Annotated in this window: 42 protein-coding genes and 5 pseudogenes; 29 read left to right on the top strand and 18 right to left on the bottom strand. The window is 61.3% G+C overall.

Annotated features, from left to right (window positions below):
* Positions 1–110 precede the first annotated feature (110 nt).
* The 4 genes and pseudogenes from D3227_RS32970 to D3227_RS44500 form a co-directional block, all read left to right on the top strand.
* Entirely contained in the window at positions 111–599 is a 489-nt protein-coding gene (locus D3227_RS32970) for a DUF2398 family protein (protein ID WP_342634032.1), read from the top strand.
* Positions 596–4,762 (top strand): TIGR02680 family protein, encoded by a 4,167-nt coding sequence (locus D3227_RS32965; RefSeq protein WP_167480957.1) that lies wholly within the window; start codon positions 596–598, stop codon positions 4,760–4,762. The genes D3227_RS32970 and D3227_RS32965 overlap by 4 nt, the downstream gene beginning before the upstream one ends.
* The gene (locus D3227_RS32960) at positions 4,759–6,060 is read left to right on the top strand and encodes a TIGR02679 family protein (RefSeq protein WP_120018351.1); all 1,302 of its coding nucleotides are present in this window, start codon (positions 4,759–4,761) and stop codon (positions 6,058–6,060) included. The genes D3227_RS32965 and D3227_RS32960 overlap by 4 nt, the downstream gene beginning before the upstream one ends.
* 151 nt (positions 6,061–6,211) lie before the next feature.
* Positions 6,212–6,575: pseudogene (locus tag D3227_RS44500) on the top strand (helix-turn-helix domain-containing protein); the annotation flags it as partial.
* Between the two features lie 69 nt (positions 6,576–6,644).
* On the opposite strand, the gene D3227_RS44145 reads toward D3227_RS44500, so the two are convergent.
* The 8 genes and pseudogenes from D3227_RS44145 to D3227_RS32920 all read right to left on the bottom strand — a co-directional run bounded on the left by D3227_RS44145 (position 6,645) and on the right by D3227_RS32920 (position 14,980).
* Positions 6,645–8,015 carry a xanthine dehydrogenase family protein molybdopterin-binding subunit gene (locus tag D3227_RS44145; protein ID WP_342634031.1) on the bottom strand — a complete coding sequence of 457 codons (1,371 nt, stop codon included), beginning with the start codon at positions 8,013–8,015 and terminating at the stop codon, positions 6,645–6,647.
* 249 nt (positions 8,016–8,264) lie between these two features.
* Positions 8,265–8,618 (bottom strand): annotated as a pseudogene (locus D3227_RS44140) (molybdopterin cofactor-binding domain-containing protein); the annotation flags it as partial.
* 192 nt (positions 8,619–8,810) lie between these two features.
* Positions 8,811–9,263: a (2Fe-2S)-binding protein gene (locus D3227_RS32945; protein ID WP_120018348.1), complete on the bottom strand. Its 453-nt coding sequence runs from the start codon at positions 9,261–9,263 to the stop codon at positions 8,811–8,813.
* 300 nt (positions 9,264–9,563) lie between these two features.
* On the bottom strand, positions 9,564–10,646 hold the full coding sequence (locus D3227_RS32940) for an LLM class flavin-dependent oxidoreductase (protein WP_120018356.1): 1,083 nt from the start codon (positions 10,644–10,646) through the stop codon (positions 9,564–9,566).
* A 303-nt stretch (positions 10,647–10,949) separates the two neighbouring features.
* Positions 10,950–12,551, bottom strand: coding sequence for an SDR family oxidoreductase (locus tag D3227_RS32935; protein ID WP_120018347.1), 1,602 nt, complete (start codon positions 12,549–12,551; stop codon positions 10,950–10,952).
* Between the two features lie 210 nt (positions 12,552–12,761).
* Complete coding sequence (locus D3227_RS32930; RefSeq protein WP_120018346.1) at positions 12,762–13,301, bottom strand: nuclear transport factor 2 family protein; 540 nt, start codon at positions 13,299–13,301, stop codon at positions 12,762–12,764.
* Positions 13,302–13,472: 171 nt separating this feature from the next.
* Entirely contained in the window at positions 13,473–13,718 is a 246-nt protein-coding gene (locus tag D3227_RS32925) for a ferredoxin (protein WP_120018345.1), read from the bottom strand.
* Positions 13,719–13,762: 44 nt separating this feature from the next.
* The gene (locus D3227_RS32920; RefSeq protein ID WP_120018344.1) at positions 13,763–14,980 is read right to left on the bottom strand and encodes a cytochrome P450; all 1,218 of its coding nucleotides are present in this window, start codon (positions 14,978–14,980) and stop codon (positions 13,763–13,765) included.
* A 1,243-nt stretch (positions 14,981–16,223) separates the two neighbouring features.
* Between D3227_RS32920 and D3227_RS32915 the strand changes: the two genes are divergently transcribed.
* Entirely contained in the window at positions 16,224–16,757 is a 534-nt protein-coding gene (locus D3227_RS32915; RefSeq protein WP_120018343.1) for a peroxiredoxin, read from the top strand.
* 152 nt (positions 16,758–16,909) lie between these two features.
* Positions 16,910–18,358: an RNA polymerase factor sigma-54 gene (rpoN, locus tag D3227_RS32910; RefSeq protein ID WP_120018342.1), complete on the top strand. Its 1,449-nt coding sequence runs from the start codon at positions 16,910–16,912 to the stop codon at positions 18,356–18,358.
* A gap of 59 nt (positions 18,359–18,417) precedes the next feature.
* Here the strand turns inward: rpoN and D3227_RS32905 are convergent, their stop codons facing one another.
* The 4 genes from D3227_RS32905 to D3227_RS32890 form a co-directional block, all read right to left on the bottom strand.
* Positions 18,418–19,008, bottom strand: coding sequence for a nitrogen fixation protein NifQ (locus D3227_RS32905; RefSeq protein WP_120018341.1), 591 nt, complete (start codon positions 19,006–19,008; stop codon positions 18,418–18,420).
* Between the two features lie 30 nt (positions 19,009–19,038).
* Positions 19,039–19,353, bottom strand: a complete 315-nt coding sequence (fdxB, locus tag D3227_RS32900) for a ferredoxin III, nif-specific (RefSeq protein ID WP_120018340.1) — start codon at positions 19,351–19,353, stop codon at positions 19,039–19,041.
* A 421-nt stretch (positions 19,354–19,774) separates the two neighbouring features.
* Positions 19,775–20,236, bottom strand: a complete 462-nt coding sequence (locus D3227_RS32895) for a TroA family protein (RefSeq protein WP_147377737.1) — start codon at positions 20,234–20,236, stop codon at positions 19,775–19,777.
* Positions 20,237–20,240: 4 nt separating this feature from the next.
* Complete coding sequence (locus D3227_RS32890) at positions 20,241–21,299, bottom strand: hemin-degrading factor (RefSeq protein ID WP_120018338.1); 1,059 nt, start codon at positions 21,297–21,299, stop codon at positions 20,241–20,243.
* Between the two features lie 682 nt (positions 21,300–21,981).
* Between D3227_RS32890 and D3227_RS32885 the strand changes: the two genes are divergently transcribed.
* From D3227_RS32885 to D3227_RS44495, 5 genes and pseudogenes are all read left to right on the top strand, one after another.
* Positions 21,982–22,302 (top strand): iron-sulfur cluster assembly accessory protein, encoded by a 321-nt coding sequence (locus tag D3227_RS32885; RefSeq protein ID WP_120018337.1) that lies wholly within the window; start codon positions 21,982–21,984, stop codon positions 22,300–22,302.
* A 27-nt stretch (positions 22,303–22,329) separates the two neighbouring features.
* Positions 22,330–22,551 carry a hypothetical protein gene (locus tag D3227_RS32880; protein WP_147377736.1) on the top strand — a complete coding sequence of 74 codons (222 nt, stop codon included), beginning with the start codon at positions 22,330–22,332 and terminating at the stop codon, positions 22,549–22,551.
* On the top strand, positions 22,548–23,747 hold the full coding sequence (gene nifS / locus D3227_RS32875; protein WP_120018335.1) for a cysteine desulfurase NifS: 1,200 nt from the start codon (positions 22,548–22,550) through the stop codon (positions 23,745–23,747). Before D3227_RS32880 ends, nifS begins: the two co-directional genes overlap by 4 nt.
* Before the next feature lie 36 nt (positions 23,748–23,783).
* Positions 23,784–24,317, top strand: coding sequence for a beta/alpha barrel domain-containing protein (locus D3227_RS32870; protein WP_425374578.1), 534 nt, complete (start codon positions 23,784–23,786; stop codon positions 24,315–24,317).
* Positions 24,308–24,463: pseudogene (locus D3227_RS44495) on the top strand (homocitrate synthase); the annotation flags it as partial. The gene D3227_RS32870 and the pseudogene D3227_RS44495, both read left to right, overlap by 10 nt.
* A 27-nt stretch (positions 24,464–24,490) precedes the next feature.
* Here D3227_RS44495 and D3227_RS43175 read toward each other — a convergent pair.
* Positions 24,491–24,709: a hypothetical protein gene (locus D3227_RS43175; protein WP_245451989.1), complete on the bottom strand. Its 219-nt coding sequence runs from the start codon at positions 24,707–24,709 to the stop codon at positions 24,491–24,493.
* On the opposite strand from D3227_RS43175, the gene D3227_RS44490 reads away from it, so the two are divergent.
* The 15 genes and pseudogenes from D3227_RS44490 (at position 24,629) to D3227_RS32805 (ending at position 38,364) form a co-directional block, all read left to right on the top strand.
* Positions 24,629–25,027 carry a homocitrate synthase/isopropylmalate synthase family protein gene (locus tag D3227_RS44490; protein WP_425374579.1) on the top strand — a complete coding sequence of 133 codons (399 nt, stop codon included), beginning with the start codon at positions 24,629–24,631 and terminating at the stop codon, positions 25,025–25,027. The two genes, D3227_RS43175 and D3227_RS44490, sit on opposite strands and share 81 nt — an antisense overlap.
* The gene (gene nifW / locus D3227_RS32865; RefSeq protein WP_120018334.1) at positions 25,011–25,391 is read left to right on the top strand and encodes a nitrogenase stabilizing/protective protein NifW; all 381 of its coding nucleotides are present in this window, start codon (positions 25,011–25,013) and stop codon (positions 25,389–25,391) included. Before D3227_RS44490 ends, nifW begins: the two co-directional genes overlap by 17 nt.
* A 183-nt stretch (positions 25,392–25,574) precedes the next feature.
* On the top strand, positions 25,575–26,426 hold the full coding sequence (locus D3227_RS32860) for an electron transfer flavoprotein subunit beta/FixA family protein (protein ID WP_120018333.1): 852 nt from the start codon (positions 25,575–25,577) through the stop codon (positions 26,424–26,426).
* Between the two features lie 16 nt (positions 26,427–26,442).
* Positions 26,443–27,552, top strand: a complete 1,110-nt coding sequence (locus D3227_RS32855; RefSeq protein WP_120018332.1) for an electron transfer flavoprotein subunit alpha/FixB family protein — start codon at positions 26,443–26,445, stop codon at positions 27,550–27,552.
* An 11-nt stretch (positions 27,553–27,563) separates the two neighbouring features.
* Positions 27,564–28,871, top strand: coding sequence for an FAD-dependent oxidoreductase (locus D3227_RS32850; RefSeq protein WP_120018355.1), 1,308 nt, complete (start codon positions 27,564–27,566; stop codon positions 28,869–28,871).
* Between the two features lie 7 nt (positions 28,872–28,878).
* Positions 28,879–29,178, top strand: coding sequence for a ferredoxin family protein (locus tag D3227_RS32845; RefSeq protein ID WP_095082074.1), 300 nt, complete (start codon positions 28,879–28,881; stop codon positions 29,176–29,178).
* A 170-nt stretch (positions 29,179–29,348) separates the two neighbouring features.
* Positions 29,349–31,040 (top strand): annotated as a pseudogene (nifA, locus tag D3227_RS32840) (nif-specific transcriptional activator NifA); the annotation flags it as partial.
* The gene (locus tag D3227_RS43170; protein WP_245451988.1) at positions 31,029–31,304 is read left to right on the top strand and encodes a hypothetical protein; all 276 of its coding nucleotides are present in this window, start codon (positions 31,029–31,031) and stop codon (positions 31,302–31,304) included. The pseudogene nifA (D3227_RS32840) and the gene D3227_RS43170, both read left to right, overlap by 12 nt.
* The gene (gene nifB / locus D3227_RS32835; RefSeq protein WP_120018331.1) at positions 31,279–32,760 is read left to right on the top strand and encodes a nitrogenase cofactor biosynthesis protein NifB; all 1,482 of its coding nucleotides are present in this window, start codon (positions 31,279–31,281) and stop codon (positions 32,758–32,760) included. The genes D3227_RS43170 and nifB overlap by 26 nt, the downstream gene beginning before the upstream one ends.
* Before the next feature lie 33 nt (positions 32,761–32,793).
* A complete protein-coding gene (locus D3227_RS32830) occupies positions 32,794–32,988 on the top strand; it encodes a 4Fe-4S dicluster domain-containing protein (RefSeq protein WP_120018330.1) in 195 nt (64 codons plus the stop codon).
* Positions 32,989–33,049: 61 nt separating this feature from the next.
* Positions 33,050–33,370, top strand: coding sequence for a nitrogen fixation protein NifZ (locus D3227_RS32825; protein ID WP_120018329.1), 321 nt, complete (start codon positions 33,050–33,052; stop codon positions 33,368–33,370).
* On the top strand, positions 33,367–33,579 hold the full coding sequence (nifT, locus tag D3227_RS32820; RefSeq protein WP_120018328.1) for a putative nitrogen fixation protein NifT: 213 nt from the start codon (positions 33,367–33,369) through the stop codon (positions 33,577–33,579). The genes D3227_RS32825 and nifT overlap by 4 nt, the downstream gene beginning before the upstream one ends.
* A gap of 40 nt (positions 33,580–33,619) precedes the next feature.
* Positions 33,620–34,540, top strand: a complete 921-nt coding sequence (locus D3227_RS32815) for an SIR2 family NAD-dependent protein deacylase (RefSeq protein ID WP_120018327.1) — start codon at positions 33,620–33,622, stop codon at positions 34,538–34,540.
* Positions 34,541–34,609: 69 nt separating this feature from the next.
* Entirely contained in the window at positions 34,610–36,463 is a 1,854-nt protein-coding gene (locus D3227_RS32810; protein WP_245451987.1) for an ABC transporter ATP-binding protein, read from the top strand.
* Positions 36,463–38,364 carry an ABC transporter ATP-binding protein gene (locus D3227_RS32805; protein WP_120018325.1) on the top strand — a complete coding sequence of 634 codons (1,902 nt, stop codon included), beginning with the start codon at positions 36,463–36,465 and terminating at the stop codon, positions 38,362–38,364. Before D3227_RS32810 ends, D3227_RS32805 begins: the two co-directional genes overlap by 1 nt.
* A gap of 265 nt (positions 38,365–38,629) precedes the next feature.
* On the opposite strand, the gene D3227_RS41275 is transcribed toward D3227_RS32805, so the two are convergent.
* Entirely contained in the window at positions 38,630–38,818 is a 189-nt protein-coding gene (locus tag D3227_RS41275) for a hypothetical protein (protein WP_147377735.1), read from the bottom strand.
* 396 nt (positions 38,819–39,214) lie between these two features.
* Between D3227_RS41275 and D3227_RS42315 the strand changes: the two genes are divergently transcribed.
* The gene (locus tag D3227_RS42315; protein ID WP_208646519.1) at positions 39,215–39,415 is read left to right on the top strand and encodes a helix-turn-helix domain-containing protein; all 201 of its coding nucleotides are present in this window, start codon (positions 39,215–39,217) and stop codon (positions 39,413–39,415) included.
* Positions 39,416–39,763: 348 nt separating this feature from the next.
* Here the strand turns inward: D3227_RS42315 and D3227_RS32785 are convergent, their stop codons facing one another.
* The 3 genes from D3227_RS32785 to nifA (D3227_RS32775) form a co-directional block, all read right to left on the bottom strand.
* Entirely contained in the window at positions 39,764–40,639 is an 876-nt protein-coding gene (locus D3227_RS32785; protein ID WP_245451985.1) for a tyrosine-type recombinase/integrase, read from the bottom strand.
* Positions 40,629–41,495: a hypothetical protein gene (locus D3227_RS43165; RefSeq protein WP_245451984.1), complete on the bottom strand. Its 867-nt coding sequence runs from the start codon at positions 41,493–41,495 to the stop codon at positions 40,629–40,631. Before D3227_RS43165 ends, D3227_RS32785 begins: the two co-directional genes overlap by 11 nt.
* A gap of 568 nt (positions 41,496–42,063) precedes the next feature.
* Positions 42,064–43,839: a nif-specific transcriptional activator NifA gene (nifA, locus tag D3227_RS32775; RefSeq protein WP_120018354.1), complete on the bottom strand. Its 1,776-nt coding sequence runs from the start codon at positions 43,837–43,839 to the stop codon at positions 42,064–42,066.
* Between the two features lie 466 nt (positions 43,840–44,305).
* On the opposite strand from nifA (D3227_RS32775), the gene D3227_RS41270 reads away from it, so the two are divergent.
* Positions 44,306–44,488, top strand: coding sequence for a hypothetical protein (locus tag D3227_RS41270; protein ID WP_147377734.1), 183 nt, complete (start codon positions 44,306–44,308; stop codon positions 44,486–44,488).
* Between the two features lie 303 nt (positions 44,489–44,791).
* Here D3227_RS41270 and D3227_RS44485 read toward each other — a convergent pair whose 3' ends face one another.
* Positions 44,792–44,905, bottom strand: coding sequence for a P63C domain-containing protein (locus D3227_RS44485; RefSeq protein ID WP_167480956.1), 114 nt, complete (start codon positions 44,903–44,905; stop codon positions 44,792–44,794).
* Positions 44,906–44,928: 23 nt separating this feature from the next.
* Here D3227_RS44485 and D3227_RS32760 point away from each other — a divergent pair.
* A pseudogene (locus D3227_RS32760) lies at positions 44,929–45,805 on the top strand (IS1 family transposase).
* The last annotated feature ends 123 nt before the right edge of the window (positions 45,806–45,928 follow it).

Here is a 45,928-nt window from a genome sequence, read left to right as displayed (position 1 = left end):
CCCCAAGCCGCGACTTCTCGCCAAAACCCGCCAACAAAGCCATCCGGAGCCTCCGATTCGTAAGGCCCTCACAGATTCAGCAATCCCTTCAAACGTAAAGTGCCGTTAACCTGACTTCGGCGCCCTGCCGCCTGTGCGAGGCCGCCGGCCTGGTGGCCGAGCAGCGCGCTGAAGGGCTGGCGCTGGTAGATGAAGCCGGTGTGCTGACCGACGTCGCCATGCCGGCCGAGGGCACCGACGCCCATGTAACGCTGCTGGTTGCCGAACACCTAGCCACCGGCCAAAGGCAGCGGCGGACGGATGGGGTCGGCACGGCACCGGCCACCGGCATGCGGGAGCACGACATTGCCGACTTCCTGCATGAGGCCAAGGGCCGGTATGGCCGCTACTGGCGCAAATCGGCGCGCGAGCCCGGCGCCGAGCGCGAGCTCGCCACCATTGCGATCGATCGATTGGAAAAGCTGCGACTTGCCGTGCGGATGGCGGGCTTCATACAGCCGCTGCCGGCGCTCGCGCGCTTCGCGCTGGGCGAGGCTGAGATCCGCGAAAGCCGCGGCGCCTCGACCAGGGCAGCCGGCCTTCGATTGGAATCGACATGAACCTGTTCGCCTTGCCTCCGGAAAAACCCGCCTTGCCGATGCCGACGCGGCAGCGCTGGCAGCCTCTGCGCCTGGGTCTGGTGGAGCTCTTCCACTACGACAGCGAGGAATTCTGGTTCCGCGACGGCCACCTGCTGCTGCGTGGCAACAACGGCACCGGCAAGTCCAAGGTGCTGTCGCTGACGCTGCCACTGCTGCTCGACGCGCAGCTCAAGTCTTCGCGCATCGAGCCCGACGGGGACGGCAGCAAGAAGATGGCCTGGAACCTGCTGATGAACAGCTATGACCGGCGCATCGGCTATACGTGGATCGAGTTTGGCCGCGTCGCGGAAGACGGCACGCCACGTTTTCTCTCGCTCGGCGCCGGCCTTTCGGCGACGGCGGCCCGTCCGCAGGTCGATAGCTGGTTCTTCCTGTTGGAAGACACCGACGGCGCGCCGCGCATCAACCAGGATCTGTGGTTGACGAGCGCGCAGCGTGTAGTACTGACCAAGGAGCGCCTGCGCGACGCGCTCGATGGTCGTGGCCAGGTGTTCGACACTGCGGCCGGCTACCGCCGCGCCGTCGACGAGCGCCTGTTCCATTTGGGCGCCAAGCGCTACGACGCGTTGATGGACACGCTGATCCAGCTTCGCCAGCCGCAGCTTTCCAGAAAGCCGGACGAGACCGCGCTTTCGAATGCCCTGACCGAGGCCCTGCCGCCGCTGGCGCCCGAATTGCTCGGCGACGTTGCCGAAGCGCTCGGACAGTTGGAGGAAGACCGTCGTCAGCTCGACGAGTATCAGGCCCTGGTCAAGGCCGTCGGCCGTTTCGAAGAGCGTTATCGCATCTACGCCGGCACACAGACCCGCCGGCAGGCACGCTTGTTGCGCCAGGCCCAGACCGAGTTTGACAACGCCAGCCGGACACGAGGCGAAGCCCAGGTCTGGTTTGACGAAGCCCAAGCGCAAGAAGCGCTGGCACGAACGACCCACGATGATGCGGAGATCGTGCTGACGCGAGGGCGCGCGCGTCTCGACACTTTGCGTTCCGACCCGACGATGCAGGACGCCAACCGCCTCGAAACCGCCGAAAGAGACAGGGCGGCACGACTGCAGGCGATGCAGAAGGCCACGGCGGCCGTCGAAGAGGCGGGCCGACGGCTGGGACTCAGCACGCAAGAAGCCGGACGCGCAATCCAGCGCGCGGACCAGGCCGAACGCGCATTGGCCCATCTGCGTCTGGAAAGTACGACGCACGCCGATGCGGCGGGCATCGCTGGCCAGCATGCTGGAAATCCCCTCGCCACATCGCAGGCTTCCGCGCTGATCGAGCTGACGCAGCATGCTTTCGACGGGGCCTGCGGCGAGCTCCGCAACCTCGTTGTCGGCCGGCGTGAGCAGATTGCCCAGTTGCGTCGCCGCCACGACGAAGTCGCGCGGGCCGAGGCCGCCTATGCGCGGCGCCGCGAAGTCCAAGATGAAAGGCGCATCGCAGCTGAAGAGGCTGCCGAAAGTCGGACCCAAGCCGATACTAAGTTCGAACAGCAAGGCCGGGCTCTGGTGGAGAGCTGGGACCGCTATTTTATCGGCCTAAAGCAATTGCTGGTCGATCCCGACGGCAGATCCGCGGCATTGACGGCCCTGGCGGAATGGACAATGACGCTCCAAGGCGACAACCCCACCCTCCGGCTTCTGCAAGCGGCATATCAAGGGGCCAGCCTTTCGCTGACTCAGCGTCGCGTAGCGCTCGACGGCCAACGGCAGGCGCTGGAGATGGAATACGACACCCTGAAAGACGAACGTGGACGCCTGGAATCCGGCGACGAAATGGCGCCGCCCCTGCCCTATACGCGCGATGCCTCTGTCCGCGATGCACGTCAGGGCGCGCCGCTCTGGCAAGTGGTCGATTTTCGCGACACGGTGGCTGCCCCGCAACGCGGCGGCCTTGAAGCCGCGCTCGAGGCCGCCGGGTTGCTGGACGCCTGGATGGCGCCTGACGGACGCCTCCAAGCCGGCGATGGCGGCACCCTACCTTACGATACGCAGGCTGTGGAACGACAACAGCACTCTCCATCGCTCGTTGACTGGCTGGAAGCAACCGTCCCGGCCGGCTGCGTCGTGCCAGCCGACATCATCGAGCGCGTGCTGTCGGGCATCGCCTGCGCGGACGACGATCCGATCGACAGCGAGGCCTGGATCGCCCCCGACGGCCGCTTCCGCCTCGGCGCATTGTCCGGTGCGTGGGGCAAGCCAGAAGCAGTCTACATCGGCCACGCGGCCCGCGCCGCAGCCCGCGTGCGGCGGTTGGCCGAGATTGCTGGCCGCCTCGCCCAACTCTCCGTTGAGTTGACGGGTGTGCGAGCCAAGATGGAGCAGCTCGCGCTGTATCGGGAACAGGCCGACGAAGAGTGGCGGCTTGCGCCCGCCGACGAGGCGTTGCGAGTCGCTCATTTGACCGCCACCGCTAGCGCCCAAGCCGCGCGTCTCGCCAGCGAAAAGCTGGCCGAAGCAGACACACGGTGTCGCGAGGCCGAACAGGCGCTCAAGGCAGTGCGCGAACAGCTTGCCGCGGATGCCGTTGACCAGCGCCTGCCCGAAATACCCGAAGCGCTGCCTGCCATCCAAGCAGCGCTCGATCATTATCGCGATGCGCACGTCCGGCTCGAACAAGTGGCCCATGAGGTCCGTCTGGCACTGCCGGAGCGGCAACGTCAGCGTGCCCGCGAGAGTGAGGCACGCAACGATGTGCGGCAGCGCGAAGAGGAACTCGCGACAGCCCGCGTTGAAGCGGAAGACGCGTCTGCTCGGCTCGACGTGCTGCGCGAAACGGTCGGCGCCAAGGTCGAGGAATTGCAGCGGCAACTGACCGATGCGCGCCGTGTGGTCGAAGCCGGTGAAGCCGCCCTGAAGCTCGCCGGCGAAGCCTGGCGCAAGGCAAGTGAGGCGCGTGCGGTTGCCGGCCAGCAGGCTGAGACGGCGAACCTCGTTCTTCAGCAGCGCGGCGAGGCCCGCGCCAAGGCGATCTCCACATTGCAGCAATTCTCGGGCACGGGCCTGCTGTCGGCCGCCCTGCCGCATCTTGAACTGCCGGACATGAGCGTTCAGTGGACGATCGACCCGGCGTTGACGCTGGCCCGCCGCGCCGAACAGGAGCTGTCGAACCTCAAGGACGACGAGGAGGCGTGGGCGCGCGTCCAGCGGCAGACAGCTGAAGAACTGACCGAGCTGCAGCGCGCGCTCGGCGCGCTCGGCCACCAGGCCCAGGCCGACCCCAGCGATTGGGGTTTCAGGGTGGATATCGTCTATCAGAACCGGCGCGAACGGCCCGACCGCCTTGCCATGCGCCTCGCCGAAGAGATCGCCCAGCGCAGCGAACTGCTCACCGCCAACGAACGGGCTGTTCTGGAGAACCATCTGCAGGCCGAAATCGCCGCAGAAATCCAGCGCCTATTGCAGGGCGCCGAACGTCAAGTCGACGCCATCAACGGCGAGTTGCACAAACGCCCTACCTCCACCGGCGTACGCTATCGCCTGTTGTGGCAGCCACTGTTGGAAGAGGAAGGAACGCCGGTGGGCCTCGACGTGGCGCGAAAGCGCCTGCTCAACACCAGCGCGGACCTTTGGTCGTCAGACGACCGGAGCGTCGTCGGTGCGATGCTGCAACAGCGCATCTCCGCCGAGCGGGAGCGCGCTGATTCCAGCGGTGGAAAAGACAGCGGCGGGACCTTGCTCGACCAGCTGGCCCGCGCCCTGGATTATCGCCACTGGCACCGCTTCCGCGTCGAACGCTGGCAGGAGGGACATTGGCGCAAGCTTTCCGGACCCGCCTCGAGCGGCGAGCGGGCGCTCGGTCTGACGGTGCCGCTGTTTGCTGCGGTTGCCAGCTTCTACAGCCAGGGCAGCCACGTCCTAGCCCCGCGGTTGATGCTGCTCGACGAAGCCTTCGCCGGCATCGATGACACAGCACGCGCGCATTGCATGGGTCTGATCCGCGAGTTCGATCTGGACTTCGTCATCACCAGCGAGCGCGAGTGGGCGTGTTATGCTGAACTGCCGGGCGTCGCCATCTGCCAGTTGCAGCGGCGCGAAGGTATCGACGCCGTGTTCGTGTCGCGATGGAGCTGGGACGGCCGGGAAAAGACGTCCGAGGCCGATCCCGATCGCCGATTTGCGCCAGCATGAACGACCAGGCCGACCCGCGACTTCAACGCCTGCTCGGCGGCGAGCACCTTGCCTTGCTGCGCAAGCGCCTGCGCCAACGCTTCGAGCGCGCTCCGCTCGGCGGCACTGTCGATCATATTCGCGTCGCTGGGCTTAGCGCGGAAGAACACGCAACACTGGCCTCGCTGCTCGGTCGCCCGCAGCGCCGCTCCAAGTCCCTACAAATCAACGTCCGCCAGGTCGATGCCGACCTGCTGCACTCCGGCATCGCCACGTCCCTGCGCGATGCGTTGGAAAAGCTCGACGGCCCCATCGTTCATCTCGCCGGGATGCGCCTCCATCTGCAAACAGTGTGGTCCGGTGTAATCGAGGGTTGCAGGCATTCCGGCTTGGCCAGCTTGCTGCTGACACCGGAGGGCATCGGCCTGCTCAAGCGGCTCGCTCGGCGGGATGCGATCTCTGCAGCGGAGCTTTGCCTGCGCGCCGAAGAGGTGCTGCGGTATCTGCCGGCGAAAGGCATCACGCGTTCGCAATTGGCCGCGGACGTTCTGGGCGATGCCCATGCGCTGGACAACGGCCGCGGGGTCGCGACACTCGTGCTGGCAGTCTGGCGCCAGACCGCCACGCCCGCTCATGACTCGGCCGCACCCGTTGCCGACGAAGATGGCAAGACGATACGGAAATCGAGCGAGGACATCGATCTGATCCCGGCCGGCGGTGCGGAGCGAGTCCGCGAGACGTGGGCCAGAGCAGGGGTTCTGGTCAATGAGCTGGCGCGCCCTGCCCTGTCCCTGAACCTGCCGACAAGCGGGACAGAAAGCGATCGTTGGCGCTTGGGAGAGCCAGCCTATGCATCGCTGCGATCGCTGCTGCGCTCGCCGCCCCGATGGGATGCAACGGGCCGTAACGTCTACGTGTGCGAAAATCCCAACCTGCTCGCCATCGCCGCTGACCGATGGGGAGCTGACTGCGCCCCGCTGGTCTGCACCGATGGTATGCCAGCGGCTGCCCAACGATGCCTTCTGGCCCAACTCGCGCAGGCGGGCGCGCGCCTCTACTATCACGGCGATTTTGACTGGCCCGGATTGCGCATCGGCAACCACATCATGCGCGAACATGGTGCCGAGCCATGGCGCTTTGGCGCCGTCGACTATATAGCCGCCGTGCGAACAGCGCCGAGCCTGGCCCACCCGCTTGGAGGAAAGGCGGTCGAAGCAGCATGGGACGGAGCGCTGACGCTGGCCATGCTTCAGCATCGCGTGGCCATCGCCGAGGAGGCCCTGGCTGCCTCGTTATTGCAGGATCTTGATGATCGATAAACCTGCCTTCTATAGCCTCATAGCCCATCGCAAAGGGCAAAAGTTTAGACTTAATCTGACAGACGGTGTCATAAAGCTGAACCGAGAGCCGAGGCCGGGCGCGGAGTGGTCAGGGTTCGCAGCGCCCGGCCTCGGCGTGAAAGATTCCGACATGACCAAGGACCAAAAGATCATCCGCGCCAAGGTGGGGCTGTTGGAGCTCGCCAAACAGCCCGGCAATGTCAGCCAAACCTGCAAGATGATGGGTTATTCGCACGACAGCTTCTACCGGTTCAAGGAACTGTAGGAGACGGGCGGGAGCTGACTCTGCAGGAGATGACGCGCAAGAAAGCTGCTGCTGCCAATCGACGCTCCGGAGGTGGAGACGATCATTCTCGAATTGTCGCTGGAGCTGCTGGCCTTAGGTCAGATCCGCATGCCATAAGGCAGGCGAGGAAACGCGGCCACTCGGTCTCGCCTCCGGGGTGCGGCAGCAGCACAATCTCGAGACGATGAAGAAGCGGCAGAAGGCGCTGGGGAGGCCAAGGTTGCCTGAAATCTCGACCCGCAGAGCTTCTCCAATTAACCCTATACCCTGACAGCGGTCAGATAGATTTCAGGAGTTTGGTGTCTACGGGCAGCGTGCGGATGCGCTTGCCCGTCGCCGCGAAGATCGCATTCGTTAGGGCTGGAAATACCGCCGCGGTTCCGGCCTCGCCCATCCCCCCAGGGGCTTCGGCACTGTTGACGAAGTGTGTCTCCACTACGGGCACTTCATCCATTCGCATCGGAAGATAGGTGTCGAAGTTGCCCTGCTCCACCCGCCCGTCCTTCAGCGTGATGGCGCCGTGCAAGGCAGCCGTCAGGCCGAAGATGGAACCGCCTTCCATTTGAGCCGCAATCGTGTCGGGATTGACCTGCAGCCCGCAATCGACCGCACAGACGAGCCGATGAACCTTGACCGTGCCGTCGGTGCCCACCTCGACCTCCGCCACGGTCGCCATGTATGTGCCGAAGGCGAATTGCACCGAAACGCCCCGACCCTGCCTCTGGGGCATTGGTGCTCCCCAACCCGCCTTCTGCGTGGCCAGCGTCAGCACGCCAAGCGCACGCGGATTGTGGCTGAGCAAGGCCTTGCGAAACTCGACAGGATCAGCCTTCGCCGCCGCTGCCAGCTCGTCGATGAAGCTTTCGACCACGAAGATATTATGGGTCGCACCAACGCCACGCCACCAGGCGGTGGGAACGGCCGGCGGCTCGACCCTCTTGAATTCAACATGAATGGCAGGAAATGCATAAGGCGGTTGATCCGCTCCCTCGACGCCGTCCGGATCGACACCATTCTGCATGCCAGCAGGAAAATAACGCGCCGTCACCGACGATCCGGAAACGCGGTGAGTCCAGGCAACCGGCTTGCCAGATGCGTCAAGCCCGGCCGACAGCCGGTCATAATAGTAAGGCCGATACATGTCGTGCTGGATGTCTTCCTCGCGGCTCCAGATAACTTTGACTGGCCCGTCCACCTGCTGCGCCACCTTAACGGCATGCTCAATGCCGTCCACCTCCAACCGACGGCCGAAGCCGCCGCCGATCAGATGATTGTGGATGGTGACGGCTTCGACAGGCAAGCCGGTGAGCTGCGCTGCGGTCGTCTGCGCCATGGTGGGCACTTGCGTACCGACCCAGACGTCGCAAGCATCCTTCTTCACATGCACGGTGCAATTCATCGGCTCCATGGTCGCGTGCGCGAGGAACGGCAACTGATAGACTGCTTCCAAGCGCCGGGTCGCACCAGCCAGCGCTTTCTCGACGTCACCTTCACTGCGCGCTACAGCACCGGGTGTATTCGAAGCCTCCTTGAGCTGGCGGATGATGTCGGCACTGTTGACGGTGGCGTTCGGCCCCTCGTCCCACTGGATCGCAGCCGCATCGAGGCCTTTCTTGGCAGCGCCCATATGGTCGGCGACAACCGCCACAGCCTGATCGGTCAGGACGACCTGATGGACACCTCTGACAGCCAGAGCCGCTTTTTCGTCGACCGATTTCGGTTTGCCGCCAAATACCGGCGAGATGGCGATTGCGGCGATCTTCATCCCGGGAATTTTAGTGTCGATCCCGAAGACAGTTGTTCCATTGACCTTCCCGGGTGTGTCGAGCCGCCTGTGAGGCTTGCCGATTATCTTGAAGTCCTTCCGATCCTTGAGGGCTACGCTTTCGGGTGCGGGTGCCGGCAGGGTGCCTGCGGCATCGACAAGCTGGCCATAGGCGAGATGGCGGGATCCAGATGTTTCGAAAACCGAGCCGCTCTCGGCGCGACAGGTCTTGGGATCGACGCCCCATTTTTGGGCCGCGGCTTCTAGCAAGAGAGTGCGGGCAACCGCGCCTGCCTGGCGCAGCGGCATCCAGAAAGCGCGGATCGAAGTCGACCCGCCGGTGCTCTGAGGCCCAAACAGAGGATTGCCGTATAGCGCGTCGCTCGCGGGCGACAGTTCGAGGCGAACCTGATCAAGGCCGACGTCAAGCTCCTCTGCGAGCAGCATGGCGTGCGCGGTGTGGATCCCCTGCCCCATCTCGGCCATGGGCATCACCATCGTGACGATGCCCTGGCGATCGATACGAATGAAGGCATTGGGCGCGAAGCCTGGTGAGGCTTGAGCCGCAGCCCTTCGAGGCGACGACGGAAGAGAAAGCGCGACTACGAGACCTCCCCCGGCAGCGAGAAAGTTGCGGCGGTTTAGACGGAGCGAACTGTCGAACATTAGCCTCTATCCTCAAGCGGTCGCACGATGGATGGCAGCACGAATGCGCTGATAGGTGCCGCAGCGGCAGACATTGCCGGACATCGCAGCGTCGATATCTGCGTCGGTGGGCTTCGGTGTGGCTGCAAGGAGAGCGGCAGCCGACATGATCTGGCCGGACTGGCAATAGCCGCATTGCGGCACGTCGAGATCGATCCAGGACTGCTGGAGCGCTTTACCCTGCGGCGTCTCGCCTATGGCCTCGATTGTTGTGATGGAACTCTCCCCGACGCTGTCGATCGGGGTCTGACAGGCGCGCACAGCCTGTCCGTCGAGATGCACCGTGCAAGCACCGCATAAACCGGCACCGCATCCGAACTTGGTACCGGTCATGCCGAGGACATCACGCAAGACCCACAGCAATGGGGTATCACCATCGGCATCGACCGTGTGAACAGTACCGTTGATCTTGATGTTGATCGTCATACGGGCCTCCTGTGGAGAGTAGGGTTTGAATTTTCAGTAAGCTGACGGGACAGCGGTGACCGCTCGATCGTGGTTGTCTTCTAATTGGTTTTGGAGCCTTGCAGCACGCTCTCGCTGCTGAATCGCACAGGCGGATGGGTGTCCGCCAATTTGGGTTGCCGTGCATGATGGCTGTGAGGCGTTGCGATGGACCTTCGACGGTGCTGAAGATGCTCGTAATGTGCAAATGCATGCGGCCAGCGGTGTCCGTCGTTGGGCAGTGCTGCCCGATGCCGGCCAGGGCAAGCCAATGGCAGCAATTCAATTCAAGTCGTTGCGAACTTGCAAGCTGCCAGCCTGCGAGGGGCCGAGCGACTTGTTGACCGCCGGGATGATCTTGTCTCCCCAGAGCTCGATCTGGCGTAGCATCGTCTTTTGATCGAAATCCCCCAACTGGGTCTGAATTGCGATCTGGTCCGGTTTCAAGACCTCCATCTCCTCCAACAGCCGATCAATCACGCGATTGACGCTGCCGATCGGCAGGTTCTCGCGCATGGTCTTGAACGACAGATCCTGCTGCGTCGGCGTTTCCTCCAGCAGATAGCCGTCCTGGCTCTGCTGGCGGCGCTGATGCAGTGCTTCAGACAACCGGCGCTGGAAGCGGGCATTGTCGAGGTAACTGTCGATCTCCGCCTCGTCGTCGCTGGCGTAGCAGCACCGCAGCAACGATATCTTGGCGTCCGTGACATTCTTGCCCTCGGAAGCCGCCACCTTCTCGATCGAATCGCGCAGAGTGCTCAAAGTCTCCATGCCGTCGTGGAATGCTGTGACAAAAAAATTGTGTCCCCCACGATAGGCCCGGGCCATCCTCTCGGACCCGCCAGCGATCCAGATCGGCGGAGTCGGCTTCTGGACGGTGCGCACCGAAATCGCCGTCGGCGGTATCTTCTCATACCGGCCGTCGTGCTCGAAGATTTTTTGGTTGAGGCCCTTCAGAAGGATGTCCAGATATTCCGAAAAGACCGCCGGCGCCTCATCGATATTCACGCCGAAACGCTCGAACTCGAACTGCTGGTATCCCAGGCCGAACCCGAGTTCGAGACGACCGCTCGCAACGATATCGGCGAAGCCGATCTCGGAAAGCAGGCGCTGGGGTTGATAGAGGGGCAGCACGCAGACGGCGGTGCCGAGGCGAATGGTGTCCGTCAAGCCGGCGCAGTGCGCCACCATCATCAAGGGCGAGGGGATCAGGCTGTAATTGTTGAAGTGGTGTTCGGCGAACCAGGTGGTGTCGAAGCCAGCCTGTTCCGAAAGGACGACCTGTTCGATTGAGTTGCGGATGACGCTGTCGGATGATTGATGATAGCCGCGCTGGGCGGCCAGGATGAAGGTCGCGAATTCCAAGGTGTTTCCTTTGTCTGCAGAGGGGCGGTTTGGCCGATAACGGTCGCTCGAAATGTGCACACAAGGCGTTGGCCGCGGTTGATCCAAGCCCTTGTCGGCGGCGTAGTCTTGCGGCAACCCGCTTGCCAGTGGGCGGCGGCAGGCGCGCCTGGAGCGGTTTGGGACTGCATCGACCGGTTCGGCGGCGATGACATCTTCGATCGCAGACAGCGTCGCGGGCGCGACGCGCTGAATGGGCCTGAAGGCTTGGACGCCCTCGGGCTTCGATGAGCCGCAGCGCGTTGCCTGGCGAATGGTCGACAATCAATGCGCGACCTCCGCAAAACATTCGTCATAGAGTTCGCTGGCGTTTCCCGCATCACCGAACGAGGTCCAGCCGCCGTCCACATAGAGGACCGAGCCGTTGATGTATGAGGCGTCGGACGAAGCAAGGAAAAACGCCGCGTGTGCGATGTCTTCCGGCCGCCCCATCCTGCCCATCGGTATGCGTCGTCCGATCGCTTTGGAGTCGATGCGGCCAGCCTTGGCCAACTGGGCAACGCCAGGCGTGCGGATGTAGCCAGGAGCGACGGTTACTGTCCGAATGCCGACCGGCCCGAGTTCGGCCGCCATGCATCGGGTCAGCATGTCCATCCCGGCCTTCGAGGCGCCGTAAGCATGGCGCGGCGCGACAGGGAGAAAGCTGTTGATCGATCCGAGGTTGAGGATCACGCCGCCAGGGCCCATCGCCTTGATCGCCTCGCGCGCGCAGGTGAAGGCGCCGGTAAGGTTTACACCAAGGACGTGTTCAATATCTGCCGGGATTTGTTCGATACCCGCCGCAAAAGTGTCGGCGACGGCAGCACCGTTTACAAGGACATCGACGCGCCCGAAGCGTGCCCGCAGCTCCTCGAACAGCGCCACCACTTCGCTTTCGACGGCCACATCCACGGATTTCGCCAGGTTCTTGCTGTCGAGCGATGCAGCGAGCACCGTCGCCGCATCGCGATCTCTATCGGCAATCACGACGGTGTCACCGTTCGAGGCAAAGCGGCGAACGACGGCCGCGCCTATGCCGTTGGCGCCCCCGGTGACGAGCACGATTCGCGCGTCGGTGCGTTCGGCCGGACAGGAGAGTTCGGCTGGAGGCGTCCCATCCACCGGTGCATGCGCATCCCCTGGCTGGTTGAATGACATCCAACCGCCGTCGACCGGCAGCACCGATCCCGTGATGTAGCGCGCCTCACTGCTGATCAGAAAACGCACGGCGAGGGCGATCTCGACCGGGCGCGCCAAGCGTCCCATCGGCACGCGGCGACGCACCGCCGCGAGGTCGATCTTGCCCGCGCGTTCCAGTTCCGCGACCATCGGCGTGCGCACGTAGCCCGGCGCGACAGCCGTCACGCGGATGCCGCGAGAAGCCCATTCGCATGCAAGCGACTTCGTCAACGAGATCAGGCCCGCTTTCGAGGCTGCGTAGGCGTTGCGCTTGGGGTTGCCGACCACGCCCGCCATGGAAGCAAAGTTGACGATGACACCGCCCGGCCTCATGCGCCTTGCCGCTTCGCGAGCCATGACGAACGGCCCTATCAAGTTTACTGCCAGGTCGCGCCGGAAGGCATCGACACCGGTGTCGACAGTCGCAGCCATGGCGGGTCCAACCGCGGCGTTGTTGATGAGAACGCCGATCTGCCCGAACTGTGCTTCGATCCGGCCGTAAAGGGCGAGGACATCCCCCTCTCGCGAGACATCGCATTCGAGGCCGAGATGCGGGCAGCCGAGGCTACGGGCAAGTTCAACCACGCCGCTGCCCGGAAGGTCCACCGCAACAACAGTGTCTCCCTCGCGCGCAAGAAGATCGACCAAGGCACGGCCGATGCCGCCGGCGGCGCCTGTAATGATGACGATGCGTCCTGCCTGCTTCATGCGAACTTCTCCGCGACAGCCCTCAGTGATCTCAGCCCATCAACGTAGGTGGTACAACCGGCCGGGTCACGTCCCGATGACGGCCAGTTGCGGCCCAGATAGACGTCGTGCTTTCCGGCAGCGGTATTTTCACGGGGCGGGCTTTCGCCGGGATGGCTATGGCATTGCAAGGTTGTCCCCACTGCCGATGCGGATCTCCGGTTCGAAATCTCAGACGGCAACATGGACGCCACGCTTTCCGAGCGCATAGACCGGATCGTGCGGATACGGTGCTCCAATCGGCCGCCGCGGGCCGAACCGTTCTGCCTCGGCAACCGCTGGTGGGGTCTGCTCCTCGCACCAATCGTAGACGACCGTCCGTTCGGCAATCCGCCACTGACCTTCCCTCTTCTGAAACAGATCGCAGTAACGGCCGCACAGCAGCGTCTGGCGTATTTCTCCGTCGTTGTCCGGTCCCCGTTGCAGGGCAGTGAAATAGCTCTCGACCGTGGCCTCTGCCCGACTGATGAATTTGATCAGGATGTTCGTGATCTGATGGATGTTGCGCGGTCCGGTCTCGAACACCGCGAGCGCAAACCGAATGAAGCCGTCGGCCGAGCCGCAATAGGCCCCGTGATTGTCTTGCGCATCGGGCCAGTACGAACTGCGCAGCGCCGCCTCATCGGCGCGGTCTATCCCGCGGCAGTACCGGTAGAGGCAGTCGCGGATTGCCTCACGGTCGGTGAGTTCGATTATTTTTTCCTGGTCCATCGGCTCTGTCGCAAATCCTGAGATTGGAAGAGGCGTTTCGCCACCCTGCTGGCGTTTGGGCAGTGGAGCACCTCGATGTCGCAGATATGCCCCTTGCGCGGTTGCACGCGGACAGCGGTGGGACAGGCCGCGCCAGCCTTTTCCAGTGTGCGGTCCCATCGCTCCACGCATCTAAACTTGCCGGGCTGTCGGTTGGACGGCGTCCAGTTCGACCTGCGCAGCCGGAGCGTGGTCGACTTCCAGCGCACGTTCTGGGCAGGACCTCGCGGCTCGTGACGCAAGCAGTTGCTCCGCCTCCGCAACCTCGATGTCACCGGGCAGGATGGAGCCTTCATCGTCAAGCTTAAAGATGCCGGGCGCTTGCGCCCAGCAGCGCGCGTGACCCTGGCATTTGGCAGTATGGACGATGATGCGCATGGTGCTGTCTCCATTGTCTGCGCCGCGTCTCGGGGCGGCTTTGCTCAGGACCAGTCCAGGATCAGATTTTCGATTCCGAACAAATGGCCGCCATGGGCGATGGGCGCCGTACTTTCCTTGATCCGAAAGGCCGGGATGCGCGACAGCCACTCCTCCAGACCAATGACAATCTCCCGCCGGGCAAGGTGTGAGCCGAGGCAGCGGTGGGGACCGTAGCCGAACGCGGCGTGACGATTTTCCTGTCTCGCCAGATCGATCGTGTTGGGGCGTTCGAATTCCGTCGGGTCACGATTGGCGATCATCGTGGCACAGGAAACATAATCCCCCTTGCGGATGGGCGCGCCCTCGAAGTCGATATCTTTCTTCGCCACGCGGATGATCTGCACCGTTGGATAGGCGCGCAGCAATTCTTCGGCCGCGGGCGCGATCCGGTCCGGTTCGCTGCGCAGCCATTCCTGCTCTTTGAGGTTGCGCGCCAGATAGGCGAGGTCAAAGCCTAAGGCTGCTGCAACTGTGTCAGCCCCCGCGACGAACAGAAGCACGCCCACGCCACGGACTTGCTCATGGGTCAGCGGTCGGCCCTCGACCTTGGCCTGAACGACAAAGGTCATGAAATCGTCGGCCGGTTCCTTACGGCGAACGGCTGCAAGTTCGTCGATGAACGCCACAATTGTGCGGGCTGCCACCTGTCTTTTCTCATCGTCGCCGTGCAGCAGATCTTTGCCCCAGGCCACGAATGTATCGAGTCGGTGATCGGGTAGCCCAAGAAAGCTAAGAAAGATGCTGACCGTGAAAGGAACGGCAAAATCCTTCATGACGTCGCAGCTTCTGCCGGATGCGACGATCCTCTTGATCAGCGCGATCGCTCGTTCGCGAACAGCCGGTTCCAGCACCAGCACCCGCTTGGGCGAAAGCAGCGGACTAAGTAGTGAGCGGAACACGCCATGGGCCGGCGGATCGAGTTCAAGTGGGATCATCGGCCAGTTTTCGCCCAGCGCGGAGGCGAAGATGCTGCGATGGCTGGAAAAGGTTTCGGCATCCTGCAGCACGCGGCGCTGATCTTTGGCGCGAGTGATGACCCAGGTGCCCTGGCCATCGCGCGTATTGTAGGGAGAATAAAAGATCGGCGGGCCTTCATGAACGCAAGCGACCGCTGCGTGCGGATCCCCATTGGGCGTCGGCAGCATGCCAGGCGACGTGAACAGACTGAAGTCCCTCACCATTTCGGGCGGGACATGATCTGGAACTGGGTTGGGGGCCATTTTGACTTCTCCTGAAACGTCAGCCGTTCATCCGCTCGGTCGGGATCGCACGGCTGGTCATAAGGTCGATTAGCAGCATGTTGCACGTCCCGGCTCAGTGCCTCGAGATTTCCGTTTCGCGATGCAGCGCCTGCGCGCGAGCGCGGATGAGATTGGTCGCGAATTCATGCTGGAAGGGTGTCCACGTCGTCCTTGGTCCATAAAGCACCTCAGCCGCCTACTCGCGTTTAGCTGACAGACTGGTCAAACCCCGCTGAGCTGCGAAGCCCTGCTGATGTCCACTCTGACAAGATCATCGGAGCAAGTTGCGTGCCGATTAGCGTACCGTTTGCGTTGCACCGCTTGCACCGCGCGAGGGCTTGGCGACCCTTGGTCGCCTTGCTACATTCTTGTCCGACTTCAGACACAAGAACATGTGCGGTCAGACACGCACGGCAGTGCAAATGAAGATATCTCGATCACCGCGACGCGAGCCCCCGCGTCCCGGCCCTTGGGCACTCGCTGAAGAGCTGGAGGGCGGCAAAGACCACTTCGATGCGGGTAGGGAATAGCAACAGCGCGCGATCTTAGATGCTGGCCGGTGTCTTTGCAGACGCCGCGCATGCAGGAACACAATAGAGAAATAGACTCGCGCGGTCGCTGCAGTCCCCGCCGGTGTACGGTAAGGCATCGGTCCGGCTGTCCGGAAACGGTTGGTCTTTCCCGAACCTGCGCAGAAGTGCTGATTATCCAACGATACTGCAGTCTTGCCCGATCCGGGTGACCAGTCGATCGTCCGCGCCTTCGATCTCGGCTACGCACGGCGCTCCTGCGCAAGCCCAAAAAGGTCTTTGCAAAACTCGTCAGATTCACTGCCTTCGAGGGGTTGGCATGGCGCTTGCTCTTCGTCGTTAGAGCCCATCAAGGCACCAAGAAGGCAACAACGAACCATGGCTGAGACGCGAAGCTCCATACAAGCGCCCAAGGAGATAGTACCGATTCCCGGCCCACATCGGGACGCCGTCCCCTCCAGACATCGATGGTCGGTGGCTGCTTTGCACATGAGTGCTTCGAGGCCGAGAGGCCAAGGCATGGCGCTCGCCCAATTCCGGTTTGCCGGCCCTGCTCGGCGTGTGAGCGCCGGCGAGACGAATAGCCAACACGTAGCCGATAGACCGAATGGTCGGCGAGCCAGCCCCAGCCCGGTGTCGCGTCAACCAACCGAGAAACAATGCCCCACCCTTCATTTAGAGGAGAAACATGGATGACCGTTAAAAAGCAGGTTCCCTTCGTCACCTTTCGCACGCGGGTTCGCGACGAGTCGATCGAGGGGCCAAATCCATACCGCTGGGAAGACAAGACATCCGACGACTATTTCAGCGGCAAGCGCGTCATCCTGTTCTCGCTTCCTGGCGCCTTCACCCCGACCTGCTCGACCTACCAACTGCCCAATTTCGAAGACCTCTATGACGAGTTTCAGAAGGAGGGGATTAACGCCGTCTACTGCGTCTCCGTCAACGACGCCTTCGTCATGAATGCGTGGGCGAAGTCCTTGGGACTGGAGAAGGTCGAGCTTATCCCGGACGGCAAAGGCGAGTTCACGCGCAAGATGGGTATGCTGGTCGCCAAGGACAATCTGGGCTTCGGCATGCGCTCCTGGCGCTACGCGGCCCTGATCGAGAATGGCGTGGTGGAGAAGTGGTTCGAGGAGGAAGGCTTCTCGGACAACTGCGAGACCGACCCCTATGGCGTCTCGTCCCCGCAGAACGTTCTTGAAACGCTGAAGGCCGCCGCATGAACCTTGTGCATGTCGCCCAAAGTGCGCAGCGGGGACATGCAAAGACACAAGACTCTAAAGCGCCTCGCCTGAGGCCCTCCAGCCGCGATGCGCTTTAGAGGGGTCGACGTTTCAATGCCCCAAGGGTTCCCTCGAGAGGATTCGAGCTAACCATGCAACCCACAGCAAGCCTGCTTCAGCGCCAGCAGCAATCCATGGTGGCATCGCCTCAACTCATTGAGTCGATACGCTTGCTGCAACTGGCGCATGCCGAACTGCATCAGTACGTGGAGCGGGAACTCGAGAAGAACCCGCTGTTGGAAACAGCGGCGGACGACGAGGGGCCTGTCGGCGACGCTTCCTCGAATTCGGAGACGGATCCGCAGGTCGGCGCAGGCGGCAACAACGTCGACGGTCCGACCAGGGCCGGTTCCCCGGATCGGGTCGGGCAACGGAAATCACAGCGCAACACGACGAACGATGCGGCGGGTAGTCGCCCTGCCCCCGAGGAATTTGTCGCCCTCACCGAAACATTGCATGACCATGTCGCTCGTCAGATCGCCCTCACCGCGTTTACACCGCAGGAGCGGCTGATTGCTGGCCTGCTTGCAGCTGATCTGGAAGACACTGGCTACCTCCGGGTAGACCTCTCGGATCTGGCCGGCAGCCTAAACATCCGGGAGGCTGATGTGGAACGGGTTCTCGGAACCTTGCAACAGTTTGATCCACCCGGGATTTTTGCGAGAACTCTCAGCGAATGCCTGGAAATACAGCTGCGCCAGCGAGATCGGTTCGACCCCGCGATGGCAGCTTTGGTTGCCAATCTTGACAAGCTTGCGCGACGTGATTTTCAGACCTTGAAGCAGCGTTGCGGCGTCGATGAGGACGACCTGCTCGAGATGTTGCATGAAATCCGTGCGCTCGACCCCAAGCCTGGAAACCGATTCCAATCCGGAGAGCCCCAATCCATCATACCCGACGTCTGGGTCATGCCCTCGCCCGGAGGTGGATGGCATATAGAACTTGATCCAGATACGCTGCCCAAAGTGTTGATTAATCAGACCTATTTCGCCGAAGTCTCCCGCCTGACCGCCAAAGGTTCGAAAGATCAAGCATTTCTCAACGAGTGCCTCGAAAGCGCGAACTGGCTAATCAGAAGCCTCGATCAGCGCGCCAAGACGATCCTGAAGGTTGCGGCTGAAATCGTCCGCCAGCAGGATGGCTTCTTGGAACATGGCGTCGATCACCTGCGGCCTCTCACTCTGAAGACTGTCGCTGACGCGATCAAACTGCATGAGTCGACGGTAAGCCGAGTGACGTCGAACAAATACATGCTTACGCCGCGCGGCGTGTTCGAACTGAAGTATTTTTTTACTGTCCCGATCGCCTCCTCGCAAGGCGGCGACGCGCACTCCGCCGAGGCGGTTCGTCACCGGATCAAGGCGATCATCGCGCTGGAATCGCCCAAAGACGTGCTTTCTGACGAGGACATCGTTCTCCGGCTCAAGGAAACCGGTGTCGACGTCGCGCGACGCACCGTCACAAAATATCGCGAAGCGATGAACATCCCCTCCTCCGTGCAGCGGCGGCGGGAAAAGCGCTTATCGCTTAACGGGCGATAAGCCTTGCCGCCTCGTACCCATGACGGGAGCGCTCCCTAAACGGAAATCGATCCCGGGCCTTATCCGCGGCTTTCGCCTTCCTCAGCGCCGAAACAATCTTCGAAATCATTGCATTGTCCGCAACTGGGCGCGGTGCACAGCGAAAAGCCTTCGGCCTCGCAGAGCTTGCGGTAAAAGTACTTTTTCCATTTCATGTTTTGGGTGTTTCCGGCCGCCAGCCGCGGAAAATGCGTGGCAAGCAAGCGGCTGAGCTCGGCACGATTGAAAAGGCCAAGGTCTTGCCAGAGATGGTCGTTGCGCATGGCACGCCGTGCGATGATCTTGGCGAAACGGGCGCCCGCCGGGTCTCCTGGCCGGGCATGCGCGAGCAAGAGATCGCGCAGAAGTTCTTCCTCCAGGCTCGGCTCGGGGTCGCTCGCCTCTTCCAAGGCGAAAGCGTTGATAGCAATTGCGGGGAAATCGCTGGCCAGGACATCCTGCAACTCGGCGCGCGAAAGGCCGGTTGCCTCGGTCGCCGTCGTGCCGCCGGCCTCAACCTCCTTGAGCGCACGCGCGAAGACGCAGGCAAGCACATGCTGGTCGAACCCCGTGCCTATCTCAGCCCACGGCCATTGGCCAGTGCCGAGGCAACCGTGGTGATGGGCAAACATGGTGCCGTTCTCCCAGTCTGTTGCGTCAAATTATGGGGCGACCTGGTCGGCCGCGACATGCGTCTGGCAGTTCTTCGGGCAGACGCGGGCGCAGGCGCCGCATCCGATGCAGCGGCCGGCATGGTCGACCACCATGATCATGCTATTGAGCTCGCCATCGAAGTCATCGTCCTCGCCGTCGCAGGCACCGAGGATTTCACCGGCGTCATCGACGCCGTAAAGGTGCATGACCTCGCGCGAGCAGACTTTGAAACAGCGGCCGCACCCGATGCAGGTCGTGCCGTCGATAGCGGTCAGATATTGCGGCATCCATCCGGAACCGTCGCGGGTGACGAAAGCGTTCATGGTGAATTCTCCGGCCCAGCGAGTTCTCTTGCAGCTACCAAGCGCCCTTCGTGCCAGCGCGGCCGAGTAATAGGATGAGCGCTGCGTTCCCGCCATATCAACAGCGATGAAGGCCAGGGACGTTTTATGTCGGAATCCCGAACTGGTCTCAATCGGGCTCTGATCCGGTTCAGATATTGCATCTTCTGCGGGCCATCAATCACGCGATCCAGCCGGCCGGTGCGCAGGTTGTCATGCCCAGACTGGATGACAGGTCCTGCTGCTTCGGGGTTTTGCGCAGCAGATTGCCGTGCTGGCTCTGTCGCGGCGCTGATGCAGCGCTTCAGGCTGCTAGCGCTGGACGCAGGCATCGTCGAGATAGCTGCTGATTTCCGCCTCGTCGTCGCCGGACGGCAGCTGCATGATGCCGCCGCAGGCGGTGTCATGCAGCTGCTGGAGGCGGGCAGTTTCCCGGCCTTTCCTTGCCGACCACGTATATCATTCGAGGATGCCTTTGTTGCGACCGTCCTCTGGCAGCTCGATCAAAGGGTGTGCGCCACTTTGCATCGATCGCGTCCTCTCGCCGGCTGCCGTGCACGGCCAGAACGCCGGACCGACTGACGGACGGAGCACCCTCCGCCAACAGCCGCAGCACGTTGCTGACAATGGGCTGCTTCAGTGAAGCGTTCGGGTCGTAGCTGGTCGAATCGCGAGCCACCAGGGGGCCCTCCTCGCCAAGCGCATAGATGATCTCGGTGACAGAGCCGCCGATCGAGGTGATCCGCAGCGGATCGGAAAAGACAGCTGCGCCCTGACTGCGCTCAGCAGGCAACGCGGCGGCCAGCAGGAGGCCGAGCATCAGCGCGAGCAGGGAGCGTATAGGGAAAGCAACGCACATGGTCATTATCTCACGCGGCTGATGGGGTTGGGATACGTGGCAGGTTCTCGGCCAGGAACCGCCAGTCACCGCGTTCGCGGTCGCCTTCATAGCGCTGCCCGAAGAACTGGATGATCATTCTGCCGTCGGCGCCATAGGCTTCGAGTGACGTGATGTGACCGTCCCTGGTCGGCTTGCGCACGGCCCAGACTTCGCGGATGTGATGGGTTCTCAGATGCAGGTGGAAGGTCGCGTCGAGCACATTGATGCACGGGCCGATCGGCTTCACCGACTTGACCGGACCGGAATGGATCTGAATGCAACCACGATTTCCGACGAAGCACATGATCGGCATCTCGTCTTCGGCCGCGCACTGGAACATGGCGCCAATGGCAGCATTGTCCAGCAGCCAGGCGTATTCCTGGCCGACCATCCGCATCGCCTGGCAGCGGCTGAGCTTCAGCGTCTTCAGCATATCGAAGAACTGATGCACGTCGGTCAGCCGACTCCAGTGGTCGCGTAGATCCTCGACCGTGGCGGCTTGGTCCGGAATCTCAGCATCGTCAGCTTCGCTCGCCTTAGCCGACACGATCGGCTCCTGGTTCGAGGATTCGAGCTGCGCCACCAGCTTCTGATAGGCATAGAGGTTGGAGGCCGGCCTGACATGCACCTTGTGCACCGCCTTGCCGTCGGCATCGAAGAATTGCAGGCTGCGGTGGATGTCGCCGCCATCGCGCTTTTCGACGGCAAAACCATGCTCCCACACCTTCGGGAAGATGCGCAGGTTGATCTCATCGCCAAGCACCATGGCATGGTGGTTGCCGGTTACCACCTTGTCGTAAATGCCGATCTTCTCGTGCACGGCGCTTTCATTGCGGGTCAGCGCCATCACCTCGCCAACCGCTTCGAGGCCGATCAACAGATCGTTGACGCGCGGCTCGATGCGAACCGCGTCGAAACCACAATCGGCGCCAACCAGTTCCGCTTCCGAAATCCCCAATTGGGCGGCGAGATCGCGCTCGCGGATTTTCGGACAGTCTTTGCGTGCACGCCGGATTTGCTCGGGCGAGGGCTTCTCGCGCTGCTCCATGTCCTATCCCCTGCTTCCACATACGTTTTGATCATCGATGCTATGCCGGCTGATCTGCAGCCGACGGGGCGCGCCTTGATGCTCGATCCGGTCTCGTGCTCGCCGAGAACAGAGTGTTGCTGGAGAGCCGTCCGGCACCCCTCGAAACGCGCGCGCGTACCAACTGAACTGCGGACGATGGCCGACAGGCACATGCCGGTCCCATCTCACTTCAGTCGACGGCCACTAGCCGGTGGTGAGCGATTGTGGATGCCGACGCCAATTGGCCGATCAGGGGTTCGGTGAAGGCGGAGCTGGTTCGGACCTGACATGTTGCATTCCTTCCTGCCATCGATCACGAGGCTACCCACGAGATGAATATCCGTCGGCCAGTCTTGGGCCTCGCCGAAAGGGCAGGTTCAAAAGTCGTGCCAATTGCGCAGAAGCACGCGCAGGACGGATCTTCGGCATGCTCGTCAATGACTTACGTGCAAGCGCAGCCGGATCTGAAGCCGAACATCGCTGTGTGCCTTACTCGACACACCTGACAGGGACCTGTCGGTTACCCGACGTCGTCCCAACGATGGCGCGCGAGATTCACGGCAGAGTCAGGGATATCGCACGGTTTGAAGCGGTTTTTTCCTTTGGCACGGTCCATGCATGATGATCCGCAGTACGTCACGGACTGAGGAGAAATCGAACCATGATTACGCTCACCGACAACGCCGTTGCCGCCGTCAAGGCCGCACTTTCCCGCATCAGCGAGCCGGTTGAAGGCTTTCGCATCATGGTCCAGGCCGGCGGTTGCGCCGGCTTCCAATACCTGCTGGGCCTGGAGAGCGTCGAGCGCGAAGGCGATGCCATTATCACGGTGGATGGGGTCAAGGTGTTCGTGGACGTAGGCTCCCAACCCCACGTCGCCGGTATGACCGTCGACTTCGTTACGGAGCTCGAATCCTCCGGTTTTGTCTTCGATAATCCCAACGCGCGGGACAAGTGTGGCTGCGGCAAGTCCTTCGGCTGATCGCCCCAGAGAAGGAAAAGAGCCATGTTGGACTATAGCGACAAGGTCAAGGGATGCTTCTTTGCCTTGAGGAATGCCGGCATTCTGGAAACAGCCAATCCACTCTGTAAGGTCAAAGCCATTTACAAACTGACGGGCGCCGGCAGCGGCGGCCGGTTCGCCGTCAGCATCAACCACGTGCGCCAGAAGCTCAATGCGACGTGGCTCGCGCTTCGCGTCATTCCGATCGACTGTGGATCGTGCGCATGAGGACTGTCTATCTCGACAACAACGCAACGACGCGGGTCGACCCTGATGTCGTTCGAACGATGCTGCCGTTCTTTTCGGATCAATTTGGCAACCCTTCGTCGATGCACAGTCTTGGCGCCTCGGTCGGTGCATCGGTTGGAAAGGCGCGTCGGCAGGTACAAGCGCTGATCGGCGCGGAGTTCGACGATGAGGTCATCTTCACCTCTGGCGGGACGGAAAGCGACAATGCCGCGATTCTTTCGGCGCTCGAGGTGATGCCCAATCGAGCAGAGATCGTGACTTCTGCCGTCGAGCATCCGGCCGTGCTGACGCTGTGTGCACACCTTGAGAGGACGCGCGGCGTCAAGGTGCACACAATCCCCGTGGATCGCCGTGGCCGGCTCGACCTGGACGCCTACAGGGTCGCCCTCACGCCAAAAGTCGCAATCGTCTCGATCATGTGGGCGAACAATGAGACTGGGACGATCTTTCCAGTGGCCGAGCTTGCCGACTTGGCCAAGGAAGTCGGCGCCCTTTTCCATACCGATGCCGTGCAGACGGTGGGCAGGCTCCCGATAGAGCTGAAGTCGACGGCAATCGACATGCTGTCGCTCTCCGGCCATAAGCTGTATGGGCCGAAAGGGATCGGCGCGCTTTATGTAAGGCGCGGCGTGGCCTTCTGCTCATTGATAAAGGGGGGGCACCAAGAGCGCGACCGGCGCGCGGGCACCGAGAACACGCCGGGCATCGTCGGGCTCGGGATGGCGGCCGAACTTGCCTTGAAATTCATGGAGGACGAGGCCACGCGGGTAAGGTCGCTCCGCGACCGCCTCGAGGACGGGATCCTCCAGCATATCCCAAACAGCTTCGTCGCTGGCGATCCGCTGGAGCGGTTGCCGAACACCGCTAACATTGCCTTCCAAGATATCGAAGGCGATGCAATCCCACTTCTTCTCGGACGCGTCGGCATCGCCTGTTCCTCAGGCTCTGCCTGCACCTCTGGATCGCTGGAGCCGAGCCATGTCTTGCGGGCGATGAAAATGCCATACGCAACAGTCCGCTTCTCCTTCGGGCGCCAGAATGGCGAAGCGGACGTCGATCGGGTGCTCGAGGTCGTGCCCGCAATCGTGGAGAGGCTGCGTGGGCCCGGCAGGCGAAGCGCTGAAGACCGTCAACCCGGTCCATGCCTGGGCAGCACGAGAACCGGCAGCTCATGAACCGTCGGATCTTTCTCAACGATACTACATTGCGCGATGGCGAGCAGGCACCCGGCGTCGCCTTCACGACAGGCGGAAAAGCTGGAGCTTACCGATTCTCTCGCCGCAGCCGGCGTCCCAGAAATCGAGATCGGCACGCCCGTCATGGGCGCCGACGAGATCAAAGCAATTCGCGCCGCGGTTGCGCGGAGTCTCTCGGTTCGGCTAACGGCATGGTGCCGGATAACGTCGCAGGATCTCGATGCAGCGATCGAGAGCGGCGTCTCCGCCATCAATCTGTCGCTGCCTGCATCGGACATCCAACTCGCCACAAAGCTAGGTCTCGATCATGCAGGAGCGCTTCAGGTCATCGAGTATATGGTCGGACGCGCAGCCGCCGGCGGTTTCTTCGTCGCCGTGGGCTGTGAGGATGCCTCGCGGGCCGATCGGGATCATCTCGCTCGCGTTGTCGAAACAGCCGCGCGCGCCGGCGCCAACCGCGTCAGGCTGGCCGACACAGTCGGCGTTCTCGATCCGTTTTCGACCTTCGAACTGTCGCCCAGGTCGCGGCGCAGTCTCCTATCGATATAGAATTTCATGGGTACAACGATCTCGGCCTCGCTGCCGCCAACGAGCTGGCCGCGATCCGCGCCGGCGCGCGCCATGCCTCCGTCACCGTTCTCGGGCTCGGCGAGCGCGTCGGCAATGTCGCGCGGGAAGAGGTGGCTACCGCGATGGCGGTCCTCGGCGACCCAGACACGGGCCTAGAGCTGACCGCATTGCCCGCCTTGGCGGCCCTGGCGGCCCAGGTGGCGCAGGTCGCCCGGCGGACGACAGCAGCCATCAAGCCGGTTGTCGGCGCCGATGTTTTCACTCACGAATCCGGCATTCACGTCGCCGGGATGCTGAAGGACCCGCGTACCTATCAGGGATTGGATCCGGCTCTCGTGGGCCGCTGGCGGCGTATCGTCATCGGTAAGCATTCCGGCGCCACCGCGATTGCTCATGTGCTGGGCGAAAGCGGCCGCGATCTCGACCCGGATCTGCGATGGTTGCCCGTGTCCGCCGCAAGGCAGCCGAGATCAAATCGACCGTCACCGCAGCTCAACTGGTCGAGCTCTACGATAGACTGTGCAGCGAGGCGGCTGGCCGAAGCCTTGCATTCCACTGAGGCGGACGATGTCGTTTTTCCTCGCCATCCGTTCCGCCAGGATAGCAGCCGCGGCTTGCGGCGCAAAAAGCCGCTCCGCCATCGCACCACAATTTCCGACCTTGGAGAATGCAATGAGTTGTTCCGCTGACGGCCGTCCCTTCGATCTCACGGATATCCTCGCGCGGCTAAAAGGCCTGTCGGCTGCGGAGGAGTTCTTCGCCATCCTTGGCGTTTCCTATGACCCCAAGGTGCTCAATGTCTCGCGGCTCCATATCATGAGGCGGATGGGCCAATACCTTGCGAGCGAAGATTTCTCCGAACTGCCCGACTCGGTGATCGCTGCGCGGGTCCGCGGCACGCTGGAGCGCGCCTACCAGGACTTCGCGATTTCCTCGCCACTCACGCACAGGGTGTTCAAGGTGCTCAAAGACCACGATCCGGACAAACCTGCCACGCCGGGCCGCACCTTCGTCCCGTTCGAGTCCATGCTGAAACGGTTCGGGAAGGAATGAGCGCGACACGGATGCGACGCAACAATGTCGCCAAGTCGACAAAAGGGGGTCATCACGACGAAGCCTTCAGAAGCAACCAACCGAATTTCCGGCAAGAGCGGCGCGCAAATGATTGGCATGGATGATGCGCGAAGGAGACGACCGCAAAGCCCGCATCCGGACAGGAGCCTAGAGAAACCGCCAATGCACATCGTAATCTGCATCAAGCAGGTGCCGGACTCGGCACAGATACGCGTCCATCCGGTGACGAATACGATCATGCGTCAGGGTGTGCCGACCATCATCAACCCATACGACCTGTTCGCCCTCGAAGAAGCGCTCAGGCTGCGCGACGCTTATGGCGGCGAGGTCACAGTGCTCAGTATGGGTCCGCCAATGGCAGAGAACGCGCTGCGCAAGGCGCTCAGTTATGGGGCCGACCGCGCGGTGCTCTTGACCGACCGCTATTTTGCCGGCTCCGACACGTTGGCGACCTCCTTCGCTCTTTCCCAAGCAATCGCGAAGGTTGGCGAGACGTTCGGCACGCCAGACATCGTCTTCACCGGCAAGCAGACGATCGATGGTGACACCGCCCAGGTCGGACCCGGCATCGCCAAGCGCCTCGGTCTCCTGCAACTCACCTATGTCGCGAAGATCGCCTCCATTGATCTCGCTGCGCGCGAGATCAATGTCGAGCGCCGCTGCGAAGGCGGCATGCAGTTGCTTAAGAGCAGACTTCCTTGCCTTGTCACCATGCTGGAAGGCACCAACGAGATCCGCCGGGGTTCGCTTCAGGAAGCCCTGTGCGCAGCGCGCAGCCAAGTGGTGAAGTGGAGTGCGGCCGACGCCGGCATTGAGGACCTCACCAGATGCGGCCTACGCGGCTCGCCGACGGTCGTCAAGCGTGTTTTCGCCCCTACCCCACGGGCGGAAAAGGCGGAGCGTATCGAAACCGCGGAGAAGACGCCGCGCGATCTTGCTGACGAACTCGTCGCCGCACTCTTCACCCGGCAGCCGGAATTGGCACACGAACTCGCCTTCAACAACGACGCGTGAGGGCAAGGAGCAGACGATGTCGACCCCGAACCGAGAAACCCCTCGCCCTGCCGCCGGCCGTGCCGGCATAAAGAAGGAACTGCCTGACCGTTTCAAGGACTACCGGCATGTCTGGGTTTTCATTGAGCTCGAACGCGGCCAGGTCCATCCCGTATCCGTCGAACTGCTCGGCGAAGGCCGCAAGCTGGCAGACAAGCTTGGCGTCCAGCTTGCGGGCGTCGTGCTCGGACCGCCTGAAGAAGCCACCCGCAACGCCGTTGCCGAGGCCTTCGCTTATGGAGCCGACATGGTCTACCTCGTCGAGGCACCGTTGCTGGCCGACTATCGGAACGAGCCTTTCGCCAAGGCGATGACGGATCTGGTCGATACCCACAAACCGGAGATCCTTCTTCTGGGCGCGACCACGCTCGGCAGGGATCTTGCCGGCTCCGTGGCGACGACTTTACATACGGGGCTCACGGCCGACTGCACCGAACTGGACGTGGATACAGACGGATCGCTCGCCGCGACCCGTCCGACTTTCGGCGGTTCCTTGCTATGCACGATCTATACGCTCAATTGCCGGCCGCAGATGGCGACAGTGCGTCCTAGGGTCATGCCCATGCCGCAGCGCGCCGACAGGCCGGTAGGTCGTGTCATCGAGCACAAGCTGTGGTTAGCCGAGGATGAGATCGTCACCAAGGTCCTCGGGTTCCTGCCGGATAGCCAGTCGGCAAAGGCAAATCTCGCTTATGCCGATGTCGTGGTTGCGGGAGGCCTCGGTCTCGGCGGCGCGGAGAATCTGCAGCTTGTGAAGAACCTCGCGCGAGCGATCGGCGCCGAACATGGCTGTTCGCGCCCGCTGGTCCAGAAGGGCTGGATGCCGGCTGATCGGCAGATCGGCCAAACCGGCAAGACCATCCGGCCGAAGCTTTACATCGCGGCCGGGATTTCCGGCGCGATCCAGCATCGCGTTGGCGTCGAGGGCGCCGATCTCATTGTCGCCATCAACACCGATCCGAACGCGCCGATTTTCGATTTTGCCCACCTCGGAATCGTCACTGATGCGATCCGCTTCCTGCCCGCACTGACGGAAGCCTTCACCCGGCGGCTGTCGCCGCATAGTCGCGACAAGCTAGCGAGTTAAGGAAGATGGACATGATCGAGGAAGAATTCGACGCCATTGTCATCGGGGCCGGCATGTCCGGTAACGCGGCTGCTTACACCATGGCAAGCCAGGGCCTGAAGGTGCTGCAGTTGGAGCGCGGTGAATATCCGGGTTCTAAGAATGTCCAGGGTGCCATCATGTACGCGAACATGCTGGAGAAGATCATCCCGGACTTCCGGGACGATGCGCCTCTCGAGCGGCATCTGGTCGAACAGCGGCTTTGGGTGATGGACGACACCTCCCACACCGGGATTCACCACCGGTCGGACCACTTCAATGAGGCGAAGCCCAACCGCTATACGATCATCCGCGCACAGTTCGATAAATGGTTTTCGCGCAAGGTGCGCGAGGCTGGCGCGACGGTTCTTTGTGAGACGACCGTGACGGAGCTCGTCCGAGATGGCAGGGACAGGGTGATTGGCGTCCGCACAGATCGGACCGGCGGAATAATCGGCGCGGACGTGGTCGTTCTCGCAGAAGGTGTGTGCGGGCTGCTTGGCACCCGGGCCGGCCTGCGATCGATGCCCAAACCAGAAACCGTGGCGCTCGCCGTCAAGGAGATGCATTTCCTGCCCGAAGAGGTCATCGAGCAGCGGTTCGGCCTCAACGGCGATGAAGGCTGTGTGATCGAGGCGGTGGGCACGATCTCCCGCGGCATGGCCGGGCTCGGCTTCCTCTATACCAACAAGGAGTCAATCTCATTGGGCGTCGGCTGCCTCGTTTCCGATTTCGCCGCAGCGATGGAGAGCCCTTACGCTCTCCTTGACGCCTTCAAAAACCATCCTTCGATCCGGCCGCTGATCGCCGGCTCCGAGGTCAAAGAATATGCCGCGCATCTCATTCCCGAAGGTGGCTACAAGGCGATTCCGCAGCTCTTTGGCGACGGCTGGGTGCTGGTCGGCGATGCCGCCCAGTTGAACAACGCCGTCCATCGCGAGGGTTCGAACCTCGCCATGACCTCCGGCCGTATCGCAGCTGAGGCAATAGTTCAGCTCAAGAGGCGCAGTCATCCAATGACTAAACGGAACCTATCTCTTTACAAGATCATGCTTGACAATTCCTTCGTGGTCAAAGATCTGCGCAAATACAAGGACATGCCAGCCTTGCTTCATACCAATTCGTGCAATTTCTTCACCACATATCCGCAATTGCTGTCCAAGGCCGCGCAGAACTTCCTGCGTGTCGACGGCACCCCCAAGATCGACAAGGAAAAAGCGACCACGGCCGCCTTCGTCAAGGCTCGTTCGCGCTGGGGGCTGGTCAGCGACGCGGTCCGCCTAGCATGCGCGTGGCGCTGAGGGAGAGATGACGATGGCAGTGACCAAGTTACGCGTCGAGGACAAGCTTTACCACAACCGCTACTTGGTCGATCCTGGCCGCCCGCATATCAAAGTGCGACCGCACGAGAAGCCGAGCCCGAACCTTCTCGCCCTGACCCGCGTGTGCCCGGCCAAATGCTATGAGTTGAACGACGCAGGCCAAGTGGAGATCACCCCCGATGGCTGCATGGAGTGCGGCACCTGCCGGATTTTGTGCGAGGCCAGCGGTGAGATCGAGTGGAACTATCCGCGCGGCGGCTTCGGTGTCCTCTTCAAGTTCGGATGATCGGCGGCGCACGCACTGTTCAAATGAATACTGGAGTTCAAACGACCAAGAGGCGCTTGGGAGGAGTATCCTGGATTACCGCTGAGGTGTTTCGATGGCCCATATGCTAGCGGGATCGGTTCGATGAAGGAGGGCCTCCGGACACCGGGCCGGAACCGGCCCTCAAAGCCATGCACAAAGCCGATCTCTCGCTCAGGCGAATTTATGAGATATCGAAGGTTCTGACTGCCCCAGCCCCGCTGGAGATTACGCTCGCCAACGTTGTGAAGGTCCTCCCGTCCTTTCTGCAAATGCGCCACGTAGCAGTGGTTGTCCTGGACACTGCCGGAGAGCCCGAGATTGCCGCAACGGTCGGCAGCATCGACCAAAGCGCATCTGGCACTCGCCGCCTCATATCACAGGTCGTCTTGGATCAAATCGTCGCTAGGGGACGTCGCTCGTGATACCGGACATCAGCAAGTCTCAACATTTTCAGGCTGACCCTCAGACGTCTTCGAGCGACGACACAATCCCAATCGCCTTTATCGGAGTTCCCGTAAGGGCCGAGCACAAAATCCTTGGGACATTGTCGATCGACCGCACCGGAACAGCGCCACCGCCTTGCACAGCCACGAGGACATAGGCTTCCTGACCATGGTCGCCGATCTTCTCGACCGGACCAACCGCCTCCATCGCATGCTCGGTTCAAATCGCCAGCGGCGTGTCGATGAGCAATGGCGAGCGCACAAACCGCTCGAGGCGTAAAGGATCGACCGCGCCCGGCATCCACAAGTGGAAATCGACGGGATCATTGGGGAAAGTGCCCCCCTCAACCAGGTGCTCGAAACCGTCTCGATTGTAGCAAAGACCAATTCCACCGTGCTTTTGCGAGGCGAGAGCGGCACCGGCAAGGAATTCTTTGCGCAAGCCATCCATAAGCTCTCTCGTCGCGGAGAGAAGTCTTCATCAAATTGAACTGCGCCGCACTGCCTGAAAGGGTTCTGGAATCGGAGCTGTCCGGGAATGAAAGGGCGCCTTCCCCGGGGCCATCTCCCAGCGCGCCGGCCGTTTTGAATTGGCAAATGGCGGAACGCTGCTGCTTGATGAAATCGGCGAGATTTCGCCAGCCTTTCAAACCAAGCTGTTGCGGGTCTTGCAGGAAGGCGAACTGGAGCGAGTTGGCGGCACCAAGACGTTACAGGTCGACATCCGCCTCATGCGCGACCAACAAGGACCTCGAGATCGCTGTCGTGAATGGGCAGTTCAGGGCCGACCTCTATTACCGCATCCATGTGGTGCCTATTATCCTGCCCCCACTACGAGAGAGGCCTGATGATATTCCACGCCTCGCGAACGCCTTCCTCGACCGATTCAACAAGGAGAACCATCGCGAGCTCGCCTTCGCGCCGCCGGCGCTTGAACTGATTTCGCACTGGTACTTCCCCGGCAATGTGCGCGAGCTGGAAAACTGCGTGCAAAGGACGGCTGCACTTGCTCGGTCATGGACAATCACTTCGTCGGACGTCGCCTGCACGACTAGTCAATCCCTTTCTTCGCTCCTTTGGAAAGCAGCCGAGAGTTCGCATGGCACCAATGCAATCGAGGGCTGTCACGGAGCAACATCTTGCCGGCTGGATCACGGCTGCTGGCCAGCCGCATCGGCCCTCCACACGACAAGGTATCGTCCCTCACAGCGGCGGAACCAAGCGATCCTGCTTGCCCAGCGACGGCCCTGCGTCTGACAGAGCGCGACCGGCTGATCGACGCGATGGAGAAGGGGTGGGCTGGGTTCGGTTCAGGCAAAGGCCGCCCGTATCCTCGGCCTCACGCCGCGGCAAATCGGCTACGCTCTGCGCCGGTATGGCATCAAGGTGAAGAAATTCCAGAGATCTGATGACCTGCAATGGCGGGCTGCAACAGCGCTGCTGAACTGTGCCTCAGACACGCTTGCCTTCGCGGCCCCGATCCGCTTGTCCGCCTGTCGGAATGCCGACAAAACGCTGTCCGAACAAAACGACAAAATTCGACACGGAAAGCCAATTCGTGAATTAAAACCGCTCTTTGAGCTGGCATGGCTCTTGCGCTTCCAGCTGCGACGTCCACCAGCAACGGAGCCGTTCGATGCCCGCACCGATCGTTTCGCTTGAGGCCCTGACCAGCACGACGACTTTCGACCAATTGCTGGCGACGGAGAAATCCGCTGGCTGCACATCGCCATCCTGCGGCTCGTCGGAGAAGCCAGACGACTTGGATCCGGTTGTCTGGGAGAGGATCAAGGATCATCCCTGCTTTTCAGAAGAAGCCCACCATTATTTTGCGCGCATGCACGTTGCGGTCGCGCCGGCTTGCAATGTCCAGTGCAACTACTGCAACCGCAAATATGACTGCGCCAACGAAAGCCGGCCCGGAGTCGTCTCGGAAAAGCTCACTCCCGACCAGGCGCTACGCAAGGTGATCGCGGTTGCCAACGAAGTGCCGCAGCTTTCGGTACTCGGCATCGCCGGACCGGGCGACGCCTGTTACGACTGGAAGAAGACAAAGGCAACGTTCGAGCGAGTCGCCAGAGAGATCCCCGACGTCAAGCTGTGCATATCGACCAATGGACTCGCGCTACCGGATCGCGTCGCCGAGCTTGCCGACATGAATGTCGATCACGTGACGATCACCATCAACATGGTCGATCCGGAAGTCGGCGCAAAGATCTATCCTTGGATCTTTCACGGCCACCGCCGATACACCGGCATCGAAGCCGCCCGGATCCTGCACGAGCGGCAGATGCTGGGTCTGGAAATGCTGAGCGCGCGCGGCATCCTGACCAAGATCAACTCGGTGGTGATCCCCGCCGTCAACGACGAGCATCTGATCGAGGTAAATAAATGGGTCAAGGAGCGCGGGGCGTTCCTGCACAATGTCATGCCCCTGATTTCCGACCCCGCGCACGGTACGCATTACGGCCTGACCGGGCAACGCGGCCCCAATGCAACCGAGCTCAAGGCCCTCCAGGATCGTCTTGAAGGCGGCGCCAAGTTGATGCGCCATTGCCGGCAATGCCGGGCCGATGCCGTCGGCCTGATCGGCGAGGATGATGGCCAGGAATTCACACTCGACCGAATTCCCACCGAGGTCACCTACGACGCCAGCAAGCGCGAGGCCTATCGCGAGGTGGTCGCGCACGAGCGCCGCGATCACATGGCGGCCAGAAGCAAGGCGATCGGAATGCTCAAGGCAGCGGGTTCCGGCAGGTCCCTTCTTGTGGCAGTTGCGACCAAGGGCGGCGGCCGTGTCAACGATCATTTCGGCCATGCGAAGGAATTCCAGATTTATGAAGCCTCGCCGCGCGGGATCACCTTCGTCGGGCATCGCAAGGTCGAGCAGTATTGCCTCGGCGGCTGGGGCGAAAAAGCCACCCTCGCAGCAATCATCGCTGCTCTGGGGGGCATAGACATCGTGCTGTGCGCCAAGATCGGAGATTGCCCAAAGGATCAACTCGCGGATGCTGGAATCCGAGCGACCGACGCTTACGGGCATGATTACATCGAGACGGCAGTCAGCGCGCTTTACGCCGCCGAGCTTGGCGTCCAACCGCTGGCGGCGACGGCCTGAGCCGTCTCATTCCCAACCGAACCAGGAGTTACAATGAGTTTTAAGATCATCGCATCCCAATGCACTCAATGCGGCGCTTGCGAGTTCGAATGTCCCTCAGACGCGATCGAATTCAAGGGCGAGAGCTACGTGATCGAGCGGGACAAGTGCACCGAATGCGAGGGGGCCTTCGATACGCAGCAATGCGCCTCAGTGTGCCCTGTGCCGAAGACCTGCGTTCCTGCTTGATATCCGGTGGCCTGAAACGTCTTTATCAACAAACTGACACCTCGAGAAGGAAGGAACGGCCATGGGGCTCGGACGCGAACAGGAGGTCGAAATCCGCCGACCTCCACGATTTGTGCCGGGTGAGCGGGTCCGTGCCACGCGCCACATAAAGAATGACGGCACCTTTCCTGGCAGGCAGATCGGCGAAAACCTCGTGCGGAAGGGCGACGAGGGCTATGTGCGCGATGTTGGCACCTTTCTCCAGCAGTTCTTCATCTATGCGGTCGAGTGGATCGATCGTGGCACGGTGGTCGGCATGCGAGCGCGTGAACTGAGGAGCCTCGACAAGGTCGAGGCTCCGTGCAGGACCGACAGCACTGTGAATGAAGGAACGGCCAGATGAAAGTAATGATCCGCAGGACCGGCGCTGGCTTGTCGGCGTATATCCCCAAGAAGGATCTCGAAGAGCCGATCGTCAAACTCGAGAAGGAAGAGTTGTGGGGCGGGGCCGTGACGCTCAGAAACGGCTGGCGACTCGTTTTACCCGACCTTCCACGCGATACGCCTTTGCCGATCACCGTTGAGGCAAGGAAGATCTCCGACGAGGACTAATGCCGCGGATTGATAGAGAGCGCGACCAGAGGAAGCGAGCATGAACACGATCCCATCCTCGAGGCACCTCGTCATTGTCCGGGACAGCTTTGCCGAAAAGCTGCTTGAGCTTGCGAAGCAAGCGCTAGCCGCCGATCAGGTGATCCCGTATCTCGGTCCGGGCCTTCTCCGGCTGAGCTCCGCGGAGCCGACTGTACCGTTTACCTCGGAAGCCGTCGCCGCGGCGCTCAACACGAGGATGCCAGCACCTTCCAAGATCCGCACCAATATGTGGTCGGTCGCGCAGTTTATCGAACAGCGCCGGCACCGCCGCACACTTCAAACATGGATGGCCGAGATCTTCGCAGCGCCGGCGGCGCCGACTGTCCTCCACGCCTGGCTCGCAACGCTGCCGCTCTCCCTCATCATCGACAGCTGGTACGACGGCGCCATGCGCGCGGCCCTCGCAGACGCCGGCCGAACGGACGTCGTCGAGATGCAAGGCATAACTCGGGCGAACGAATTCGGTGACATTTGGACGAAAACATATGATTTGTCCGGCAACGAACTCGAATCCGGATCGGTGGCAAAGACGGTCCTCTATACACCTCACGGCAGCATTAGGCCGGCGGCAAATTTCCTAGTGGCGGATTCCGACTATGTCGAAGTCCTTACCGAAATCGATATCCAGACACCGATCCCAGACGCGGTGAAGGAACGGCGCAACGATCGGGGTCTTTTCTTTTTCGGCTGCCGCTTCAATGATCAGATGCTGCGCACCTATGCCAGGCAGATCTTGAAGCGCTCCATAGGCCCACATTGCACGGTAATGGATGCGCAAACGCTGACCAGAAACGAAGCCCGTTTTCTGGCGGCAAGCGGAATTACGGTAATCGATATGTCAGCAAGCGAAGCGGTGGCTCGGCTTGTCGGAGCGCGCACTGCAGCAGATGGCCAGGATCAACTTCGCGGACACCTTTGATATGGAAAGCCGTCCGGCTTGCCGTCAAGGGGGCAAAATTCAGTCGGGAACACACCCGTGAGCAATGCCATTGGCACAGCAACGAACGCTCTGAATTCGTCCACCCATGCGGAGGCGACCCGCCGGGGGCGAGGCTTGAATACGCTGCTGCGCATTACGCGTATGAACTTGCGGCACCCTCGGCAGGTCGCCTTCGCTTTCTGTTCCACGATCGGAGCAGTAATCCTCCAGTTGCTCATTCCCCAGCTTCTCGGGCGGGCTGTCGACCAGACCCAGCTAGCCATCGGGGACGGTGTCACGGGGACCACGGCAGAACAAGCGCTCTGGACCCCGGCTCTGCTGCTGCTCGGCGTCAGCGCGCTACGCGGCCTCTTCACGATGGCGCAGAACTATTTTGCCGAAGCCGTCGGGCATCACGTCGCGTACGAACTGCGGCTCGCTTGTTACGACAAGATCCAGCGTCTCAGCTTTTCCTATCACGATCGCGTGCATTCAGGTGATCTGATCATGCTCGGCATTCTCGATCTTGACGGCGTGCGGACGTATTTTTCCAACGCACTGGTTCGCGTGCTCTTGCTCAGCATGCTGATCGGGATCGGCGCCTACACTATGATCTCAACCGACCCGGTGCTCGGCCTGGTCGCGTTGAGCTTCGTACCTTTCGTCGCCTGGCGCTCGTCGGTCACACAACTTAGGCTGCGCGCCACCTGGCTAGACCTGCAGGAGCGGCTTTCGGTCCTGAGCCGCGTGATGGAGGAAAATCTCGCAGGCATCCGCGTCGTCCGCGCCTTTTCGGCACAGGCTTATGAGATGCTGAAGTTCGACCGCGCCTCGAAGAACGCGCTCGACCGCGCACACGACCAGGTTGACGTCTCCGTGCCCAACACATCGGCAACGACCCTCTCCTTTTTTTTCGCCATGGGGTTGGTGCTCTGGATCGGTTGCAACAAGCTCATCGCCGGCGATATCACGGTCGGGACGCTGGCAACGTTCCTGACCTTCATGACGATCCTGCAAATGCCCGTCCGCCAGATCGGTCTGATGGTCAATGCCTTCGCCCGCGCTTCGACTTGCGGTTCGCGTCTCTTCGCTCTCCTCGACCAGGATATCGCGATCAGGGATGCTCCCGGCGCCAGACCGCTCGAGATCAGTGAAGGCATTCTGCGCTTCGACAATGTCTCTTTTGCATATCCCGGCACCGAAAACCGCGCCATTTTGAAGAATATCAGCTTTGAAGCCCGTAGGGGCGAGACTATCGCGATCGTCGGTCCGCCGGGTTCCGGCAAATCGACAATGGCTCACCTGATTCCCCGCTTTTACGACGTGAGCGGGGGCGCCATCACGATTGACGGGCATGACATCCGCGGGATCACCCTCGCGACGCTTCGCAAGATGGTCGCCGTCGCACAGCAGGATGCATTCCTTTTCACCACGACGATCGAGAACAATATCGCTTACGGCGATCCCTGGGCGAGGGAACAGCGGATCGAGCGCGCCAGCGAATCCGCCCAGCTGCACAACTACATCCTTAGCCTGCCATCAGGCTACGAGACGGTCGTCGGCGAACGCGGCGCCTCTCTCTCGGGCGGCCAGCGCCAGCGTCTCACGATAGCTCGCACTATGATGCTGCGCCCATCAATCGTCGTTTTCGACGACTCAACGGCCGCGATCGATGGGGCCACCGAGCAGCGCATCCGCGCGGCGATACGACGTTTCGCCAAGGATAGGGTAACGATCATCATCGCCCACCGGCTGAGTTTGCTCACGCACGCCGACCAGATCCTTTTTGTCGACAACGGCGAGATCGTCGAGCGCGGTACCCATCAAGAGCTCTTGGCCAAGCGAGGACGCTATAAGGGCTTGCACGATCTCCAGTTGCGCCCCGGTGATGACAACGCGATCGCGAATGGAGGCGTGACCTGATGGCCAAGGGGCATGTCATCGAACCCGAAACCGAATCCAATGACGGCAGGCGCCCCCCGCGCGCGGTCGTCGGCTCCCATCGCATCGAGGAGGAGATGTTCGGCCGGGCTTTCGACAACAACATCATTCGGCGCATCTGGGCCTTCGTCCGCCCCTACCGCGCTATGGTAATCATCTCCGTCGCCGCATTGATGATCTTCACCGGTACGCAGCTTCTCATCCCGCTTATCATCCGTTACGCGATCGACCACGCCATGACTTCGGCTGGCGCTGATCGCTCCGCCCTGCTTGCGGCCGCCGAGGCGTTCGGCCTCACCATTCTGGTTAATTTCGGCGCCGCCTACACACAGGAAACCGCGGTGGGGAAAATGGCCGAGAACGTCCTCTTCGATATCCGCCGCGCCATGTTTGGTCATCTGCAGAAGGTTTCGCTCTCCTTCATGGACAAGACCGAGGTCGGACGCCTGATGTCCCGCCTTCAAGGCGACGTCTACGCCATCCACGAATTCCTCGAAACCTCAATCTATTCCGTAGCCGATTTTGCGCTTCTCTTCGGCATTGTTTTCGTGATGTTGTACCTCGACTTCCGCCTCGGCCTCCTGACGCTCTCTGTCCTGCCGGCCTTGGTGATCATCCGCATCGTCTGGTTGCCGCGTGCCCGCCATGCCTTCATGGCCGCACATGAGACCAATTCGGTCGTCAACGGCGCGCTGGCCGAAGCCATTCACGGCGTGCGTACGATCCAGTCCATGCACCGCCAGCAGGTAAATTTCATGCTCTATGACGATAAGGCACATGCCAACCTCAGGGCTCACCTGATCGCTGCCAGGTGTGCACAGGTCATGGTCCCGATCGTCGATGGCCTCACCGGCCTGGCCATGGCCGTCATGATCGCGGTCGGCGGCTCCATGGTCATGAATGGTAGAATCGATGTGGGCGTATTGGTCGCCTACCTGTTCTACATCCAGCGCTTTTTTGACCCAATTCGCTCACTTACCCTGCAATATTCGGTCATGCAGCGTGCCATGGCCTCCGGCAAGCGCCTGACCGATGTGCTCGACGTCAAGATCGAGGTACAGGACAAACCGGGCGCCAGGGTGCTTTCGCCGGAAATGGGCGGCTCGGTCGAATTCAGGAACGTCACCTTCGGCTACGAACCCAACCGTCCGGTGCTGAAAAATGTCTCCTTCCGGGTCGATCCCGGCGAGACGGTCGCCTTGGTCGGGCCAACTGGTTCTGGCAAATCGAGTGCGATGGCCCTCGTCCGCCGCCTCTATGATGTTCAGCAGGGCCAGGTGCTGGTCGGCGGACATGATGTGCGCGATCTCACCCAAGAATCGCTCGGCGGCCAAATCGCCATGGTGCTGCAGGAGCCGTTCTTATTCACGGGGACGGTCTTCGATAACATTCGTTACCATAAGACCGACGCCACGCGCGATAAGGTCATCGAGGCCGCCAAGGCGCTCTGCGCCCACGACTTCATCATGAGCCTTGCCAACGGCTATGAAGCCGAGCTCGGAGAACGCGGTGGCAACCTTTCTCTCGGCCAGCGCCAGCTCATCAGTTTCGCCCGCGCTCTCGTTGCCGACGCCAAGATCCTGGTTCTTGATGAGGCCACCGCCAACATCGACAGCTACACGGAAATCCTGATCCAGAAGGCTCTGAGAAAACTTCTTGAAGACCGCACTGGCCTCGTCATCGCCCACCGCCTTGCAACAATCCGTGGTGCCGACCGCATCATCGTACTTCAGAATGGCCAGGTCATTGAGACCGGCAACCACGACCAACTGATGGCCATGGATGGGTTCTATTCCAAACTCTACAATCTTAACTACGCGTCCTTCGACGACATTCCCGAAGAGAAACTCCATACCATCGCACTAGCGGGGTCCCGGACCTGATGTATAGTCGGCTGTTGTCGGCCTCAACCGTTCCATCTGGTTGAGGCCGACGAGATCGTCGTACCTGGCGTGCTCGTCGGCGATAGTGTCGGCGGCCGCGCTACAAGATCGGGCTCGGCCGCCAGGCTGCGTCGCATCTATCTCGCAGATGCGCGATGGCGTCTCCGAGCTGATCAGCTCGACAACGACAAGAATGCAGTCCATCCCGAAGCTGGACCATGCGCGATGTGTCCCCGCGGGTCACTTCAAATTCCCCCGGTCAAGGTCAGTCAAACTCCTCCTCCCGCAAGGCAGGACAGATGTGGATTTGTTGGTTTGACTTTGCTTCCCGGGCAAAGGCTTCAGCGGCTTCTTTGAGGCGATAGCAGTCATGAAAACAGCGCTTGTCCGGGTCCGCAGCGATGCCGATGCCGTTCTGGTAGAGTCCATCGAGCGCGCACGCAAAGAAGGCCATGCGAACGGGTATCCCTTCGGAACCTTCACATTCAGTTCGCCCTCGCAGCTGTTCACGGTGATCAGCCCCAAGCGGTGGGAGCTGATCGAGCACCTGGAAGCGCGTGCATGACGATGTGTCCGGGCTGATCGATTGGGGCATCATTGCGCATTTCGCTGATTGTGAGCAGGCATCATCGAGCGCACCGACGACGGAAAGGTTTACGTGCAAATTCCGACGTATCCGGCCGGGCATTCCAGCTTGAAGCCGGCCGCCGTTCCGACGTGAAGCTGGCCACCATTCCGATTAATATCCGGCCACTGTGAAGCCTGAGAAGGAGCACCTGGGTCAGCAACTTTGGCAATGACGGTCCTTTGGAACAAGAGACGCGTAATGCCGGCAAAGAGAAGGCTGACCATGAGACATTTACGACAGATGCTGCGGCTTGCGGGTGACGGAACAAGCGCCCGAGAGATCGCCCAGAGGCTGGGCATAGCACGCAGCGCCGTGCAGGATAATAATCTGAAGCGAGCAGTTGCGGCGGGGTTGAACTGGCCGCTGCCGGGCGAGCTGACCGACGACGCGCTTGAGAGTCGGCTGTTCGCCAGGGCGGGGTGAAGCAGGGCCTGCGGCGGCTTCGGGAGCCGAATGGGCGGGGCTGGCGCTGGAACTGAAGAAGCCGGGCGTCACGCTTAATGCTCGCAGTACCGCGCCGTCCATCCCGGCGGCTATGGCTGCAGTCGTTATGTTGCGGCCAGATTTATGTTGCGGCTGCAGGGTGAGCCAAGGCTCTCGGTGATTTCCTCGGCCCAAGCCGCCACATAAGAAGAACGGCGATGGCAATTGCCTACAATGCTTTCAGGAATGCCATCAATGACGGCAGGGATCGTTGACGTGGGGCTTTTTCAGGCTGCTGATATCAACCTTGGCCAACGCCTTGGCCTTCATTTCCAGATCCACCTCGGCTTAGATGTGGGTGGTGTCCAACGACACATGGCCCAGCCAAACGCGGATCGTGTTGATATCGACACCTACACGCAGGAGGTGGACGGCTGTCGTGTGCCGAATCGTATGGGGGCTGACGCGCTTCCTGGTCAGGGTCGGAACGGCTTTGCTTGCCATGGCAGCATATTGCGTCACGACGCGGTGTATTCCGAACCGCGTCAGAGGCTCCTTCATCCGCCCCAGAAAGACTGCATCGCTTTTATCCCGATCGATCACCAGGCGGGCCAGCGATGTTGCCGTCGCTGGCCACAATGGGCAGATCCGGATCTTGTTCCCCTTGCCATGAAGACGCACTGAAGGAGACGCGCCCAGTTGAAGATTGCCGACCTTCAATTTTGCTGCCTCATCCGCGCGAGCACCGCTGTTGTACAGGAATAGCAGCAGAGCATGGTCGCGCGCGCCCAGAGCCGTACGCCTGTCGGGTTGACCGAGAAGCGCATCCATCTCGGCCTCTTCGAGATATCCGATCGCGGCCTTTGCGGTCTTCTTGAATGGAATTGCCCTTATCTCGGAACACCAGGCCAGGTGGACCGGCGACCGCGTGCCGATGAAGCGTGCCAGTGAATGAATGGTCACAAGCCGTTGGTTGCGGGTTGCATCGCTGCATCGGCGATCACGTTCCAGATGGTCCAGGAACTTACGGGCGACTTCCGGCGTCAGCTCTTCGACGGTCATGCGATCGATGGCATAGCCTCCCTGTTTGCTGGCGAACGGCAGCAACAGAGCCAGCGTGTCGCGGTAGCTGGCTTGGGTGTTGCGGGAAAGATTGCGCTCGGCGACCAGATGTTCCAGTAGAAACCGACGAATCCACGGACCAAGGAGGTTTTTATCCGTCATGGTCGGCCTCCATCGCGTACGGTGCAAAGCGCTCGCTGGCCGCCTCGAGGAGATCCGGCGTCATCTGCAAATAGCGCTGGGTTGAATGTTTCATAATGAGTCCTGTCCGGTTGATGGAGCGGTAATTAAGGCACGGCGGGCGGGAACGGCGTTCGGGCCCGGGCGGCCTTTGATAATCGTGAGGCCGGAAGGAGTATCCCGCAGACCACGGTTGAGATTGTCGCTGCAGACTTTGGTGATGAGCCCTGGCGCCCCCATTGATGCACCGTGGTCTCGGCGATCGCGAAGTGTTCGGCCACTTCCTGGGTGGTGAGCAGGTTGACAGGCATCGTTCATTGAAGATCTCGGCGATCTCGCGATCGCAATGACGGTCGAGCAAGCGGTCGACCTCTGCGACGAATTCAGGCTTGAACTTGCGGATCTGGGCGATCGGCAAAGGCCGCTCCCCCAGCGTCAAGGTGCGGGTCGCCCCGCCGGATAGTCGCACGTTTGCGATAATCCTCTCGGCCTTGACCAGGGTGAACTCGGCGACCAGCAGCCGCAGGATGCGCTTGCGCTCGCGGACGTCGACGCGGGCATCGCTCCAGATCCGCGGGAACTGCTCGGCAAGATCGCGGACGCGTTGCTGCGTCTCGGCATCGAGGGCAGCGGCTTCCTCGGGCGCGCGTCGTTCATAGTCTTCGACGACGTCGGTGTGGAGCCGCAGCTTCTCGTTCCACTCGGCCTCGAGAGTGTCGGCAACGAGGCGATTGGCGGGATCGACCTTCATGTAGCGGCGCCGGGCGAGCTCGGCGTCATGACGCGTCCGCTCCAGGGTGACGTCAAGGGTCATCGGCGTCATCAGCTCGACAAGCAATGCACCCACCCGGGGTCGACGACTTTGCCGGGCACGGACTGGCATACCTTGCCGCCACGACGGGTGGCGGTCTCCTGGCAGATATAGGTCGGGACGGGTTTGCCGTGCTCTTGGCTATAATCAACTCCCATGCGCTCGCCGCACAGGGCCGCAGAGAACGCGGCCCTGGAGCAAGGCGCTGCCTTCGCGCACCGGTCCGGCGCGGCGCTGCATTCCATAGGCTTGTGCATTGGTCGTGAGACGCTCCTAGTTGGCCCTAAAGCACTCCCAGGCGATATAACCTGGATGCATGTCGGGCATGACGAACCGAGCCATATCCACCTTGATCTGCGAAACGCCGCCGCCCGGCCCGGGGCCGTCCACGCGTTCGACCGTAGACGAAGGCGCCGGCATATCTCGGATTATGCAGGACCTGAAGGATGCGGGCGTGCCGTGGCGCCGCCCTCGATCATGACGCGCACCCCTCAATTGGTTCAGCATGCAGACCTTCTCAAATGCACGCGACGGAGCGGCTCGGGCTCCCCCAAACCACCAACGCTTGATTTGTCCCTTTCGCTTCAAAGTCCTTTCACAGACGCTTGATCTCGATGCCATATTTCCTCAGCACGTACCCAATCTGGCGCGGCGTCAGCCCAAGCAGGCGCGCCGCCTTTGCCTGGACCCAGCCACATTTTTCCATAGCCGCAATGACACGATCGGCATCAGTCACCCTCGCGCCATTTAAGTGGGCTGCGCCGGCAGCCGCTAACGGCGCCTGCTCGCCTATGGGAGGCGGGACCCCAAGGGCGGCCGAACCGGTGGCGTTGGCCGGCGGCGTGCTCGACTTCACTGGCACCGGGACGATCGGCCCAGCTTGCAGCGAGGCCTTCCACAGCGCCGCGGCAAAGCACTGACCGTCGCAGCAGGCAAGGTCCTTTCTGAAGATAGATGGGCCCGCCGCCAAGACCGCTGCCCGGTGCACGCAATTTTGGAGCTCACGGATGTTGCCGGGAAATTCACAGTTCTTCAGTACCTCAATCGCACTCGGATCGAAGGTCAGCGTACGGCCGTTCTCATCACTAAAATTCTTGAGAAACTCAGCCGCGAGGAGCGGAATATCACTGCGCCTTTCACGTAACGCCGGCACCTGCAGGTGAACCACGTTGATGCGATAGTAGAGGTCGCGGCGGAACTCGTTCCTTGCAACCGCCTCTTCCAGGTTCTTGTTCGTGGCGGCAATCACGCGAACATCGACCTTAACGGTCAGGTTGCTGCCGACGCGCTCAAACTCCTCCTCCTGGAGGACGCGCAGGAGCTTTGCCTGAAACGACCCCGAGATCTCGCCGATTTCGTCGAGGAACAACGTCCCCTTGTCAGCGAGCTCAAACCGTCCCTTGCGCGAATTGAACGCGCTGGTGAAGGCACCCTTTTCATGGCCGAACAATTCGGATTCCAGGACTGTTTCAGGCAATGCCGCGCAATTAAGTTTGACGAAGGGTCGCTTGGCGCGCGGCGACAACTCGTGAAGGGCCCTGGCAACCAATTCCTTCCCGGTACCGGATTCGCCTCGTATCAGAACCGTGCTCTTTGCCTTGGCAACCACCGCTATCTTCTCAAGCAGCGCGTTTAGCGCTGGACTGTCGCCAATCATCCCCTTGACGTAAACCTTCTTACGCTCCCGCGCAGGCTGCTTTTGCAACCGTTCCCCCTCCGCCATCGGTCGCGCGCGGTCGCCGGGGGACAAACGATGCAACTTAATGGTCTGTCCCACCAGGGTGGCGACAACGGTGAGCAGCTGGACATCACAATCGGGCGGATACCTTGACCCATTGTCCAGGGCGCGGTCGATGGTCAGGGTGCCCACGACGTTCGCATCCAAGCGAATGGGAACGCCGATGAACGACACTGCTACGGTGTCTGAGGCCCCGAGCATTTCAATATCGGCGGCACTGAAGGCCAAATGCAGCGCTATGTTCTCGGCGATGAGCGGCGTATCGGTCGTCATAATCTGATCGATTGCCTTGCGCGGCAGGCGCCTGCGGTAGCGCTCATCGCTGCTCTCGTCCCACTCGGTGCCTACGGCAATGTCCAGTACGCCGTCACCGTTGAACAAAGAGATGATGCCGTGTTGCATCTGCACAAACGAGCGCAGCAGCTCGAGAGTTTTGGCCAAAGCCACTTCGAGTCGGGAGGGAGCGGCGAGTACTTTCGATATTTCGGAGATCCCGGTAAAGGCGCTTTCGTACGGCTGCACACCAGGGATCACGTCGTTCGTCTCGGGCTTTGCATTAGCCCCTTGCGCGTTCTTGTCGCACGACGGCGTCTTTCTGGCACTTTGTTCGGGTTTGCCGATGTTGTGATGCATGTCGTCCTCGATCTCGCGCTTTGAAAACAATGCCCGTTGCAGGGTGCAGCTGCGACGTTGCGGACAAGCGCGAAAATGGCCCTGACGTGAAGTTGGGGCGCCACCATCCGATTGCACGCCAAGCGGGGCATTGCCTGACGCATGTCTTGGTTTTCCTCCTAAGGCGCGGCCGCCATCTCGGCTTCTGTCAGGCGCAACCGCACGTTGATGAAGTGACCGGATCGAGGGAGGATAGTCAATCGAGCTATCCTTTCATCTGTGAAAGGATAGTTCGGCGCTCTGATAGAATTCCATCAGGTCATACATTTCTCTTGTCGGTCTCAAAATCTTGCTGCTTATGCGGTTCCGGCACGTCAAGCCGCCGGCGCAACGGGTAGTTTCTCAGTTTGAAATTCAGAAAATCGACGGTCGTGTTTGAAGCCTGGGGCGAAACCGCCTTTGCTTACCGCAAAGCATAGGAGCCGATATGACAGACCAAGACCGGGACGAAGCGGTGACCGCCATGTTCGAGGGCATTCTTTCCGCCTTCCATGCGACGGCACATGAAGGCAATGGCCCGTTTGAAAACTGCCACACATTTGCTCATGCGGCGCTAGCTTCGTTGGAAGCTTCTGGTTTTAAGGTGGTTCGCGATGCCAACCGGACCTAAAGGCCAGAAGCGCCCCGCTGATGTCATCGGCAATGCCGTGCGCGTCATGCGCCTTGCGACTGGCTGCATGGGCGTCTCGCCCTTACGAGGGTAATGCTCGTTCAATAGGTTCATGACCCATCCCACGACTTGCTGATCCGCATGAAGGCAACGACTGCGCCAAGATGCTCTTTCAGCTTGGGATACCCGATATTCTTTGTGAGGCTCTGAGAATACCGCGCCTTGGGGCGGCCTGCTTCACTGCGACCCGCTTCAACTCTCTTAGGACGCCAGCTTCAAGGCGCTTGTAGACGATATCGTTGGTCAGGTGGCGAAATATTGCGGCCGCTTTACCGAATCGGAAGCGAACGCCAAACCGCGCAATCGAAACATGTGCTCGTAAAATTCGCTCGGAAATGTCTGGACCCAAATCTGCAATTCTTTGGCTACCCACGCTTCAAGTGAACAAGCTGCCCCTTCAGACCCGCGTGCAAATCCTCTCGATGCTTTGCGAGGGTTCGTCCATGCGGTCGATCTCCCGCGTTGCCGATGTGTCAATCAACGCGGTGTCGAAGCTGCTTGTCGATGCCGGCAAATTTTGCGCCGAGCTGCACGACCGCGAAGTACGCAACGTGAAGTCCAAGCGTGTTCAGTGCTACGAAATTTGAAGCTTTAGCGCCGCGAAGCAGAAGAACGTTTCCGGCATGAAAAAGCCGGTGGACGGCGCTGGCGACACATGGACATGGACCGCTCTGGACAGCGACAGCAAGCTTATCATTTCGTGGCTGGTCGGCGGGCGCGACGGCGAATATGCGCTAGCCTTCATGGATGACGTTAAGGAGCGTCTTGCCAATCGCGTCCAACGCACGACCGACGGTCACAAAGCCTATCTCAATGCGGTCGAGGAAACCTTGGGGCCGACATCGACTATGCAATGCTGGTCAAGATGTATGGCGAGCCGGAAGGCAAGGCAGTGCCACAGGAACGCCGCTACAGCCCCGCCGTCTGCTGACCCGCATCGAAGGCGAACCCGATCTGGCGCACGTCAGCACGTCGCACGTTGAACGCCAGAACCTCACCATGCGGATGCAGATGCGCCGCTTCACGCGCTTGACGAACGCGTTCTCAAGGAAGTTCGAGAACCACGTCCACATGGTTGCCCTGTATACCGTCTGGTACAACTTCATAAAAATGCACAAGACGCTGAAGATGACGCCGGCAAAGTCGGCTGGCGTGTCCAAGACGCTTTGGTCGATGGACGATCTTTGCGGCATGATGGACGCCGTTGCACCGAGGCCGGGGACGCGCGGTCCATATAAAAAGGCCGTCGCTGCGTAATTACCCACCCTTTCGATGCGGCACGGTGCGTCGTCACTCGTCGTCGATGTCCGGGTACTGCGGGGGAGCCTTGCCGATCTTGCTGACGATCCTCTGGTAATTGGCATCGGGCTGCGCCTGCCC

The sequence above is a fragment of the Mesorhizobium waimense genome (assembly GCF_003601975.1).
GTDB classification, from domain to species: Bacteria; Pseudomonadota; Alphaproteobacteria; order Rhizobiales; family Rhizobiaceae; genus Mesorhizobium; species Mesorhizobium waimense.
The sequence above is the reverse complement of the archived record's forward strand: the minus strand, read 5'-3'. Positions and strand labels throughout refer to the sequence as shown.

Bases quoted from the DNA above. Each gene is read 5' to 3' on its own strand.
- D3227_RS32920 (WP_120018344.1), bottom strand. From the start codon at position 14,980: ATGGCCCCCAACCCAGTTCCAGATCATGTCCCGCCCGAAATGGTGAGG.
- D3227_RS32890 (WP_120018338.1), bottom strand. From the start codon at position 21,299: ATGGAGCAGCGCGAGAAGCCCTCGCCCGAGCAAATCCGGCGTGCACGC.
- D3227_RS32945 (WP_120018348.1), bottom strand. From the start codon at position 9,263: ATGACGATCAACATCAAGATCAACGGTACTGTTCACACGGTCGATGCC.
- D3227_RS32915 (WP_120018343.1), top strand. From the start codon at position 16,224: ATGACCGTTAAAAAGCAGGTTCCCTTCGTCACCTTTCGCACGCGGGTT.
- D3227_RS43175 (WP_245451989.1), bottom strand. From the start codon at position 24,709: ATGCTTACCGATGACGATACGCCGCCAGCGGCCCACGAGAGCCGGATC.
- D3227_RS32830 (WP_120018330.1), top strand. From the start codon at position 32,794: ATGAGTTTTAAGATCATCGCATCCCAATGCACTCAATGCGGCGCTTGC.
- D3227_RS44490 (WP_425374579.1), top strand. From the start codon at position 24,629: ATGCTGAAGGACCCGCGTACCTATCAGGGATTGGATCCGGCTCTCGTG.
- nifW (WP_120018334.1), top strand. From the start codon at position 25,011: ATGAGTTGTTCCGCTGACGGCCGTCCCTTCGATCTCACGGATATCCTC.
- D3227_RS32960 (WP_120018351.1), top strand. From the start codon at position 4,759: ATGAACGACCAGGCCGACCCGCGACTTCAACGCCTGCTCGGCGGCGAG.
- D3227_RS41270 (WP_147377734.1), top strand. From the start codon at position 44,306: ATGACAGACCAAGACCGGGACGAAGCGGTGACCGCCATGTTCGAGGGC.
- D3227_RS32870 (WP_425374578.1), top strand. From the start codon at position 23,784: ATGGCGAGCAGGCACCCGGCGTCGCCTTCACGACAGGCGGAAAAGCTG.
- D3227_RS32925 (WP_120018345.1), bottom strand. From the start codon at position 13,718: ATGCGCATCATCGTCCATACTGCCAAATGCCAGGGTCACGCGCGCTGC.
- D3227_RS32845 (WP_095082074.1), top strand. From the start codon at position 28,879: ATGACGATGGCAGTGACCAAGTTACGCGTCGAGGACAAGCTTTACCAC.
- D3227_RS32860 (WP_120018333.1), top strand. From the start codon at position 25,575: ATGCACATCGTAATCTGCATCAAGCAGGTGCCGGACTCGGCACAGATA.
- D3227_RS32825 (WP_120018329.1), top strand. From the start codon at position 33,050: ATGGGGCTCGGACGCGAACAGGAGGTCGAAATCCGCCGACCTCCACGA.
- D3227_RS32805 (WP_120018325.1), top strand. From the start codon at position 36,463: ATGGCCAAGGGGCATGTCATCGAACCCGAAACCGAATCCAATGACGGC.
- D3227_RS32930 (WP_120018346.1), bottom strand. From the start codon at position 13,301: ATGGACCAGGAAAAAATAATCGAACTCACCGACCGTGAGGCAATCCGC.
- D3227_RS32905 (WP_120018341.1), bottom strand. From the start codon at position 19,008: ATGTTTGCCCATCACCACGGTTGCCTCGGCACTGGCCAATGGCCGTGG.
- D3227_RS32850 (WP_120018355.1), top strand. From the start codon at position 27,564: ATGATCGAGGAAGAATTCGACGCCATTGTCATCGGGGCCGGCATGTCC.
- D3227_RS32785 (WP_245451985.1), bottom strand. From the start codon at position 40,639: ATGACGGATAAAAACCTCCTTGGTCCGTGGATTCGTCGGTTTCTACTG.
- nifT (WP_120018328.1), top strand. From the start codon at position 33,367: ATGAAAGTAATGATCCGCAGGACCGGCGCTGGCTTGTCGGCGTATATC.
- D3227_RS32935 (WP_120018347.1), bottom strand. From the start codon at position 12,551: ATGAAGCAGGCAGGACGCATCGTCATCATTACAGGCGCCGCCGGCGGC.
- nifB (WP_120018331.1), top strand. From the start codon at position 31,279: ATGCCCGCACCGATCGTTTCGCTTGAGGCCCTGACCAGCACGACGACT.
- D3227_RS32815 (WP_120018327.1), top strand. From the start codon at position 33,620: ATGAACACGATCCCATCCTCGAGGCACCTCGTCATTGTCCGGGACAGC.
- fdxB (WP_120018340.1), bottom strand. From the start codon at position 19,353: ATGAACGCTTTCGTCACCCGCGACGGTTCCGGATGGATGCCGCAATAT.
- D3227_RS42315 (WP_208646519.1), top strand. From the start codon at position 39,215: ATGAGACATTTACGACAGATGCTGCGGCTTGCGGGTGACGGAACAAGC.
- rpoN (WP_120018342.1), top strand. From the start codon at position 16,910: ATGCAACCCACAGCAAGCCTGCTTCAGCGCCAGCAGCAATCCATGGTG.
- D3227_RS41275 (WP_147377735.1), bottom strand. From the start codon at position 38,818: ATGGCCTTCTTTGCGTGCGCGCTCGATGGACTCTACCAGAACGGCATC.
- D3227_RS32965 (WP_167480957.1), top strand. From the start codon at position 596: ATGAACCTGTTCGCCTTGCCTCCGGAAAAACCCGCCTTGCCGATGCCG.
- nifA (WP_120018354.1), bottom strand. From the start codon at position 43,839: ATGCATCACAACATCGGCAAACCCGAACAAAGTGCCAGAAAGACGCCG.
- D3227_RS32885 (WP_120018337.1), top strand. From the start codon at position 21,982: ATGATTACGCTCACCGACAACGCCGTTGCCGCCGTCAAGGCCGCACTT.
- nifS (WP_120018335.1), top strand. From the start codon at position 22,548: ATGAGGACTGTCTATCTCGACAACAACGCAACGACGCGGGTCGACCCT.
- D3227_RS32855 (WP_120018332.1), top strand. From the start codon at position 26,443: ATGTCGACCCCGAACCGAGAAACCCCTCGCCCTGCCGCCGGCCGTGCC.
- D3227_RS32895 (WP_147377737.1), bottom strand. From the start codon at position 20,236: ATGACCATGTGCGTTGCTTTCCCTATACGCTCCCTGCTCGCGCTGATG.